This window comes from Leptolyngbya iicbica LK (assembly GCF_004212215.1).
Taxonomy (GTDB): Bacteria; Cyanobacteriota; Cyanobacteriia; order Phormidesmidales; family Phormidesmidaceae; genus Halomicronema; species Halomicronema iicbica.
On sequence record NZ_QVFV01000002.1, the window covers coordinates 57,672 to 115,342 of the forward strand.

Here is a 57,671-nt window from a genome sequence, read left to right on the forward strand (position 1 = left end):
TTCCAGCCGTGCTTGCAGTTGGGCCAGCGTCCACGTCGGCTTCCGCTGCAAAAAGCGCCCCACCAGCTCCAGCCCCAAGGGCAGGTAGCCCAGCCACTCACACAGGGCAGCGGCAATTTCGCGTTCGGCATCCAGCCGCTCCGCCCCGATCAGTGACGCCAGCAGCGCCAGCGCAGCCGCCTCACTCAGCACCTTAATCTCAAACGACCGAATCGACGCCCCCAGGTGCAGCCGCGTCGTCAGCAGCACCGTAAACCGACTCTGATCCGGCGGCAAATAAGGCTGAATCGTCCGATAAGCGGCGATGTCATCCCGCCCGCTGACATCATCAATCACCACCAGCACCTCACCCGCTGTCGGCCACTGCCGCCAGCAAAGCTGGGCCTGGCGACCCAGGTCAATATCAGTGGGCACCGCCAGTTGCAGCTGATCGGTGGCAAAGTTGACGATTTCCGTACCGAGGTTTTGCTCTTTAGCCGAGAGCCAGCAGATGCCGCCGGGGTAGGTGTTGGCCTTTAGCTGGGCCTTGGCATATTGCAGCGCCAGCTCCGTTTTGCCAATGCCCCCCATGCCACGAATAGCAGTGATAGCCAGCCGTTCGGTCTGCTGAAGCTGTTCGTGCAGCTGTTTCAGGTCTTCGTCGCGCCCCACAAACGCCACCGCCCCACTGCGCGGCAGGTTATTAACACATGAGCTTTTGCCAGGAAAGGTGCCCTTTTGTGGAGTCACCCGCTCCGCAGTCGGCGTGCCACCAGGAAAGCTCGGGCGCAGATCCGGTTTGCCGCGTTCCTTCAAGGCATTCAGCAGCAACCGTTCCGCCTCGGCTTCACTTTGCCCCACCAGGTCCACATAAATCTGCGGCCTCAACAGCCCCGTCGGCTGACACTCCCCCACCCGAATCGGCAACAGCCGCCGCTCCGCCCCCGTCGGGTCTTGGGCAAAGGCCGCCGCCCACTCCGGCTGCGTGTATAGCCCTTGCAGATAATGCTCCGACAGCACCATCACCGTGACTTGCGCGCCCGCCGCTGCCTCTTGCATTGCTAGCGCAAAGTTGCTCCCAGGCCGAAAGTCCCACACATCAATGACGGCGGTGTAGCCCTGCTCTTCCAGCACCCAGGCAATCCACTCGGCCCAGGTTTGGTCAGCGCGGTTGTAGCTAATAAAGAAATTTTTCACAGCGATCGCACTGACGGCGCAACGACAAATGAAGGGCGATCGCTCATCCACAGCGAGTCGGCCCCGCTCATCCCGAACCAAACTGCCATTATCCTAGCCTCAGCTGCCCACTCTGGCACCGGGCGCCGCCCCACCTGATCCACGCCTCTCCCCCCCTGTATCTTGAAACCCAGAACGGTAGACCGCTTTCCCCCTGGGTTCTAGCAACCGAGGTTTAGTCTAGGTCGCCGTTCTGCCATTGGTTGTGAACTCGAAAAATCGCCAGGGTCCAGAACCCGCATCGGACGAGGTCGAGTCACCCATGATGAAAGATTCAGAACGGGAGCCTCCGCATGAACACAATCTCTGAACCCCAATGGATTGGCATTGATGTCAGTCAAGCCAACTTAGACATTGCTTTGCGTCCAGCAGGCAGCACCTGGCAAGTTAATAATACTGACTCCGGTTGGCAAAAATTACTGACACAGTTATCTGAGATCGCGGTTGTCCTCGTGGTGGTCGAGTCAACTGGTGGTCTGGAACGGGGAGTGGTGCCGGTCTTACAGCGGCAAGCCATGCCCGTAGCCGTGATCAATCCGAAGCGAGCGAGAGACTTTAGCAAAGCCTCGGGTCACTTCGCCAAGACTGATCGCATTGATGCCGAGATGCTGGCCATTTTGGTGAAGCGCTGCAAACGTTACCGAAGCCCCTGGCGACCGAAGCACAGGAGGCGTTATCGGATTTGGTCCACCGCCGGCAGCAGGTCGTAGAGATGCTCAACGACGAGCGTCGCCGTCGCCACAGTGCCCGCCATTGCAACGCTCGGGCCGACATCGACAGCCATATTGCATGGCTCCAGGAACGACTGAAAGCTTTAGACACCGAAATCGACCAGTTGCGTCAAAGCGATGCCGACTGGCAACAGCGCTATCAGTGTCTCACCAGTGTGCCAGGGGTGGGGCGCGTGGTGGCCACCACCTTGCTCGCTTGCTTGCCGGAGTTAGGGCAGCTTTCTAGCAAACGGCTAGCGAGTCTGGTGGGGGTTGCTCCCTTCAACTTTGATAGTGGGAAGTTCAAGGGGAAGCGTCACATTGTCGGCGGTCGCGCTTTGGTGTGCTCTGCCCTGTACATGGCGGCTTTGGTAGCGGTGCAGCATAACCCCGTCATTGCTGCCTTATATGAACGACTCTTGGCCCGGAGCAAAGCCAAGAAAGTCGCCCTCATCGCTTGCGCTCACAAGCTCTTGGTCATTCTGAATGCCTTAGTCACTCAGCAGCAAGGCTGGCAAAATCCGCTGCCCCAGACGCCGGCTTAGTCCACTTCACCGGGGGCGAGGGGTTGACAATCAAGATAATCGCTAAAGCCCCCAAGTTTGGGGGACTTCGAGCCGATTTCTTGAAAGCCCCCTTGGCAAGGGGGCGGCGACAGCGGAGGATCTCAAGCCCCGCTAAACAGGTAACCTTGTGAAGCTCAATCTCATTCTGGCGACCAGGTCAATCCAGTCGCTACATCACCATGCCACCGTCGATGGTGAGCACCTGCCCCGTGATGTATGCCGCTGCCGGATCGGCCGCCAAAAAGCGAATTAAACCCGCCACTTCCTCGGCTTCGCCATAGCGCCCCAGGGGAATGTATTTGAGAATTTCTTCCGTGTTGGACAAATCTTCTGTCATGTCCGTTTTGATAAAGCCAGGAGCGACCGCATTCGCCGTGACGCCCCGCGCCGCCATTTCCTTGGCTACGGTTTTGGTGAAGCCAATTACGCCGGCCTTCGCGGCACTGTAGTTGGCCTGACCAGGGTTCCCCATCAATCCAGCCACGGAGGCAATATTAATGATGCGGCCCGAGCGCTGCTTGAGCATCAGTTTGCTCACCAACCGGGTGCAGTAAAACACGCCAGACAAGTTCAGATCAATCACGGCCTGCCAGTCTTCGGGCTTCATCCGCAACAGCAAGGTATCGCGGGTAATCCCGGCGTTGTTGACCAAGATATCGACGCGCCCCCATTTCTCCGTAGCAGCCTTAATTAAAGCCTCCGCTTGGTCAGGATCGGAAACGTCGGCCTGCACGGCGATCGCACTGCCCCCTTTCTCTGCGATCGCGGCCACGACATCATCCGCAGCGGTGCTTGAGCGGGCATAGTTCACCACCACATGGGCACCCGCATCGGCTAAGGCCAAAGCCGTCGCGCGGCCAATGCCTCGCGAGCCACCCGTTACCACGGCTACTTGATCGGTCAATTGCCCTGCCATCTACCGCTCTCCTGTCACAACTTCAATCCAAGGGGTTATCTTACGCCATCCGGTTATCCTCCCGTAAAGAGATTCGGTTTTCTAGCCCCGACGACTCAATGGGTCAACTAGGATGGACTTGTTGAGTCAAAAGTGGTGAGCAGCGTGGCAACCAAACAACAGTTCACGAGCTTTGCAGATTTGCTGGCCCAGAGCGATCGCCCCGTGCTAGTCGATTTCTACGCAACTTGGTGTGGCCCCTGTCAAATGATGGCCCCAATTTTAGAGCAGGTAAATACCCAATTACAGGGACAGCTCAAAGTCGTGAAAATTGATACGGATCGCTATCCTCAACTTGCTTCGCAGTACCAGATTCACGCTCTCCCAACATTAGTTCTGTTTAAGCAAGGGCAACCCGCTCAACGCATCGAAGGCGTACGTACCGCTGAGCAGCTTGTGCAAGATCTCAAACCCTTACTCTAAGGTCATTACCAGTGCTGACAATATGGCTGTGCTCTCCATGCATCGCATCGCCAGGGCGATCAGGGCCAAGAGTTCTAGCTGATTCGTACCAACGGTTTGAGGCGGTGAGGCAAAGTTTCCGCATCGCTTGATCGGAAGCCTGGCAGGACAGGTGAGTTGGAGCGATCGCTCAGAGTGTGTCTGAATGCAACGCCACTCAAAGAACTGACGCGACATTGGCTATGGTAGTATTTTGGTGATTAGGAAAGGTAAGGACATCTGAGGCATGGCAGCCGTACAAGTAACTGATTCTTCCTTCAAGCAAGACGTGCTTGAAAGTGAACTTCCTGTTCTCGTTGATTTTTGGGCACCCTGGTGTGGACCTTGCCGGATGGTTGCGCCCGTCGTTGATGAAATTTCTGAACAGTACGACGGTCAAGTCAAGGTCGTTAAGTTGAATACTGACGAAAACCCTAGTGTTGCGAGTCAGTATGGTATCCGCAGCATTCCAACGTTGATGATTTTCAAGGGTGGTCAACGGGTTGATATGGTTGTTGGTGCCGTTCCCAAAACGACTCTGGCAAACACACTCGAAAAATATCTTTAGGGATTGATGAATCTGCCGTTGATCTTACTCAGGCAGCTAATCCTAACGGTTGACGATATGAAGTGACACTGTATCGAACAGAGCAGTGTCACTTTTTGATCTGGCAAATTCTTGTCACGGGTGTCACGACAACGGCGACTTTGATTGTGATGTCTCTGCATTAAAGCTTTAACGATGCGGTTGCAATGCGTGAACGCCGGACTGCAGAAAATCGACAAAGCCGAACTATCTAAACCACGTCATTTATATAAATGCTTACAAAGTGCCCTTCTTCTCTTAGGTCGGCGCTATCAAGTCATACACCGCAAATTGTTCTAGAAACTGAAAGCGTTCGCGTAACTTGGGTGGAACGTCCACTAAGTGCAATCTAGCCAACCAATCCTGATCCTGAATTTCCGCCCTTACTTGGCTGGAAACAAACGTACGACTACTGGCCGCCGGAGTGAGCTTAGAGGCCAGCACCTGCACTCCAGACGCAAGATGAAACGCTTCACCATAAACATATGTTCGGAACAGGTAAATATCGCCTTTATGCATGCCGACGGTCATCGCGCAGGAGACCTGATGGGTCTGCTGAAAGGCTTGCCAGTCTGACACCAGTGCATCAACCGCCGCCAGTGCCGTCTCAACTGAATCAAACAGCATTATGCACGCATCACCAATAAACATATTGATGTCGCCACCAAACTTTTGACACACCTGCTTATGTAGCAGCTCATGCTGCGTTAACACCTGCTCAACTTGCTGAATACTATGAGTCTTGGCGTAGATGTTGTAGTTAGTCAGGTCAGAAATCACGATGACTTGGTCTGGGAGCACGCGGGTGCGATGTTGCAGATTGACCTTGTAGACCTGAGTCGTCTGGGTCATCCCCTTGAGCGAGAATTCACCAACATATGAGGTGTTGATCTCCGCCGCATTCAACGCGAGACAGGCCGCTTGCGAGAGATAGATTTCGTCTGGCGGCGTGACCGACTCTAGACGGGCGGCGAGGTTAACAGGTGCGCCAAAAATGTCATTACCTTGATGCAATACGTCGCCTAATACAATCACGATGCGAACTGCAAGGCGATCGTCATCGCTTTTGCCCGTCTGCTCTAGGCGCAACTCGGCTTGGATAGCGCTGGCCGCCAAGGCCGCATCGGTGACGCTGGGAAATGTCAGCCAAAAGGCGTCCCCTTCTCCTTTCACCAGTTGGCCATCTTGCTTGGCGACCAGGTCTAAAATAAATTGCTTGTGCTCTGACAACAGCGTGCTTAACTCCGCCTCTGATAGGCGGCCTACGGTATTAGTAAAGCCACGAATATCAGTTTTCATAATGACGGTCGATCGCAATTCGCCCATTGAATTTTCCCTGACTAATACCCCGGTTTGTTTGCAAATGAGGTTTAAGGGGGTTGCTTGGGGGCGTCAATCGCGGGAATTGCCAAAGGTTAGCTCAGACACTCCAACCGATTACCGACGCTCCTCAACCATATACCAACAACTTTTCATGACTGACGTTGTCAACCAGTAGACTGATACGTCTAGAGAGATCGCCCAACCTCGTAGCACCAAATTAGATTGACAACTGATTAGTTTTTGCAACTCTAAAAATAAGCAAGCTTAATATTAAAAAATCAATATCAACATTGGTCTTAAAGGCTCGAATTCTTAGCGGAATGATATTCTCTTCATAGAACAGAAGCAATCGTTTTAAATAGCTGCATTTGCTTTCTTCAATATAAATTCAGGTGTTCGCGATGGCACTGACAAACCGCATAAACTTCAACAATTTGCGCGGAGATCTCTTTGGCGGTGTGACGGCAGCCGTGATTGCTTTACCGATGGCACTGGCCTTTGGTGTTGCATCCGGTGCTGGCCCTGCTGCTGGTCTCTACGGCGCTGTTCTGGTCGGCTTTTTTGCCGCGCTCTTTGGCGGTACTCCCACCCTCATTTCTGAACCCACCGGCCCGATGACGGTGGTCATGACGGCGATTATCGCCGAATTAATCGCCGCCAACCCAGAAAATGGTATGGCCATGGCCTTTACGGTGGTCATGATGGCGGGGATTTTACAAATTATTTTTGGCTTGCTCAAGCTGGGCCGATACGTCACATTGATGCCCTACACCGTGATTTCTGGCTTCATGTCTGGGATCGGGGTGATTCTGATCATTTTGCAAATTGGCCCGTTTTTAGGACAGCCTAGTCCCAAAGGCGGCGTCGTTGGCACCCTCACCAACCTGCCTGAATTATTGAGTAATGCTGTAGCTCCAGAAGTGATTCTGGCTGTGTTTACCATTGCGGTATTATTCCTCATGCCAAAGCGCTTTAGGCGCATTCTGCCGCCGCAGTTGGTAGTGCTAATTGCCGGAACTTTGCTGTCAATTGCGTTCTTTGGGGATGCCGACATTCGCCGGATTGGGGCGATTCCGACGGGTTTGCCAGCACTACAAGTCCCCACCTTTACGGTGGCTCAGTTTCAGATCATGTTGATCGATGCTTTGATGCTGGCCGCTTTGGGCTGCATTGACGCCCTGCTGACATCTATGGTGGCCGACAGCTTAACCCGCACTCAGCATCAATCGGATAAGGAATTAATTGGCCAGGGCATCGGCAACCTGATGTCAGGTATCTTTGGCGGTTTGCCAGGAGCTGGGGCGACGATGGGCACCGTTGTCAATATTCAAACTGGGGGGCGGACGGCTCTTTCTGGTCTGGTGCGGGCCTTATTGCTCATGGTGGTCGTGCTGGGGGCGGCAGGCTTGATTGCACCGATTCCCCTGGCGGTATTGGCGGGTATCGCCATGAAGGTGGGCTTTGATATTTTGGATTGGAGCTTCCTCAAACGGGCGCATAGCGTTTCTTGGAAAGGCACGATGATCATGTACGGCGTGCTGTTCCTCACTGTGTTTGTGGATCTGATTGTGGCGGTGGGCGTCGGCATGTTTGTCGCTAACATTCTCACGATTGATCGCTTGACTAAGCTGCAAGCTGAAGGGGTCAAAACCATCACTGATGCGGATGAAGATGAAGACCTGCAGATGACCGCCGAGGAACAAGCGCTGCTCGATCGCGCTAACGGTCGTGTGTTGCTCTTTCACCTCAGTGGGCCCATGATCTTTGGGGTGGCTAAGGCGATCGCTCGTGAACATAACGCCATGAAAGACCATAAAGTCTTGGTGCTGGATTTGCATGATGTCCCCATGCTCGGGGTAACGGCGTCGCTTTCGCTGGAAAATATGATCCAAGATGCAAGTGAAAACGATCGCCCGGTGTTTATCGCAGGGGCGTCGGAACAAGCGATGCGTCGGTTAAACAAGCTTGGGGTCCGTCGCTTTGTGCCCGATGCGCACATCGTGGCCAATCGTGTCGCAGCGCTCGAGGGTGCTCTGACGCTGCTAGAGGAGACTCCTGAGGATAGCGCAACGGTAATGCCGTCTTCCATTAGCTAGCACGATCGTTTTAGCCAAGGGTAGGGATGAGACCGCAATCTTCCCTGCCTCTCAGAGCCTCATCAGTCTTGCAGTCATCCTATCTTCCCCTGGGGCAGGATGGATGACTGTGTCGTCGCGCTGATTGTAATCAGCGCCTTGCTTCCTGTGCTTGGTGCTTGCATCAGGTAGCCCTGTTCACTCACATCGCCAGAGTCTCGACAATGGCGGTGACCAAACCTCACTCAACCACTTTTCAACGTCGTTAGGAAATGTCTGCAATGCTCTCTCCCGATTTGGTGAATCATTCCCTTGTCGTTTCCTCCGTGCTCGCGGAGGTGCCCTCAGAAGAAGCCGCTCCCCTCATTTTGGCTGGGGTATTGCTCAGCCTCATGGTGGTTTATCTCGCCAGTAAGTTGGGCGGCGAGTTGTCAAAGTTAATCGGCTTACCCCCAGTCCTCGGAGAGTTGGTCAGCGGGGTGTTGGTCGGGGTTTCTGCCTTACATCTGTTGGTTTTTCCAGAAGCTGGAGTCGAAGCCTCTAGTTCCGTCTTGATGAACGCCTTGCAAGTCTTGATGGGCACCTCTGGCGAAACCCTGAACTATGTGTTTGAAACCCAGGGCGAAATTATTTCCGTCCTGGCCGAACTGGGTGTCATCATTTTGCTGTTTGAAATCGGGTTGGAATCGGACCTGAAAGAGCTGCAAAAAGTTGGTTGGCAAGCCGCAATTGTTGCCGTCGTCGGGGTGGTAGCCCCGTTTGCCTTGGGAACTGTTGGCCTGATGGCGATCTTTCATGTGGCTGCACTGCCGGCAATTTTTGCTGGTGCAGCGCTGACCGCAACCAGTATCGGCATTACCTCGAAGGTGCTGTCAGAGTTGGGACAACTGCGATCGCGAGAAGGTCAAATCATTGTGGGTGCGGCTGTCATGGACGACGTGCTCGGTATAATCGTTCTGGCTGTCGTCGCTAGTCTGGCTAAAACTGGTGACGTATCGCTCACCAACGTGGCCATTTTGATTGCCAGTGCCAGCGGCTTTTTGCTCGGCGCAATTCTGGTCGGGCGGGGATTCAACAAAGTCTTTGGCAGCATTGCCGATCGTTTGCAGACTCGTGGCAACCTCGTCATTCCAGCGTTAACCTTTGCCCTGGCCTTGGCCTTTGTTGCCCAAGTCGTCCATTTAGAAGCCATCCTGGGTGCATTTGCCGCCGGTCTCGTGCTTGACGAAACCGACCAGCGCAAAGAGTTGGATCGACAAATCATTCCCATTGCCGATGTTCTGGTGCCCATCTTCTTCGTCACCGTAGGCGCACGGGTAGACCTTGGGGTCTTAAACCCGATTCATCCGGAAAACCGCGCTGGCTTGATCATCGCGGCCTTTCTAATTGTGGTCGCCATTATCGGTAAAGCCATTACCGGCTGGGCGGTCTTTGGCAAAGAGCCAGTCAATCGCTTGGCCGTCGGCGTGGGCATGATTCCTCGGGGGGAAGTCGGTTTGGTCTTTGCGGGCATCGGGGCCGCTAGCGGTACGCTCGATCGCCCTCTGCAAGCTGCCATCATCGCCATGGTGATTCTCACGACGCTAGTCGCACCATTGCTGCTGCGCTGGGCCTTCCGCGAAGAAGCAGCAGGAGTGGAAACTGTTGTTTAGCCGGGTCTGAGAGCGTTTCACTGGAACGGTAAATGCTCATTGCCAACGGCTATTAAATAATTAGCAAACCTCCTGTTGCGGCTGAAGCGACGCGATGATCGCGTCGCTTCAGCATTTTAGGGAGCCATGAAGGGGCTCAGGGAAGCGTTTTCTTTTTTGCGATCGCGATCGCTGCTCCCAATTTCATCGTTGGGAGTCGCATTAGTATCGTGAGTCATTGCGCTTGATAAAAGTCCGACAAAGACTTGGGCTGCTGTCTGGATGCGGGGTCAATGGAATTAACCGGCAACTAGCAACCGCGATCGCATCAGAATCTGCTCACAACAACAGGACTGACACCTGACAGGGAACCTTCCACTGTCTGGTCACTTAGCCGCACTCTCTAGCTCTTGAGTTTCTGCAAAAATACTTGAGCGTCGAATTGTAACGAAGCGGTGAAGACGAAGGGGCATCCCCGTATTTTCCCTGACAAGAAACACACATTTATATGAAGGAAGTTCGAACCTTAGGGTTCAACCGTTGATTTAGCTTCAAATATGTGAACAATCAATAGGCAAGTGTGAACAGCGATGGAGCATCACTATGGCCCTTGACGATTTGACTAAAGACTCGGCAGTGCAGGCGAGCATCGTCAATGACTGTGACCAATTGATTACAACTCATGTTTCTCAAAAAAGTGGCGTCTCGGGCGTAGCGCTCAAAACCGCCCATCGGATAGTCAAAGGCATCGGCCCGACTTACATTCCAGGCGCAATTAGCCGCATGTTGCCATCTACCCTAGAAGTTTTAGATCCGCTTTGGCAAGAAGCCATGACATCCGGCGATCCCGTTGCTTACCTGGAACAACACCGATCGCGCACGGCCGACCTCATCTTGAGCGTCACTGATCACCGCATTCAGTACACCTCTGGTCCCATCATTGGTGTGTACAACAAGCTGCGCAAATCGGTCAAAGGTGACATCGAAGCAGTTGTGCCGGAGTTAGCGGGCATCCTGCACCGCCATCATATTCAACTCCTCCAAAGAGCTTGATCATGCTTGATTGAGGGCACCACAGTAGCGGTGCCTCAATGCTTCTCATCTCAATTACCCACAACACAACAACAAAAAAGCCGAGGGGGTTTTGACCGCCTCGGCTGTGGGAGTGTGTCAAGGAAAACTCGGTCTACCAGGTGCGAGTGGGTGATAAAGCACTGCCCCGCAACAAGCTACCAACGGTCTTGGCCGTAATTTTGAGCTGCGTCAAGGGATTGGCGGGAACGACCGTTTTATACAGATAGCTGTCAAAGGTCAGCTTCTGCACATCCATATCGGCACACATCTCAACGAACGCTTCTCGCGTTGCATCCGTGCGATAGAAAACGCGCTGCAGCAGGTCGAGTACCAGATAAGTCGCTCCATACTCCTTATCCCAACGCTTGATGTAAGTCTTTAGGTCAGCCTCAGTCGGAATACGCTGACCCGCGTGGGAAAGTTCGACAATGGTTTCGGCACACATGCGAGCCGACTTGGCGGCAAAGTAAATGCCCTCACCAGAAGATTTGGTGACGGTACCTGCCGCGTCACCCACCAAGGCAACCCGACCGACCACCCGGCGTGGACGAGGATGCTCAGGAATGGGGTGGGCCTCAACTTTAATGATTTCGCCGCCTTCGATACGCTTAGCCGCGCGCTGACGAATACCCGCTTGCAGAGACTTAATCTTGGCCTGGTTAACCCGCATGGTCCCAGTGCCCACTGCGACGTGATCGTACTTGGGGAAAACCCAAGCGTAAAAGTCGGGGGAGACATCATTACCGACGTACATTTCAGCCAATTCTTCGTAATAGGCCATCTTGTCGTCAGGAATACGGATGCGCTCTTGGAACGCGATCGCATAGTTATAATCGCCCGCATCGATAGCCTTGGCTACACGCGAATTAGCACCATCCGCACCGATCACCAGATCAACCTGCAGGGTTCTGTCGTCGCCGACCAACCCATCGGGACGATGCTCAGTGTAGTGCAGCGTGTAGGGGTCGCTATCGGTCTGGGGGAGCTCTAACTTATACATCGTGCCATTGATGAGCTTGGCACCGAGCTTGGCAGCGCGATCGCGCAAAAATCCATCCAGCACTTCACGACGGCACATCCCGATATATTCATCAGGCTTAAGCGTGCTGCCAATATTGACTTCAATATTTGAAGGAGAGATCATCTTCATCTTCCGCACCCGTCGGTCAATGATCTCGGGGGGGAGGTCAAATTCATCGACCATACAGAGAGGAATCGCACCACCGCAAGGCTTGGCATTATCCAGCTTGCGTTCTAGCAAATAGGTTTCAATTCCAGCTTTGGCTAAGGTTTCAGCAGCAGAGGAGCCCGCTGGCCCGCCTCCGACAACGGCAACTCGCAGGGTCAAGAGCTTTTCTCCAGATTGTTCAAATCTACGAAACGCATACTATCACGGGCTTTTCGTCATTCCTGGCAGTTTCGCGGGGTTGTAACCGTAATGAAACAGTCGTTTACAATTAGATACCAGAAGTGGGAGGTTCTTTATGCCCGAGATGCCAATATCTCAATACATTCTAAATACGTTGTTATTGGTTGATGATGCGATTGACCGCTAAGGGGAACAGTTGCGGTGCGACTCAAGATTTGGTTGCTTAAGACGCTAGGTAAACGTCTGCGCCTATGGTTTTTGGCTTCTGGACTCTCTCGATAGTTGATTGAGCGGTTGCACACGGTAGGATTGCGCTATCTTTGGGCATGCTAACCAGAGGCTGGCTGAGCAAGGTTGAAGTTTGCCACGCAGTTGAGTCGTCCAACTTTTCATCATCAAGATTGAGGGCTTGAAGATCGCCAACAAGATTTGCCAAATTTGGGAATTTTATCTCAAAGCAAGTCGCCCCCACTCGTTTACAAATGGTCTGTTAGATTGACCTCACAAAGGTGCATCTTAAAGGCGGAGGTATGTCATTAAAAGGTTATGGATCAGAAAACGCACACTACTGATGATGGCCGACAAGTTATCGTGATTACGCCCACTGGGCGGTTAGACATCACGACTGCTTGGCAGTTTCGTCTCAACCTCCAGGACTGCATTTCTAGACTGAGCCCTCATGTCGTCATTAATCTCAGCCAGGTCAACTTTATTGACAGCTCTGGCCTGACGTCCTTAGTAGCGGGAATGCGTGACGCCGATAAAGTCCAGGGCAGTTTCCGCATTTGTAATGTCCATCCCGAAGCTAAGCTGGTGTTCGAAGTCACCATGATGGATTCGGTCTTTGAGCTCTACGAAACCGAAGAAGAAGCCTTGCAAAACAACCCTAAGCAGATTGCGAGCTAACGGGATCAGGGAGTTGAGCGCTGTCATCGTGCGTCTTGATTAATTTGAATGGGCCGTGCAGGGCTCCCCAGGTGGGTTTATGGGTGGCGGCATCAATCCCTTTGTCGTACATCCAAAAGGCGGCTGCAATAGAGTTGTCAGGGCTAGTCGCGATCGCATCAAATGCCAGCTCTACTAGTTTGGTTTCACCATTGACAACAAACTGACAATATTGCCCCGGCTGCTGCCTCGCCTCAAAACGAATAGTGTTGCCTTCGGCTCGGCTCTGAATAGACAAACGACTATTCACTAAAGTTTGTAAGTCGTCAGGTTGAAGTGCTTGCAGACGCTCGGGAGCTTGCGTTGCCCCCTGCCAGGCCAGCGGATTCTTTAACGCATAATATTCAGCCGTGAGCTGGTCAGTCTCGTTTCTGATTCTCAAGACTCTTTGCCGATAAGGGGCTTGGTCAAATGCAGCGCTAGCTTGCTCGATCAAGAAGGTGACACTGTCTTCAACAAATAGGCGTGTTGGAGAACACCAGAGTCGCAGGTGAACATACCAAGCGGGATCAGCTAGGGCCTGATCGCGATTTTGAAACGTCCCTGCTAATGTTCGACATAGTTGTTCGAACGCTGTTGATGCCGTCATTGACTTGTTCTCTAATGCCCGTTGTTAATTCAACTTTACTGGCGGGCACTTCTCCTCAGCAAGCGTGAAGCCCTGTTGTCACTATGATCTGCGCCGACAGCACGCGAAAAGTTGGAGTGGAGCGATCGCCGAATTTCCTAGTCCAAGGCTGACTTCTGGCAACGACAGTCTCAGCTCTGGCAGCAAGGCTCACTAGTCCAATGGCACTTATGCGGGGATTAAAGAAGTGGTATCAAGGCAACTACATTGGGCCGTCCTCACAGCGTTTTCTAAGAACCCTTAAAAATATTCGATTCCCTTGAGCATTAGACTCCGAAGTAGAGCCTCCAGCCTGATGCTAAGGCTGCCATCAACGCTGTTCTATGGCTGATGCAACCCACGCCATTTGATTTGCAAAGTATTGAAACTGGCATTGGCCGCAGAGAAGTTCATGACAAACATATTTCATTGCTAATTTTGCGGGACTTTAAGGCACCGAAAACAATGGTTTTTGTTGTTTTGAATACTACTTGTATACAAAAGCGTTGTTACTTTCACCGTATTAATTTGGTGTGAGTAGAAATATGTCTCATATGTCTGTTTGGCAGGGGCTGATGCAGCCTGCTAGAGTCAGGTGTGCTCAGTACGGTGGTCTAGCCGGTTTGATGTTGGCTTCGACGATCGCGCTCCCTGCCATTGCCTCGGAGTCACTGATCGAAGAGGACGCGGCCACCTCTCCTGCCGTTGATCTGACGACCGCCACCTTTACCGATCACTTAACGATTGACCAGGCGGCACTGACGACCGATGCCAACGCGGAATTGGCAACCATCGCTCAAATCGGCGTCGAGCCCAGCGGACAGCCATTAGCTGATGCGGCAGGGGCAACGGAAGTTCAACGTAACTGGCTAGGGATGGCTGCACCTGTCATCGAGGCAGACCTGGCGCCTATTCAGGTCGCTGATTTAGCTGCTGCCACTGCCGATGCCATTGCCCCCTATGTGACGACTGAGGCCGAGGCCCTGGGTGCGATCGCCCCCAGGCAATTAGCCCAGATATCAGAAATCACTGAGTTAACTGATGTTTCGGTCGATGCTTGGGCTTATCAGGCTCTCGCCAGTTTGGTGGAAGAGTATGGCTGCATCGAGGGATATCCCGATTTCACCTATCGGGGCGATCGCTTCATGACGCGGTATGAGTTTGCCGCCGGACTCAATTCTTGTCTGGATGCCATTCGGTTTCTCATTACGGACAATGGCGTCACTGCCGACGACCTGGCGACCATCCAGCGACTATCGGAAGAATTTGCCGCTGAACTGGCGGAACTGAGTGGCCGCGTCGATGCCCTTGAAGCTGACGTTGCGGAACTGCGTGCCAACCAGTTTGCCACTGTCACCAAACTGCGAGGCAACGTCTTTGCTCACATCAATAGTGGCTTTAGAGACGCCCCGATCTTGACCGAGCGGACGTTTGCCGGGAATGCGTTTGTCGGCGGACGCGATGCCCAGGGCGACCCGATTGTCCAAACCATCGACACCAACCCTGAGGTCAACTTTAGCTACTACACGTGGATTAACTTTGACAGCTCATTCACGGGGTCCGACCGACTCACTCTACAGTTCGTAGCGGGCGATGGCACCGCGAGTTCCAACATTTATACCTCTGCCGGTTTATTCAATACCTTTGGGGCCCCCTTTACCTTACAAACAGGGACACCGGGAAGCAGCATCAACGATGTTTATATCCGCGAACTCAGCTACGGTTTCCCCATCAGTGACAAGGTCTCTCTAGAGATCGGGCCGCGGATTAACTGGTATCGCTTCTTTGACAACAACCGTTACACCTTCTTCCTCACCGGGGCCAATAGTTTTAACTCCAGTGGGGGCACCCAAGTGAACGCTGTCGATCGTGGCACGGGCGCAGTCATGGTTTGGGATATCGCTGATTGGGCAGATTTCCGGGTTGGCTGGCTGGCAGAAAACACTGAATTCCTCACCAGCACGGCTGTGCCCGATCCCAGTCGGGGACTGTTTGGCGGGGCGCATACCCTCTCAGCGCAACTGGGCTTGAAACCAGTGAGTGACGTGAACCTCAGACTGCTGTATACCCGCTCGCGGCTGGTACCCAATGGGGCCGGTCAAATCGGTGGCGCCGTGAGTGAGCCCCTGTATGGTTTAGCGGATGATGGTTTTGGCGGGGCGCTGGATGCGGCCACCGCTGACACCTTTTTGGTGAACTTTGACTGGGCGGCATTAGACTGGTTGGGACTGTTTGGGCGCTATAGCTATGGCAGCACCAACCTCATCGACGATGACGATGACCTCGGCTCGGTCGATGCCCAATCTTTCCAGTTTGGCCTCGCCTTCCCCGATCTGTTCAAAGAAGGGGCGCTCGGCACCATTTCCTATGTCATTCCGTTCGATATCTTGGACGGTCGGGAGTTTTTGGTGGCGGGGGGCGGCGATGGCGGCACCCAGCAAGAGCTTGAGGTGTCGTATCGCTATCCGCTGTCGCCAAACATTGCGATCATGCCGTCGTTTTATTGGATTACCAATGCCAATAACTTTGACGACAATGGCAACCTCTACTTCTTGAACCTGCAAACGCAGTTGTTCTTCTAACTCGCGAGTGATTGGGTCAATGCCCATGATTCGATAGTTTCCTTAAATCTGAGCCACTGGTGATGCCCGGCAGGGCTAGGCAAGCCAGTGGCTCAGGCTTTTGATGGATGTCGATGCGGCCAGAGCTGTGCCGCGATCGCTAGCGCCACAGTCCCCCTAGCCAAATCCCCAGTTCTACACACACGAGCCCCAGACTGGCGCTGCCCAGCCAGTAGCCCAAGGCAGGGAGTCGCTGTTGGCTGCTGAACAGTTTGACCGTATCCAACATATAGGTGGAAAAGGTGGTGTAGGCCCCAAGAAAGCCGGTCATGAGCAGCTGTTGCCAGAATTCTGAGAGGCCCCAGAGCGGCGCGACCGTGGCCAAAAAGCCAATCATCAAAGCGCCCGTGAGGTTGACGCACAGGGTGCCGTAGGGAAAGCGATCGCCCAACCGCTGCAGCCAATACAACGACAGATAATAGCGACTCAGGGCTCCCCCGACGGCCCCAATGCTAATCGCAATAGGGGTCCAATCCGCCATTACTCGGTGATGCGACCGGACAATGGGGAACTGGCGCTAGCGTAGGCTTTGATAGGAATGCGACCGGAGGTGTGGGCCATGCGTCCGGCGATCGTTGCCATGCCCATGGCTTGCCCCATCACCACGGGATTTTGGGCTTTGGCGATCGCGGTGTTGATCAACAGCGCATCGGCCCCCATTTCCATGGCTGTTGCGGCTTCGCTAGGGGTACCAATGCCCGCATCCACCACCACAGGCACATTGGCGTTTTCGATAATGATTTTGATGTTGGCGGCATTGCGAATGCCCTGCCCGGAACCGATGGGGGAACCCAGGGGCATCACCGTCACGCAGCCCACTTCTTCTAACCGCTTCGCCAGGAGGGGATCGGCGTTGATGTAGGGCAATACGGCAAAGCCTTCTTTAGCCAGTTGTTCGGCAGCTTCTAACGTGCCAATGGGGTCGGGCAGCAGGTACTTCGCGTCGGGAATCACCTCCAGCTTCACGAAGTTGTTGTCTTCCTGGCCCAGCAGTTTCGCCATTTCGCGACCGAGACGGGCTACGCGCACGGCTTCTTCGGCGGTTTTGCAACCGGCGGTGTTGGGCAGCATCCAGATTTTGGACCAGTCTAGAGCTTCCGCCAACCCCTCATGACCGGGGGCGTTGGTTTGCACCCGACGGACGGCGACGGTGACGATTTCGCTACCGCTGGCGGCGATCGCCTGACGCATCACTTCAAAGTCGCTATATTTCCCCGTGCCCGTCATCAGCCGCGAGGTAAACTTGCGTCCGGCAATTTCCAGGGGCGTATCTTCAAATCCCTGAGGGGCCTGATTGGGGGAGGAAGGGGTAGCCAGTAAAGTCATAGCAGGTGTCGTCGGTAAAGGGACGGGCAGTGCGGGCGTCGAACGCTCGAAGCGTTGCCAGGTAAAGGGCGCGAGCAAGGGCGTGACGCGACCCAGAATGTAGTCTGACACAATCTCGGCGGTGATGGGCATCAGCAAAATGCCGTTGCGGTGGTGGCCGGTCGCGAGGGTCAGGTTTTGGCAGGTGCTGGGGCCGAGAATCGGCGCTTCATCCGGCGTGGTGGGGCGAAACCCCCACCAGGTTTCCTGCACGGGAAAGTCGCGCAGGGGGGGATACAGCTGCACCGCTTTTGAGAACAGGTGGGCCATACCGGCGGCAGTGATGCCGGGGGTAAAACTGACATCCTCGCAGGTGGCTCCGAGCACGATGCGGCCATTGCGGCGGGGCACGATGTAAATCTTGTCTTCGCCAAACAGGACGCGCTGGAGCGGTTGCGCCGGGGCCGCGTCGGGGGGCACTTGCACGGCGGCCATTTGCCCTTTTAACGGCGTCACGGGAATCGGCAGCAGGTCGTTGCTCCAAGCGCCGGTCGCCAGCACATAATGGTCGGCCCGCATCGGCCCCGCCGTGGTCTGCACCTGTTGCACCTGGCCCGATCGCTGCACGAATCCCTGCACCTCGACGCCTTCGTGAATCTCGACCCCCGCTTCTCGGGCGGCGGTGAGCAAGGTGTGGGAGAGCGATCGCGGATCTACCTGCCCTTCCTCTTCGTACCACCAGGCTCCGGCGAGTTCCGTCGGCAAACCAGGTTGATAATGAGATAACTGGGCAGCATCAATCCAGCGGCCCTGGGTGTCAGGGCGATCGCTCACATCAACCGGACGCTGCCAGCGCGGGGCAAGAATGCCGTTCGGCCAGTAACCGACGGATTGCCCCGTGAGGGATTCGAGCTTTTGCACCCAATCGGGATAGCGCTGCAAGCTCTGGCGACACAAATCTAATAGGGGGCCGGGGGGCAGGTCTTCGGCACCGGGGGCCAACATGCCTGCTGCGACGTGGCTCGCTCCTTCGAGAAAGTTGCGGCTGAGCACCGTCACCGACAGTGAGGCTTGCCGCAACTTGAGGGCGATCGCCAAACCCATCACACCGCCGCCCACAATTAGGACATCTGGAGTCCCCGTCATGCCTTTCGCCCACCTCAAATCAGTTGTCAGCCATTTGATCGTAAACGAACTGCGGCGATCGCAGCCAGCCGGACGGGGCAACATGCTGGAGTCACGTCCGGCTGGGCTAGTAGCACCTCGGCGAGTGGGGCGGCCTGCTGTTAGAGTCGCTGTGACCTGGTCGATGCCACGGTAGGAACCAGAGGATACTGCCACAGCGGTGCCGCCGGCCTGCCGCGTGTCTTGCGTCGATTCCAGGTCGCTGCAATTAAGGTGACGCGCCCGACGGCTCACAGCGTATCGTGGTCTCAACCACGTTGATTAACCAGGAAGAGTACGACCGATGGCAGACACGATCCGGCTCATCATTGATTGGCGCGAGGCCGATGCCGACATGCCCGAGGCCCAGCAAGAAACGGTAACTGAACTGCTGTTTCGCGAGATGAATGGCTTTGATGAAGTGGAGCGGGTGGAACGGGTGGCCGACCCGGCAGCGCCCAAAGGCGGCATGGGGGCCGCCTGGTTGTGGAGTATCCTCACCGCTGAAGTCACGATCGCTAATCTCAAGCGACTGGGGCAAGAAGTGCAGGGGCGTTTACCGGGCAAGCCCATTAGCTTTACGGTCAAGGCGGGCGATCGCGAGCTTACCGTTGAGAACCTGCGCCCCGAAGACCTGGACGCCACCCTCGAAAAGCTGGTCGCCGCCGCCAAAGACCTGGCACAGGATAGCTGATGCTGCGCCAGGTCTTTGGCTCATCCTCTCGATAACGAATTTGCGGTGAATCGAGGGTTTAATAGAAGAGGCGAAACACGGGCATTGACGAAGCGGGCATGGGTAAAAAAGTCGCCCTGTTAATTGGCATTGGCAACTATGGCAGTGGATTGAAAACGCTCCAATGTCCTGCCAATGGCGTGAATGCGATGAACACGGTGCTGGCGGAGCCGGAGATTGGCGGCTTTGATGAGGTGATTCCTCTGATTGACCCGGATGTGGGCACCATGCGTAGCCAGATTGGGGCAGTGTTTGGGCGGCTGGCGAAGTCGGATCTGGCGCTGTTTTATTTCACCGGGCACGGCATCAAAGACATGACCGGGGAGTTTTATCTCACCACAGCGCAAACGCAACTCTTCGACAACGGTCGGCTGAATCCGGGGACGGCGGTGGAAGCGGAGTTTGTGAAGCGGGTGATGGGCAACTGCTACGCCCAGCGCAAGGTGATCATTCTGGACTGCTGCTTTGGGGCGGCCTTTGCTGAGGGCTTTTTGACCATGGATGACGGCGGCGTTGATCTGGAAGCGGAACTGGGGGGCAAGGGCTGGGTGGTCTTGACGGCGGCAACAGCCCGCAACTACGCTCTGGAACAAGAGGGTGAACCGTTGTCGGTTTATACGCGCTACCTGACTGAGGGCTTACGGACGGGGGCGGCTGCCAAGCGGGGAAATGCTTACATTTCGGTGGGGCAACTGCACGACTATTTGCGGACCCAGGTGCAGAAGGTGGCCCCCACCATGTCGCCAGAAATTTTTAATGCGCGGCAGGGGCAAGCCATTCAGATTGCGAAGGCCGCGATCGCCACCCGCGAACTCACCTATCGCGAAGCCATTCGTAGCAAAATTCGCCGAGGGCAGATCGGGGGAGCCGGACGGGTTTATCTAAATACGCTGCAACAGCAACTCCAACTCCCGCCCCAGCGGGCTGCCGAGTTAGAAACTCAAGAGCTGCAACCTTATGCCCAAAAGCAGGCGCACCTCGACACTTATCGTCAGGCGCTTTTGGCTGAAATTGAGGTGGAATATCCTTTGGGCGATGACGCGATCGCGGATCTGCAAGATTTGCAAAAGCTGCTGAATTTACGCGATCGCGATGTGCGGCCCCTGGTGATTAAAACATTGCAGGCATTATCCGTGCGTGGCGATGTCCGCGCGATGGTCTCTCGGCTGTTTTCCCCACCTGAGATAACTCAGCCAGCGTTGCCAGAGCCATCCCAAATCCAGCTGCCAGCGATCGATATCCCCCTGCGGTCAGCCCGGGGCATTGATTATCAGCCCTTGGTGGAACTGCTGCGATCGCAACAGTGGCAGGAAGCCGATCAATTCACCCGCCAACAGATGCTGAAAATTGCTGGGCGCACGACGGCGGGCTGGCTGCGGGGCGAAGATTGGGAAAATTTTCCGGCGACCGATTTACAAACCATTGACCAACTCTGGCAAGCCTATTCGAGCGATCGCTTTGGTTTGAGCTTGCAAATTGCGGCATGGGAAAGCGCGGGGGCCCATGTCGATCTCGAAACGATGCGAACGGTAGGCATCCAGCTCGGTTGGAAGCCCCCGGAAGGCTATTGGAAAGAACCCGAAGGCTATACCTATAACCTGTCAGCCCCGCCCGGTCACTTACCCACGCAGTTGACGAAGGTCGGTAGCTTGGGCCGCAAGTTTCAGGCCGTAGCGCAGAAACTTCGTCGTCAACTACCTGAACCAGCAAATGCAATAGGGGAGCCAGCCCAACCCGTAAATCCCAGAGTGCCTCATTGGTCAGAACGGTGGGGGATGACGGCCCAAAGCTATCCATTTGAGACGATGCGGGTGAATGAGCGTGGTGACATTGTCGAGCGCATTGCTGGTGAAGCAGAATGCTTTGTCGAAGACCTGGGCAATGGCGTCACTCTGGAGATGGTGTACATCCCTGGTGGAGAGTTTTTGATGGGGGCATCGGAGGACGAGGCGGGTGCCTTCAGTGATGAACCCCCCCAGCATCGGGTGACGGTGCCGGAATTTAGCCTGGGCAAGTTTGCGGTAACCCAGGCACAATATGCTGCCATCACAGGCAAAAATCCCAGCCACTTTAAGGGTGATCAGCGTCCGGTCGAAAGGGGGGCTTGGCAGGATGCGGTGGCGTTTTGTAAGGCGCTGACTGACCGCACCGGAAAACGGTATCGACTGCCCAGCGAGGCGGAATGGGAATATGCTTGTCGCGCCCACACCTCAACACCCTTTGCCTTTGGGCCGACCCTGACGCCCGATTTAGCCAACTACGACGGCAACTACAGCTATGGTCAGGGGCCAGAGGGCACCTACCGGCAGCAAACCACCGAAGTCGGACAATTTCTGCCCAATGGGTTGGGTCTGTACGACCTCCACGGCAATGTGTGGGAATGGTGTGCTGATGGGTGGCACTACACCTATGATGGTGCTCCCAGCGACGGCACCGCTTGGACAGCAGGAGGAGAGCAAAACGGACGGGTGATACGCGGCGGCGCCTGGAACGTCGATCCGAGGCTCTGCCGTTCCGCGTCTCGGCTCAGGCTTACGCCCGACCTCCGCAACTACGACATCGGTTTTCGGGTGGTCTGTTCTCCCCCCAGGACTTAGCCCTCTGCTCTTTTGCCCTTGCACTGCGTGCCGCTGCGCTAGAGCCCTCTTCTGCTTTACATTTCTTTATATTCCCTACTGGTGCTCTCTCCCCTGGCGCTAAGCGCCTCGATTTTTTTGTTTTTTCCACTCGACATTTCCGCATCCAACATAGCGTCAGTTTGGCGGCTGAGCCCGAATGCCCAGATTATTTGCCACCGGACGTTGCCGTAGAGGCCATTTAGTATGAATCGGCGCATTGAGCGGCTGAGAACCACTAGAGGTCTCAATGATCAGCGTTGTTGAGCCACCCCCGTCGAGGTTTAGAGCGGCATCAGCGTTGAGATTGAGGGCCATCTCAGTAAGTTGCGTCAACGTTGCCCCTTCGCTGTAGTGCGGCTGTTTGCCATCCACCACGACGAGAGAGAGTTCATTGCCGTCGGCACTCACCACAGCCATGACCCGGGCATAAGCCCGATCGCTAAAGTCGAACGGTACCGCTACACCATTCGCGACCAATTGTTGATTGCCCGCAACGGCTTGCTGCGTCCCCATCGGACAATTCCCTTCAGCGACAATTTGGGCACGGTTATCGCCAGCAAAACACAGGGCCGGCCAAGTCGGTTGTGCGGGTGAATAGGTCTCGCCATCGGCGATGCCAATGCCCAAAATGTTGGTGTGATCGCCTTACAGAAAGGATTAGGCATCCAAGCGTCGGTGTTGCAGGGGACGCACCTGGGTGATGGTCTCAAAATCGCGATCGCGGTGAATCAAAATCAAGTTGTGCTCCAATGCTGCCTGGGCAATGCAGCAGTCGATGGGGCTCCGCACCGTTAACCCTTGACGCCTCAAGTCATAGTAAATGCGGGCGGCAGCTTGCCAGGACGATGGCGAAAGCTCGGCATAGGTCTGGGTTTCTAAATAACTAGAAAGCGTGGCCCATTCTTGGTCGTTGAGACTGCCCTGCAAAAGTTCAAGTTGGGTAAATCGAGTAATTAAGATGTCGCGTCCAGCGATCAGAGTCTCTAGGGTTTGGCGAACCTGACCGCTGCGATCGCGAAAAACCGCAATCCAAACTGAGGTATCAATCAGCAGCACGGGGCATCTCACGCAATATTTTGTGGTCAAAATCGGGGGCTAGCTGAATCTGGCCCGCCAAATCAAGCAGATTTTTCTGACGGTGCGACTGCACAAACTCTTGCAGGGCCAAATTGATCAACGCTTCTCGACTAGCCAGATTCGTCAGCTTGGCGGCTTCGTCCAGCAAGGCATCATCAAGGTTGAGGGTAATTTGCATGGCGAAGAATGTATGGCTAGTTGTGCAAATGTCGTTCGTGGGAGCAGTTTCGATCCAGTTGCCGTTGTGAAAATTCTATCGATTCTGCAACGGCTTGCGAATACATCAGCCCAATTTCCGCTAAACCTTTGAAAAAGCAGGGTGCAGTTGGACGATTGACGAGCTTGGGCGATCGCTCCATGCTGGAAACATGCCCCCGTCCATTTTTCCGGAACCTTTGCCATGCCCCCCGCTGCCCTGCCCTGGATAGTCGCGATCGCCCTCAACTCGATACTGCTAGCGATCGCCTGGTTTCTGCCGAAAAAGCTGCTGACCCCAGCGGGCTATCTGCACGCCTGGGTGCTGGGGGTGTTGGTATGGGGCTGTTTGGGCTGGCAGGGCTACACCGTCGTCATGGTGTACTTTTTGGTGGGCACAGCCGTCACCCGCATCGGCATGGCGGAAAAAGAAGCGGCGGGTATTGCCGAAAAGCGTTCCGGGGTGCGGGGGCCGGAAAACGTGTGGGGTTCCGCGCTGACGGCGACGCTGTGTGCGATCGGCATTTTCGTCGCGCAACAGGGCTGGCTGACAGAGACGAATTTATGGGTGGGGCTGCTCAGCCTAGGCTACGTGGCCAGTTTCGCCACCAAGCTGTCGGACACCACCGCCAGCGAAGTCGGCAAAGCCTACGGCAAGCGCACCTTTTTGATTACCACCCTGCGCCCCGTTCCAGCAGGCACCGAGGGAGCAGTCAGCCTGGAAGGAACCTTGGCGGGCGTTGTGGGCTCGGCGGTGATGGCGGCAGTCGGTTTGGCGACTGGCTTGATTACCCCCGTGGGAGCGCTACTGTGCCTGATCGCCGCTTTCATCGCCACCAATGCAGAAAGCGTCATCGGGGCAACGCTACAAGAACAACTGCCCTGGTTGACGAATGAACTGGTCAATATCGTGAATACGACCATTGGGGCGATCGCCGCGATTTTACTGGCCTTAATATTCTTCTAAGCTTTACGATGAATGTGGATAGCAGGTCTTAGATCCCCCACTGTCGCCGCCCCCTTGAAAAAGGGGCTATTAATATCTCGGCGGGAAGTCCCCCTTTTCAAGGGGGATTAAGGGGGATCAGTAAACGCCACGCTACCGATAGAAAATCTCTACGGTCGACTGTTCGTTGGGGAATAACGATGAGCAGGCACTGTAGGGCATTTGTTCACCCAGCAGGCATGGTTTTGGCACTATGGCAGCGTTATCTTGGTTAACCCCCAGTCACTTCATCATCGTGGGGTTGTTGGTCGGCTTTGCGATCGCCCACAGCGGCCTCGCCGCCCTCCGGCCCCGGGGCGAAAAACTTATCGGTGCCCGCGCCTATCGCGTCCTCTTTGCCCTGGTCAGCATTCCCTTCGCCAGTGTGCTGATCATTTACTTCATCATTCACCGCTACGACGGCGCGCAATTGTGGAATGTGCAAGGCGTCCCCGGCATGTTTGAAGGCGTCTGGATTGCCTCCGCCATTTCCTTCGTCTTTCTCTATCCCGCCACCTTTAACCTGCTGGAAATCGCCGCCATCCAAAAGCCCGAAATCCACCTTTACGAAACAGGCATCATTCGCATCACTCGCCACCCCCAAATGGTGGGACAGGTGCTCTGGTGCATCGCCCATACCCTGTGGCTGGGCACCACCTTTATGCTGGTGACTTCAGCGGGATTAATCGCCCACCATTTATTTGCCGTGTGGCATGGCGATCGCCGCTGGCAAGCGAAGTATGGCGACGCCTTCCTCAAAGTGAAAGAGCGCACGTCGGTGATCCCCTTTCTCGCCATCCTGCAAGGGCGACAAGAACTCAAACTGCTGGAGTTTGTGAAACCCGCCTATGTGGGCATTCTGTTGTTTGTCCTGGGATTCTGGTGGGTGCATCCCAAACTCATCCAAGCGAGCCAACAGCTCACCTGGTAAGTCGGCAGTCACAATTTAGCAGACAGGTTTTCTCTCCACGGAGGCACTTCGCGGCAGCACGGCCTGGAGGAGTGACGACTCCACTCAACCCTCAACGTTTTATCTGGCAGACCCTATCGCTCATTGAGCGGCGGCGAAATCAGCCATCTAGTGGGCTGTAGCGTTGCCCTCTCTTGTCGGAAGCCAGCGGAAACCGTAAGATTGCTGCGGTTCATTAAACACATCACCATGACTGGATCGCTATTGCAATTAACGTCTTCGCCGCCCCATCAACAACTCACGGTCACAGTTCCGGCTGAGGGGGTGGCGCTTACGGGCAAGATTCAGGTGCCGGGTGATAAGTCAATTTCTCATCGGGCGTTGATGTTGGGAGCGATCGCCCAAGGCGAAACCCGTATTCAAGGACTGCTGTTAGGCGAAGATCCGCGCAGCACTGCCAAATGCTTTCAGGCCATGGGGGTGAATGTTTCCAACCTGGAAGACGAGTGGGTGACGGTGCAGGGGGTTGGCCTGGGTAACTTGCAAGAGCCTGCCGATGTATTGGATGCGGGCAACTCGGGCACCACCTTGCGACTCATGTTGGGGCTGTTAGCGTCGCATCCTGATCGCTTTTTTACCGTCACGGGGGATGGCTCGCTGCGATCGCGCCCCATGGGCCGGGTGATTACACCGCTGCAACAAATGGGGGCCACCATTTGGGGACGTCAGGGCAATCGGCTGGCCCCCTTAGCCGTGCAGGGACAAGCTTTGAAGCCCACTCACTACTACTCGCCCATCGCCTCGGCCCAAGTCAAATCATGCGTGCTGCTGGCGGGGCTGCTGACGGACGGGGCCACCACCGTGACCGAACCCAGTCTGTCGCGCGATCACAGTGAACGCATGTTGCAAGCCTTTGGGGCTGACCTCACTGTTGACCAGGCTAACTGCACGGTGACGGTCAACGGTCCTGCGACCCTGACTGGTCAGACAGTGATTGTGCCAGGAGACATTAGCTCGGCGGCCTTTTGGTTAGTCGGTGCTGCCATCATTCCCGGTTCAGAATTGGTGATCGAAAACGTTGGCATTAACCCCACCCGCACGGGCGTTTTAGAAGCGCTGCAAGCCATGAACGCCGACATCACGTTGGAAAACGAACGTCTGGTCACCGGGGAACCCGTGGCGGATTTGCGGGTGCGCTACAGTCAGTTGCGCGGGGCCACCTTTAGCGGCGATCTGATTCCTCGCATGATTGATGAAATTCCGATCCTCGCTGTGGCCGCGCTGTTTGCCGAGGGTCCGACCGTGATCAAAGATGCCGCAGAATTGCGGGTCAAGGAGAGCGATCGCCTCGCGGTGATGGCCGCCGAACTGAATCGCTTGGGGGCCAACGTCACCGAACTCCCGGATGGTCTCGAAATTCCTGGCGGCCTCTCGACCTTACAGGGCACTACAGTGGATAGCTTTACCGATCATCGGATCGGCATGAGTCTCGCGATCGCGGCCCTCCGCGCCCAAGGCACCACGACCGTGCAACGGGCCGAAGCGGCGGCCATTTCCTATCCAACCTTTTTAGCCACGCTAGAACACGTTTGTCACCACTAGGCTCTGCCTGTTGCGAACCATTCTTGAGTAATCCTTAAACTTAAGAAGATTTGCAACCGCTATCCCCAACTCAGTCAAGCTTAGGGCAAGGTAAAGTCAATTGTTTCCTGGCTCATGGGTCCAGACAACAACGTCCTTTTTCCTATCGTGACTGCAGCCATTTTTCACTACAACGCTGCGTTTCAACTCTATTTAGTTTCAAACGTGGCGTCTCGAGCGTGGGTTTCACCTCACCGCCTGACCTTATTTTTGCTGGTGTCCGTTAACAGTCATATGCGCAAGATTTTAGTTATTGAAGCTGCGGGCGAGCAGCGCGACGCTCACTTGGCCCTGCTGGCCCAAGAAGGGTACGAAACCCTGATCACGGAAGACAGCACTCTAGCGCTCGAAATCATCCGCAAACAATATCCTGATTTGATTTTGTGCGGCTTAGAGCTGTCTGGGGGCGACAACTTTGAGCTGTTGCAATACTTGCAGCACGAGCCTGACTTGCTCTCCATTCCCATCATTTTGCTCACCACAATTCGCAATGAATTGCGCTGGCGCCAGTCTGTCAGCTTGGGGGCAGATGACTGCCTGATTGTGCCCTTTAGCGATCGCGATTTGCTCGATGCGATCGCCATTCGCCTGCGCAAACAAGACGCCCTCACCACCCGCTACAACACCTTGATGCGGCACACCGCTGAGCGCCTCAATCGCTTATCGCAGTACGACAGTCTGACCGAACTGCCCAACTACCGACTGTTAAAACAGCGGCTAGAGCAAGCCATGCGGCGGGCAGCTAAGGGCAACCAACAAGTGGCCCTACTCAGCCTCAGCCTCGACCGTCTGCGCCAGGTCAACAACACCCTGGGCTACGGAGCGGGCGACATGCTGCTCACGGCGGCGGCCCAGCGACTCACCGGCATTTTGCCCCGGTCGACGGCGGTGGCGCGACTCACCGGCAACCAGTTTGCGATCGTCGTGCCCGCCCCGCCTGATCGAGGGGCCGTCCTTGAGATCGTGGCCGATATTTTCACCAGCCTGGGGCATTCGTTTTCCCTGCCTGGCCAGCAAGTATTTATGACCGCCAGCATTGGCATTGCCCTATTTCCCGAAGATTCGACCGACCTGAGCGTCTTATTACGTCAGGCCGATGCCGCCCTCGATTGGGCCAAATTGCAAAAAAGCAATTCCTATCGGTTTTATCGATCGGATTTGCCCGTCGTCTCGGGTGATGAATTGCAAATTGAAACCTGGCTACGCTATGCCCTCGAACGGGAGGAATTTGAAGTCTGGTATCAGCCCAAATACAGCTTGAGCCAGGGTCGCATCGTCGGTGCCGAAGCTTTGATTCGTTGGCAACATCCCGAAACGGGTTATATTTCACCCGGCAAATTTATTCCCCTATCAGAAGAAACGGGACTCATTGTCGCCATTGGGGACTGGGTGTTAAAAACGGTTTGCGGCCAGACCGCTGAATGGCTGCATTCGGGACAGCCCGTCGTGGCGATCGCCGTCAACCTTTCCAGCGTGCAGCTTAACCAGGCTAGTCTGGTGCAGCAAATTCGCGATATTTTAACCCTCACGCAACTCCCGCCCGATCACCTGGAACTCGAAGTCACTGAAACCGCTTTGATGCAAGATGTCGAACCGGCGATCGCGCTCTTGCATGAGCTCAAAGCCCTGGGCGTGCGCATCGCGCTGGATGATTTTGGGACGGGCTATGCCTCCCTCAGCTACCTGCAACAGCTGCCCATCGACATTCTCAAAATTGACACTTCATTTGTGCGCAACATTCACGAAAATGTCACCAATCAAGCCATTCTTAAGCATGTAATTGCCATGGCCCACGACTTAGGACTCAAAATCATCGCCGAAGGTATCGAAATCGAACTCGAAATGTTCACCCTCAAGTCGTTTGGCTGCGACTTAATCCAGGGCTATTGGGTTGGGCCACCGATGAATGCGACCGAATTTGCCCAGCGCCTCTAAATTTCTCCAGAGCCAACCCCCAATCCTCCGGAGTCTTGCTCGACACCCGGCACACGCTCACGATGGCGGAGATCCGAAATTGACGTTTTAGTCATTGCTTAGGATGATCAGGGGTAGTTTTCCGGATTTTACCCACGCCAACATGACTAACTTAGAGCCGACTGTCACGCCCACGATCGCCAGACCCAAAGCCGGGTTTACCACCTACGCCGAAAAGCTCAACGGCCGCGCCGCGATGATCGGGTTTGTGGCGATCGTCGCCATTGAATACTTAACGGGCAAAGGGATTATGACCTGGCTTGGCTTAGCCTAAGTCTGACCAGGGCGGTGTGTCGCTATTCTAGCTGTCCCAGTGATGCCCATAGCTGGGAGATGCCCTTTCTAAAGTTGTGAAGGTTTAGCCGCAGGTGTCGCTTGAATGGAGCAATGCCTCTAAAGTTGATGACTGACAGGCTGCCTATCCATCGGGCCAGCACGCCATGATAGGAAAGCCCGCACCCAACTTTCATGCGTGCCCCATCGCCTGGCTATCAGTGTCACCGCTGTTGATACTGTTGTTCCGTTTTGTCGTCCAGTTCTGAGCCCACTGTGTTCATCAAACGCTGTTTTCAAAGAGAACCCATCATTAGCACCGTCGTGACAGCGGGCACTGTCAATATTTTGTTAGGGATGGCCGAAGGTCAAGCCCTGCTAGCCTTTCTAGGCGTCTTGGTCGTTAGCGGCACCTTAGCTGGCCGGGGCTGGCACAAATACCGCTATCCCCTTGACTTGCCTGATCAATCAGTGATCTTTTCGCATGCGTCAGAGCCATTGGCATTGACCGAGTCATCGTCGGTAGTACTCACTCAATCAGGTGAATCTGATACAGCGATCGTCCCCCCAACCGAGTCCACTCATGCCTATTGGCAGACAACGGATGTTCAGCAGTCAGCCCTTGAGCAAGATCCCATGCAAAGAACCGAAAGGTACTAGCGATGTGATGACTATGAACGGTTTTCAATTTTCAAAGGCAATGAACAGCGATCGCGCCTCTATGCTAATTTAGTATCTGATAACTACGGGATGTAGCGCAGCTTGGTAGCGCACTTCGTTCGGGACGAAGGGGCCGGAGGTTCGAATCCTCTCATCCCGATTCTTTCAAAGTTGTCGAGTAACATATTATTTGTCATCGATAACACATTCGTGTCATCGTAACTATTTCGCTGTCGTCCATCACACATTCGTGTCGTTTAGTTGCTAGATGCGACTGATCACACAATATTGTCGTCGATCGAGTTTGCATCTAAAAAAGCACTTATCAAGACTAAGCTGCCCTTTCCCGAACGAAGTGCGCCTTTCAATCCACCTGCTTGATATGTTAACGCCGATATTGAATCAAGTACAAATATTCTAAGATTTCATCTGTATCGCTCTGATGAAACAAGTTGGTCGTAATCAGGCAGGCCCTAGCGATTTCAATCTGCCCTGCCCTGAAATGCTTTTGGCGACCTGCATAGCGATCCTTTTTTCGATTATTTCACTAGACTTTCAACCCGCCCTGCCCTGAAATGCTTTTGGCGACCTCATGTTCTCGATCGTGCCCGGAATAGTCGCTACTTTCAACCCGCCCTGCCCTGAAATGCTTTTGGCGACCCTTGCCATCGGAAAGGCATACCCCACAAGCTTTTCAGGCTAAATTTGGCAAAGCTCAATCTAACTCTACAGAAAAATTCTAGGGAGCTAGCAATTTGAACGAAACAACTCGTTCAAACTTGTGTGGATAAAGAGCTTTAGAACTTTGGCAAACCTCCTAGGGATCTTGACCTCGCTTAGGTTTGCCAATTTTAAGTTTTGGGTGGATTCCTCCTTGCTCGGAGGTGAACTTGATAACCATCACTCCAGAACCCGTGCCCTCTTGCTGCGTGCGCTCACAACTTCGGGGATGGATAGTCATCTGGGCCAGAAAGCAGGACGGTGTTCAGACCGTCAAACTAGCCTTTTTTCTGAGCACAGAGGCCACTGACGGCATGAGCTTAGGCGCTAGGTATATTTTAGTAGTACGTGCGAACTTGTCAAGCTCTTTGAGCGACTTTCCGTGACTCGTAAGCAGAGATCGCTAAGTTTCTTGCTTTTTCTTGAGGGGTTCCTTGCAATGACTGACGGGTCGATTCAGTCTCAAGGCCGTGGAGAGAAGCTTTGGTCGTGACCTTCTGAGCTAAACGGCCATAGCTCCAGCGATGGACGCTGGCTCGAAACTTGGCTGCATATTCGTCTTGCTTCTCCTTGAGACCAGGAATTTTACGTTCAGCTTTAGCCTGGATTTCTGCATGGATGATTTCGCGGATATTCCCTAGCTCAGGGAGCACAATGCTGCTGGCTCCATATTCTGCGGCAGTTTCTAGGATGGCTTTGGCAATTAACGAGTCTAAATGCTCTCCTAGTCCACCTTCGGAGATTCTATTCTCAGCGCTTTCTACCTGGTTTTGGTGTCGTTGGTGAGCACACTGTTGCTGCTTCAGTCTGTGTTTGGTGAAGAGTTTATAGTTTTGGCCTAGTAGTTGACGAATGCTGCGATAGGTTATTGCCTTATCTGTCACGATATCCACGATCGCTAATGTAGCTGGCTTCTCTAGTCCAAAGCTGACGGCTGCAATTATGGATGGCTTGCCTTGGTAGAGGGGCTTGCTGGGGCGAGGAAACGGGTTATGCAACAACTCAAGGGTTTTCTCTCGCTTGGTAATGAAATCTTGTTGCTTCTGATTGAGGTTGCCTTTGGCCTTCGTTCCGGCAATGACTTTGGCAATGCTGGTCGCTTTTTCTTGACGGACTTGTTCAGTGCCTTCTGCAGTCCAAAGTCGAGTGTCAACGCTGCATTGTAGAGTTAATTGGTTTGCCATCCAAGGGTCACTCCTACTGGCATCTGATGAATAAGGCTTCCATACGAGGCGTCCTGACCTCAGGGTAAAGAGTCCAGCAGAACGTTCTCCCTGGTTCTCTTTTTTGATTTGTTGATCTTCTAAAAAGCGATTGAACCAATAGAGTTGTCGCTGGCCGCAGTAAACCTCGAAGGTATGCTCACTAAGGCCGTTGAAGCTGACACACAGTCGTCCTTTGCCATTGAGAAACCACTTGAGGTCTTCGTTTGTTTCATAAGCTACAGGAAAAGGGAACTTAGCAGCATCAGTAAGTAGCCGAGATTGCCAGATAGCAGCTTCGTCTTCATCTTTGGGAACTTGCCTGGTCGCGATCTCCAGTACCTGTAGCCACTGCTCATTAGTTAAATCTCGACCTTTAGGCAACCGAGTCTTGATCAATTGTTCATTGAGACGTTCTGCGCGAATCTCGGCCTCGCGGCGGCGATGTCGAAATTTCTTTGGATCTTCTGGTTTGTCTGGTACCTGACACTTGTGTTTGAGTAGATAAGCGATCACACATTTTTTAGCTATATCTTCGGTTTCTCGATAAAGCTCCCAAAGGGCTTGGTAAAGCGTTGGGTCTTTGGCCGATTTGCCCTTGGGCTTACCTTTGGCTTTTTTCGAGCGATTCTTAGAGGTCTTGTTTTTTGAACCCAGAATATTTAGAAGTTGGCTGGCTTCTGCTTGGAGGGCAGAGAGATCAAGGCCGGATACTTCCATTAAGGTTTCATCACTTTGGAGCACCTCCAGCCATCGGTTTTGCCCTGCTAATTGATTTCTGAGACGGCGGCGGAGAGCTAGCCAAGATTTATAGATTCGCTTTACTTCCTCGCGGCCAGCGTAATACCAGCGGCCAGGCATTCCTTGAAACCGTGACTCGGTTTTTAGGGTCTTGCGGTAGTCCTCAAATACACTGGCAGGAATCTTGCCTGATTGGCGCCATTGCTCAAAATTGTCGTCTTCCCTAATCTGCCTCAGGATCTCGTTGACAAATGGCGTGTAGATATCAGCCATTAGGTGCCAGAGGTACTGGCGAGTGGCTTCTGAAGCAACGAGACGGCACTGAATCGTGATCTTACTCATGACAAACTTAATAGAAAGAGCGCAAATATAATTCATCTGTACCATTTTAACTGGTTTATTTGTATTGCTGATGTCCTTTTGATGGAAGTTTGTATTGCGCTGAGTCGCTCAATTTAGTGAGTCTGGAAATGACGCCTCAAAAGTTAGGCAAGTATTTGACGCTGGAGGAGTTTTGCACCTGCACGCAGACGTACAGCAAGTATGCTGACCAAATTGATCCCTATCCAAATAACTGGGATGAGACGGTTCCAGCAATAGAGGCGTTGTGCCTGTACATCATCGATCCGGTGATTGAGGCGTTTGGCCGTGAGCGCTTTCAGCTCACCTATGGGTTTTGCTCTACAGATTTGAAACGATGGCTAGCGAAAAAGGATCCGTTAACAGGTCTGAAGAACGGCAAAGTCAGTCCGAATCTGGATCAGCACATGGCCCATGAGGTGAACCGGAATGGGAATTACTACTGCTCGCGGTTGGGGGCGGCGTGTGATTTTAGAGTTGTGGATTTGCCAAGTGATGAGTTGGTGGCTTGGATTGTGGCACAGGGATTGTCGTTTGACTCACTATATTTTTATGGGGCAGAGCGACCAATTCATGTGAGTTATGGGCCGCAGCATAAAAGCGATATGTGGACGTTTACTGACAGAGGTACCCCCACCCGTAAAGGCATCGAACATTGGCAAGATCGTCTGAAGGAAGTCTAATTGCTGTTCTGCATTAGCAAAAACTAGCGTGCGGATTGCCTCTGATATTCGGTAGCATCCTTGCGCCAGACTACTCGATGGCCCCGCAATTCTGCTCCACGCTCAGCTAAGCACTGCTCCCAACCGTGATGGTCAAATATTGCCTTGGGGTCTTCCAGCAAGCCCCACTTGCGCTCTTGTTGGCTGAGCTTGGCGAACTTGGCATAGCCGGGATAGTCCTCGGTGATGAGCTGATCCTTCTGGTGCAGTAAGGGGGGATTTTCCGGGTCGTAGTCGCGGTAGCGGACATGCAGATCGCGGAGACCAATGGCCATGCTGGTATGCAAGGCCGGGTGCGGTTCCTTGTCAAAGCTAGGATAGAACAGATAGGTAATCTGGGGCTTCTGGACATGGAACTTCACCACGGTGGCTACTTCGGGCCGTCTGATGGTGCGGGAGGCGCAGCCTTCGTAGAGGCGCAGCAGCGGATCGAGTTGATCGATCGCGGAGACATGCACCCAAAGGGAGTTGGGGCGCTGCTGCCCGATCGCACTCTGACGACACCGTTCTTCAATGAGTTCTGTACGGCCTAAGCTCATTAGCATCAGGTCGGCGGCGGTGCAGGCTTGCTGGTAGCTGCCGAAGAGGGCTTTGATGTCGGTGCGGATAGTGGGGGAGAGATCTTTGAACTTAGGGCGCTTGCCGAAGTGGCTGAGGGCTAGATACACCAGCAGGTCATTACGGCGTTTGTCGGAGATGGCATCCCATTCCCCGGCATCGGTGGCTTGCAGGATGACCTTGAACGCTCGCTTGATGCTGCCAAACTCTGACTGAAGTGGCCCCAGGGCACCCTGGTCGAGTTCTTCCACGGCAGGGAGGCGACCGCGATCGGTATAGAAATCCATCAGCGGTTGCAGCAGCTCGCGGTATTCCTCGAACTTGTTGACCTTGAGGCGAATGCGGGGTGCGGTGGCACGGGAGCGGAAGCGGGACGCACGAAAAATTTCGGCCTGGGCTTCATCGCGGAAGACGAAATAGATGCCGAGGGCAACGGGAATGGCATCCACGCCTAAAACCTGGTCAATGTAGGACTTCAGTTCTTCCTGTTCGTAGTATTTCTGGAAGGTGTTGCGGCTGGTGATGATGCCGTCGCCGTAGGCAATGACGCCACGGGTGCGATCGCTGATCAGTACTTGAGCCGCCACAATCAGAACCTTTTGCGCCAGGTTCCAGGCATTGACCAGGGCTTCGCGGCGCTCAGCGGTGTCTTCGATGACGTTGATGATATAGCCGAGGTTCACCACATCGGCAGACACATGGCTTTCATCGGGGCGATAGTAGGGATCCCAGCCAGCACTAAAGAGGCCCAGCCGCTTGATGTATTCGATGTCGGCACCGTGACCGCAACCGTAGTCGAAGTAAGTGGTTTCGGACGGGAAAAGACCCGCTTCAACGGCAAGGCGAACGGGTTTGGAGGCGGTGACGCGGGCGATCGCAGCTTTATGTCGCTGAATCTTGGGCTTCGCTTGAGTTGGTTTTGCTCCGGTTTGAATGGGACAGGCGAGGTAGTGATCGTGGATGACTAGGGTGCGATCGCGCAGTCGCCGTTCCCAAGCCTGACGCAGCCCGATGCCCCGTGAATCTTCCAGCAGCCCCAACACCTCTTCCTGCTTCGTGAGCCAGGCGAAGGTGGCGTAGTGGGGATAGTCCGGGGTGACGAAAGTCTCCTTGCGATGCAGCACCGGAGGATTATCCGTCTTGCTATAGTCTCGCTCTCCGGCCTCTAACGTCTTGAGATTGACCTGAATACTGCTTTGCAGGACAGGATGCGCCTCAGCGTCGAAATCGGGATAGAACAGATAAACGATTTGAGGTTTGTTGAAGCTGAACTTAATAATCGTCGCGTTTTCGACTTGAGAAGTTACCTTTCTAGCTAGTTGCTCCAGCTTTTGAAGCGCAGGATCCAGCTTGGACAAAGCTGAGGCATGAACATAAAGCGCATCAGGGAGTATTTTACCGACCTGGCTCCGTTGGCAAAGCTGGACAATATTAAGCTCGGTCGTCGAAATACCAGGCATTCTGGGGGTAAAGCTACTCAAACAAATTCATGAGAGTCATCTTACCGAGAAGTTTCCAAAATGTTCTGTTCTTAGATTGGCAAGAATAAGCCCCAAATTATAGAGTCAGATCTAAGTTTTCTCGCGTTGATGAACTCCACATATAGTATTGAAGCTTGTAAGATAACTGCTACATCTATGGTTATTTTGTACGGGTCTCTCAACAGGTAGTTACATAACGGATTGCATTGAGAGCCTATATTTAGATAGTTTAGTACACGGGTTCTAGCTAGGCGCTATGGCAAAACCGGCAACACTCAACATTGATGAAGTAAAAGCGCCTAAGGTGACGGTGTTTGCCCGTCATGAAACCTTTCATCCTCGATTTGGCTGGCTGAAAAAAGGTTTCGACCGTGCTGCCGAGAACCCGAAGATCTTTCTCGAAGACAACGCACCTGTCCAGCTGGGAGTCGGCAAGAACATGGTGCGGTCTATCCGATACTGGTGCAACGCTTTTGAGTTACTGGAAGACGATGAGCCGACCGAATTTGGAGAAGCGCTGCTGAGCCATTCAGGGTGGGATCCTTATTTGGAAGATCCGGCCTCCCTGTGGCTTTTGCACTGGCAACTGCTTCAGCAGCCCTGCTACGCGACAGCTTGGGATTTTACCTTCAATCATTTTCGGAAGGTCGAGTTTACCTACGAAGACCTTTACTACGAACTCTGTGAGTACCGTGATCGCGAAGCAACGCGCATTGCTGATTCCTCAATCAAAAAAGATGTGAGCTGCATTCTGAGAATGTACGCCGGACAAAATGCCAAAGCCTCCATGAGTGAAGATGCTTTGGATTGTCCCTTCACCGATTTACGGCTCATTCAGGCCGCTGGAGATAAGCGCCACTATGCTTTCCGCATTGGCCCCAAACATAACCTACCTGCTGAAATTATTGTCTACGCTGCCCTGATTTTTGCCGAAGGGACCTATCAGACAGCCAGAACCATTCCCATCGCCAATTTGCTTTATGACAATGGCAGCCCTGGCCTAATTTTTAAGCTGAATGAGTCAGCCCTGTGTGATGCGATTGAGCGGGTCAATCATATTTTCAAGGAACTGAGCATTGACGATGCTGCGGGCAAACTCCAGTTCACGTTTATGACAGATCACCCAACTGAGTTGGCAAAGCAGGTTTTGGCCAGTTACTACGACAACCAGCAAGGGGACGCGAGATGACTGAAAGAGCACTTTCCAACTATTTCAGCCTGAATCGTCGCTACTACCGCTCGGTCAACCTGGTGCGGGATTTAGACAAACCTGACTCCGTTCAAGGTTACGTGCCCACTGAGCGGTCTGTCGATGCCCTGCGGCGCATCCTGGGAGCGCTACGCAATCCCAATGCCCATCGGGCCTGGACGATTACCGGGGTTTACGGAACGGGCAAATCAGCCTTTGCCCATTACCTGCTGTCACTTTGCGCCGACGAGAAGAACCCGGTCAGAGCTGAGGCCTATGAGATTGCTCTAGACTCTTTTCCTGCCGAGAGTACCAAGTTGGAAGCTATCAACGCCCATATTCTGGCAAAAGGGCTACTGCGGGCTGCTACGACTGGACAAAGAGAGCCATTGAGTTGGAGCATTGCCCGGGCTCTAATCACTGCGGCAGAAAGGTTTTGGCACAAGAAGAAAAAGCCGGACTTTTGGCCCTTATTGACCGATTGGAAAGTTGAACTGGACACACGGGAACCCCAGATTAGCCATCAAGAGTTGCTTAATCTCTTGAAAGCGATGGTGAGTGCTGCTCAAACTCCCTTGTTGCTCGTGGTGGATGAGTTAGGTAAGGCGTTAGAGTACGCCGCTCATAACCAGGGTGTGCAAGATTTATACCTGCTTCAGCAAATTGCTGAACTGGATATTAAAGGGGACCATCAGGTCTATTTCTTGGGCTTGCTGCACCAATCCTTTGCGGGGTACAGCGAGCGCCTAGCTGCCGTTGAGCAGAGCGAGTGGACCAAGATTCAAGGACGGTTTGAGGACATTCCCTTCGCAGAATCCCCAAGCCAGATGACGCGGTTGATTGGTCGGGCCATTGACTCCTCTCAGGCCGACCCGATTCTCTATGCCGTTCATCAGGGCGCAACTCGCTGGTTCGAGGCGTTAGCCCCTGTCTTAACGGAAAATGACATCGCTGATGATGTTCTAGCGAAAGCCTACCCTTTACATCCCATCACGGCACTGGTGCTGCCGTTGCTGTGTACTCGGTATGCCCAGAACGATCGCTCCCTGTTTACATTCCTCACCAGTGAGGAGCCCTATGGCCTACAAGAATTTATGGCTACGGCTCAAGTGGAGGGCGAAAAGATTCCCACACTTAAGCTCTACCAGCTCTATGACTACTTTGTAGAATCGGTCACGGGGTTATCGTCTCGCATCAACCTACAGCGCTGGGTAGAGATTCAAGGACTAATCGAGGATGCCCGTGATCGCTCCCCCGAAACGATTCAGATCCTCAAAACCATCGGTATTCTGAATCTGATTACGACAACGGGCTCGCTCCGAGCGACACCTCAATTGGTTGCTTTTGCTTTGTGCGACTCCCCAGAAAATGATGATCTGGAGAACTGGCTGAAAGCAATTCAAGAGCTACAGCACCGTAGCTTGATTACCTATCGAAGTCAGCTCCAGGAGCTACGCATCTGGCAAGGCTCAGACTTTAATGTTGAAGCAGCAATTTATGAATTAATTGAGCAAGAACGGGCACCCATTGCTGACCTCCTATCCCAAGCGTATCCGCTTCCGCAGGTGGTGCCCCAACGGCACTACACCACCACTGGTACTCTTCGCTACTTCGAGCAGCGCTATGGCGACAGCCGTTTAGACCTTGATAAGGTGACCTGTAGCTCTGGGGAGTATGACGGGCTCATTCTGTACTGGCTTGATCGGACAGAGTTGGAATCGGTTCCAGAAAAGACGCTCGACGGCAAACCGTTGGTGATCGTCGAGGTCGCGAAGCTAGACATACTGGCAACCAGGGCTCAAGAGTTTCAGGTTCTCAAAAAAATCTGGAAAACCGCCCCCGAACTGCAAAATGACGGGGTGGCTCGGCGCGAGGTCAAGCAGCGGTTAACCGATGCTGAACGGTTGCTGGACGAAACCGTTCGTCAGACGTTCGACTGGGCCGGTAGTCAAAATCGATGTTGGATTGAGGGCACGCTCCGGCGCATGCCGAATGCTCGGACTTTTCAATCGGCGTTGTCGGAGGTCTGCGATCGCACTTATCCTCAGACCCCCATTCTGGATAATGAACTGATTAATCGTCGGGTACTGACTTCACAAGGCGCAAAAGCCCGACGAGAACTGATCGAAGCTATGCTGGAACGAGCCGATCAGCCTCGATTAGGGCTAGAGGGCTATGGTCCCGAAGTGGCGATGTACTATTCAGTCCTCGAAGCCGGTGAGATTCATCGGCAAGAAGATGATCAGTGGGGCTTTTATCCACCGCCTGACAGCGCTGGTATCTCACCTCTCTGGGAAGCGGTTGAAGCTTTCTGCTTGGAGGCCAAGGAGAAGCAACTTTCACTTGGGGATCTATATGAGCGCTTAGAGCAACCACCCTACGGCATCAAGCAGGGGATGGTACCTGTCGTTCTAACAGCGGTTTTGCTGTATCACGTCGATGACGTGGGCTTCTATAAAGACGGCACCTTTGTTCCAGTGATGGGGCCAGAGCATTTCGAGCTTTTGGTGAAGGATCCATCACGCTTCTCAGTGAAGTATTTCGAGATAGTGGGGTTACGTTCCCAGGTCTTTCGAGAGTTGGAAAGCATTTTGCGATCGCCCAATGTTAAAGCTCCCTCTGGGGTTCGCAATGCCTCTTTACTAGTTGTAGCCAAGCCGTTGTTTAGCTTTGTCCGCAAACTACCCAAGTACACGCTCAATACTAAGCGCGTCAGCGATGAGGCCCAAAAGGTCATAGCAGTGCTCCAGAAGGCCCAAGAGCCCGATGAACTACTATTTGTGTCATTACCGGAAGCTTGCGGCTTTCAGGCCATAACCGCAACGAAGGAAGATAGCAAGACTGCAAAAGCATTCCGAAAGAAATTAGTGCAGTGTCTCCATGAAATCCAAACCGCTTATGACAAACTACTGGGCTTCTGCAAAAAGCGTTTATATGAGGCGTTTGGTGTCCGGCAAGAGATTAACTTAAGAGAAGACCTGCAGGTAAAAGCAACGCCTCTGGTTGGCAAGTGTATCGAGCCTGTGCTCAAGCGCTTTATCCTTGCAGCCGTGGACGATACTTCGGAAGAGGATGAGTGGTTGGAAGCGTTAGCGATGATTGTGGCTGATAAGCCACCGAAGTCTTGGCTAGAAGACGATATCACTCGATTTGAGCTGACTCTCAGCGACTTGGTAAGGCATTTCAAAAACCTGGAAGCGCTGCAAAAAGAAGTGGAGGCCAGAGGAATCGGCTTTACTGCGATGCGCCTGACGATTACCGAGCAGAACGGGAATGAAGTGAATCAGGTCATCTGGGTAGACGCTGACAAAGAAGACCTGCTAGAACAAGCCGTTGATAAGGTCTTGGATTTGCCAGAACTTCAGAATAATCCCAAGCTATATCAGGCATTTGTCGCTAAACTAAGCGCACGAATCCTTCGTGACCAGCCAGGTTCCGAACTAGAAGAGAAACCCAGTCAGGCAAGGAGACAGGCTACATGACCAAGCCAGTCAGACATATCTTAGGACTCTCGGGTGGTAAAGACAGCACAGCCTTAGCCGTCTTTATGCGCCAACAGCATCCAGAGCTGGAAATTGAATATTTCTTTTGCGACACGCATAAGGAGTTGCCTGAAACAGAAGAATATTTAGACCGAATTGAGGCCCGTTTGGGCATCAGAATTCATAGACTTGAAGCAGAGCGGGGATTTGACCATTGGTTGGATGTTTATGGTGGGGCGCTGCCATCCCCAAAAATGCGCTGGTGTACTAAGCAGATGAAGATTATCCCGCTAGAGAAGTACATCGGTGATGACGAGGCCATTAGTTACATCGGCATCCGGGCGGATGAAAACCGTGATGGCTATATTTCCAAGAAAACCAACATCACACCTGTCTTTCCTTTTAAAGAACATGGTTTAGTCAAGGCTGACATCTACCGATTGCTTGAAGAGAGCGGGATCGGCATGCCGGACTATTATCGTTGGCGCAGTCGTTCTGGATGCTTCTTTTGCTTCTTTCAGCGGAAGTATGAGTGGGTTATGCTCGCAGAAGAGCATCCTAACTTGTTTGCACAAGCCATAGAGTATGAGCAAAATCATGCCGATGGCCGCACTTATACTTGGACAGAGGGCGAAACTTTGTTGGAGCTATTGGAACGCAAAGATCAGATTATTTTTGAGCATGAACGAGCAATGCTCCGAAAGCAGGAAGAACTCTTCGACCTTCCTTTATCCGAGATATTGGCTGAAGCCTTAGATGAAGTCGATGACACAGTACCTTGCTTCGCTTGTCATTTATAGTCGATTCTCGAGATTTGATGGATCTTGACCGCAAATCAATATTGCGTAAGTTTAGCGGGAAGCATAGTCAAATAGGCTCTTAAGCAGTATGTGAAGTAAATGAAGCTTTATCAGTGGGATCGGATCGATGAGATACCTAAGAAGAAGCCTGGAATTTATGCATGGTATTATTCGCCTGAAATAACAGACCGAGATATCGAAAAAATGACAGGCCTGATTCAGAGTAGTCAGATTTCTGAAGAAGCAGCAATGTCAGAACTACATGAAGAAGTAAAAAGCTTTCTGCATGAAAGAATCTTCAAATACTTCCAGGAAGAACCTTATGAAGCTTATCTAAAAGGCCCACTGAAACCCCAATATAGTGGGCAAATCGAGCACTTGCAAGTGCTCACAAATAATTTGATCGAACGAATTATCAGAAACCCCTCTAGGCTAACAACGATCAGACAAATAATAGAAGCAAGCTGCCCACTATTTGCAAGCCCTATCTATATTGGAATGTCTAAGACTCTAGGACAAAGGGTGTCTAAGCACAAAAGCTTGATTAAACAAATCAGAGAGAAGAGTACAATAAATTATCAAAGAGAGATCAATCATGCGGAAGAGCAAGGGAAAAAAGATCAGAGTTTTGCACTACAAGTGTGTAGAAGGAAATTAATTCCAACGAGACTATCAGTAGCAGCTACGGTTATGGAAGTATCCGACAGAGAATATGTTGATGTAGAGAATATTCTGAATAGAGTTTGCTATCCAGTCCTAGGGAGAAATTAACATGGCAAATGAAGACCTATTTGACGAGCTAGATGCTCAACCAGCTTTAGATCTTTATTTGGAGGGATCAGTAGGTGCTTTCAGTGTTGGTGCAGCTAGAACTGGCCAGAATTCTGTCGAAGTAAAGTATTTCTTGACTCATGTGGGTTTGGATTTCTCAAACACATCTAATGATGCATTGCTTAGTCATCTTGCCCCTGTCAGAGAAATTTTTGGTTCAGAGTCTTTGGATTTTGACGAAATCATGCAGAGGGATATTGATGATGCCAGAGTTTCTTCTGAGCTAATTCCTTATTTGCTTGACGAAAAATCCGCAGATTTAATTAAATTCTTCCCGCCAATTGTCGTTGTGGTTTTGCCGCTGGTTGAAAATGAGGAGAAACCGGCAAAATTCTATCCTAAAGTTCATGAAATCAAGAAGGAAGACGATGCAGGAAAAGGCAACTTCATTCTGAGATCTGGTTTTCCAGGCAAAGAAGTTTTCCAGTTTGAGCAACGGATAAAGAGTGGTGATATCCTAAATCATGATTTAGCTAGGCTCAGAATTAATACGTATAAAACTAGTCTGGTTATTATAGATGGACAACACCGCGCCATGGCTCTTCTTGCACTCTACAGAAACCTTAAAGAAGGTCAGTGGTCAAGTGAGAGAAGGTTGCCGTTTAAAGATTATTATTCAGAATGGACAAAGAACTACATTCAAGGATTTCAGCTAAAAGAGATCAAACTTCCTGTGATTCTGTGCACATTCCCGTCGCTTGATGAAACATATGAAGGCGATTGTGATTTGCGCAAGGCTTCTAGGCTCATATTTTTAACTCTAAATAAGACAGCACGAAAAGTTTCAGACTCTCGAAACAAGCTGTTAGACGATAGTGATCTCATTGCCTCATTTATGAGGCGTTGTTTGTCACAAATAAAACAAAAAGACAGCAGATCGAACTATTCCTTGAGAATTTTCAACGTTGAGCTTGATCAATTCGACGACAAGTTGAAAATCAAGAGTCCAATAGCCGTCACAGGTGTTAGTCATTTGTATTATATGATCGAGCATTTAATGCTCAATGAATCAAAGAATGTTCAGGGTATCAGCTCTCGTTCAGGAAAATTTTACAAGCGAAAAGATTTAGAGTCTTTTGGGTGCTTCAAGAGGTTGGATGGTAGAAATCTACTAGGTTCTGACCTTTCTGAAGTTACGCAGCGCGATAATTTCACGGTAGAAGCGGAGCTTGCCTTAGCTGATGCATTTATGGATTCTTATGGAAAGATCGTGATATCGGCATTGGAGAAATTCACTCCATTTGAATTTCATAACCAGGCAGTCTTGGCTTTGGAAAAGCGAATTCTTGCTAACCAAGATACAAGACTTCGCCCTATACTATTTGAGGGTCAAGGTATCAGTAGGGTATTTGAAGCGCATAGAACTAATTTAAGGCAAAAGATTAAGGATGACTACTTCTCTGGCAAGGTGCCAGAACTAGAGTCCATCGCCGATCAACTAGATGGAACAGCTCGGAGAATCGATGACTCAATACATGATTTTCATATAGATCGTGCAACTAACTATATAAGCAATGTATCTGACAAGGCACAGTTCAAAAGTGATTCAGGTAAACTTTCAATTGGTTTTGTGAGGTGGCTCAATGATCTATATGACAACGTGTATACAACGGTGGCTTTTCAAAGTGCCCTTGTATGTGGCTTTTGGGGAGAGCTAGAGAAAGCTAATAGAGAAATACTTGACTCAGGTGGATCTTTACTAGACGCAGGAAAAGCGTTTAGCGAATTTATTTCACAAATCAACGATTTCTTTATCCCTAAAACTTCGGCACATTTCAGAAGGCTGGTGAAAGTTTTTACTGGGGAATTGTCAGGAAGTATTGCTGAATGGAGGGTGATCCAAAGCAATCAGGCTTTCAGAAAAGTTGTCTACCGTGGCGAAATGCAGCCAGATCAATGGCCTAAGTATAAGTATCTCATGCTTGAGATCTGGAATCCTAGTGACGAATATTTCAGGAATCTTGTTCATGCTGAAAGACGTAAATGCCGACGTGCAGTGATGTCTTCTTTGTACAAGTTTCAGAAGAGCACATATTGTCAGCAAAATATGGTGCGTGAAGAGAGCTTAAGCGATAAAGAAATCCGAGATGTGTTTAACACTGCTTTCAACACGTATTCGGCTTTGATTAAGAATATCGGTTCAGAGAGTCTCAGAGTTGAAAACTGCGAATCTGTAATTACTGAATTACCTTCAGCTGAAGAGAGTGATGATTTATTTGATGAAGTTTAGTGCCCGCATGGAATTAAGTAAATTTCTGTTTTTTAGCTCTTCGTAAGACCGTGCTATTTTTTGATTATCATTCAACCACTCCAGTAGAGCCAGGGGTTGCGGAGAAAGTCCTTTTGTATATGACAAAGGAGTTTGGAAATGCTAGCAGTACAGAGCACGCGATTGGAGATGCTGCTGAGGATGCTGTAAAAGAAGCGAAGAGCCATATTGCTAACCTCGTTGGAGCCTCTCCCCGCGACATCATCTTTACGTCTGGCTCTACTGAGAGCATTAATCTCGCCATTCAAGGCACTGTTCAGCATCTAGAAAACAAAGACATTCATCCCCGCATCGCCCTATCCGCTGTCGAACACAAAGCCGTCCTCGATACCTGCCTTGCCCTCGAAGAACAGGGACGTGTCAAACTCTCAATCCTGCCAGTAGATACCCAAGCTCGCATCGACTTAGCCCAGTTAGAGCAAGCCTGCGCCAGCGGCATTCATCTTCTCTGTGTCATGGCCGCCAACAATGAAGTCGGCACTATTTACCCTGTTAAAAAAATTGCCCACATCGCTCAAACCTACAACGTTCCCTTCCTGTGCGATGCTTCGCAGGCTGTCGGCAAAGTTCCCATCCATTTCAAAGAGTGGGGCATCACAATGCTCTCTCTCTCTGCCCATAAGTTCTATGGGCCTCAAGGTGTTGGGGCTCTAGTTGTCAAACGAGGGCACCCCTTAGAGCCACTTCTCTACGGAGGTGGACATCAGAGAGGCTTGCGCTCAGGCACCCTGAACCTTCCAGGTATCGTTGGTCTGGGCGAGGCATGTCGATTACGGAAGTTGGAGATGGAGGAAGATGAGAGAGCGATTAGGGAGAAGCGCGATCGCCTCCAAAAGCTCCTGACTGATAAAATTCCAGGACTCGTCGTTAATGGTGACCAAGAAAATCGCCTCGCCGGGAATCTTCACATCTCCATTCCCGGAATTCCCAACAGTGCCGTCATCGCCAGAGTGCGCCTTAAGCTCGCCATTTCTACTGGCTCAGCCTGCTCCTCCGGCGTTGAAGCTCCCTCCCATGTCCTCCGCGCCATGAATCGGGACGAGGATATCGTCGAAGGCTCCCTCCGTATTGGTCTTGGCAAGTTCACCACCGATGCCGAAGTCGTTGCCGCCGCCGAGATTTTGAGTCAAACGGTTCACGCTGTCCGAGCCGCAATGGCAGTCTAGTGTCTAGTGGGCTACTAAATACCTTTTTGAAGATCAGCCATTTGCTCGAAAGGCGTGAGGCATCGTTTACAGGTTCCATTAGCCCACTTTGATGGCATCGGTAGCTTGGCTTTACAGTTGGGACATTCCAGTAACAAGAGGAGATGGTGGCGATCGCACCGATTTGCCAACTTGTACTGCCACTCAATTCGATGATAGGGCTCCTCGGCATAGCAAGCCGCACACAGCCGAATCACCCGATTCTGCATCGTCTCCTGCGGCAGCATTTGCTTTATCTGGTCAACCTCCAATCGCACCAGCTTGGCAAGGGCCGCTAGCTGCGCATCACTCGGCTGCGGGATAAATCGAAACTTCTCCCATCGCCCCAAAACCGCTCCTAGTCCGGTCTTTTCGCCGAGCTGATTCAACGTCGTGTGGTTCTCCCGACAAAACCGACCCAAGAAATGGCTCAGACTCTCTCCTGGAGAAGGCTCCACTGGAAACACCCAAGCAGGAATTTGCGGTATCACCATTAGCTATATTCCTTTGCTACCTCTTTTAGTGTTTCAAGCTCAATCTTGCTTTGTCCTTTTTCCAATGCACGAATGGCTGCCTCCCGTAGCACCATGTCAATCAGGCCAATGTAGTAACCCTTCCTAGATACGCCAGTCGCCTTGCGCAGCTCCTTCAGCATGGCTTCAGACGTTAAATTAGAAGGTACTGGCAGCTTGAGAATATCTCGCTCCCAAAGTCCCACAATAGTCTTGAGCTGATTGCTAGGGATGGTTCCTATGCGATAGCTAGACCGAAATCGGTTGAAGACTTGTTCATCTTTTTTAACTGCTGGGTCTAGCCGCTGTTTGGTTCCAATCAGGATGACCGAGATTTCTAGCTTGTCAAAGATGTCGCGTACGTCAGCAAAGGTCTTAGGCTTGAGGCGATCGGCCTCATCGATCATCAACATCTCCGTTTTACAAGCCCGTAGTACCTTCAACGTTCGGCTTCGAGCATCCCCAACTGTGCCTCTAGGCAGATCATCCCCATACTGTTCCAGAATCTCGCGGAACAACTCACGAGAGGTGCATTCCTGCTTGGGATGAACATATGAAATGGGAATGATCGGCACCCTGCCAGACAAATCTGGCTCTCCATACAGCTTCAGAAAAGATTCACAGGTCTTGGTCTTCCCGGTTCTAGAATCACCTGTTAGCCGTCCACACTGCCGAGCATTACGTTTACGCTTCAGCCAAGTGTGAGCCTGCTTTACGGAGTCTAGGGCGACCGTCTTGTCTCGACGCAGACGCTCGATGTGGGCCTGAACTTCTTGATCTTGCAATGCAATCATCTCGGTCTCCCCTTAAGCATCATCATCGTCAAAATCCCAGATATCAAACTCTGGGATGTCCAACTCCTCTGGTGACTCATCCGGCTGTACGTCAACAGATGGCTCATCAGAGGAGTCTGGCCCAATTATGGGAGGCGTTGTCGGACGCAGGTCTGCCTGCTCATCCTTTTGGCGATCTTTACGAGACTTGTTCTTTTGGTCGACGAATGCCTCGCGATCGCGCATCTCGTCCAACATGGCATCGTTACTAACCGCCTTACCATCCTCACGAATGCGCCGGCTATGGGCTTTGGCATCATCTAGGGCTAGCACTTCGCCTTCAAACTCTAGGGCTTGAGCAACTCCTAAATACACCTCACGGTCGGGGTCGTGACGATAAACCAATACTTGTGCGATGTTTCTCGGGTCATAGCGAAGCACAATATTCTCACCAGCATGTTCAGCCAATGCTTCCCCTCGGTAAGCCAAATTCTCAAATTGGAGATAGCCACCTCTATAAATGGTGCGGCGAGTCTGTCTCATCAGACAGATATGCAGTTCGTGCTCAGGAATCACACGAGGTTGTTTAAGGAGTCCAGCCTCCCACCGCTGTATGCGAGTTTGGTCACCCATACGGGCATCCAATCGTTGGTTGTAGGTATTCACGATGTAGGCAACTAAGAGCTTCTCCAACTCCTGTAAGGTCAGACAGGCTTCCGCCTCCGCTTCCGGAGGACGGTCTTGGACATTGGAACCTGTATACCCTGGCAGAGTGGAGAGAAACTGGGTGTTGATAGTTCCAAACGGTCTTTCAACGATGCCACCTTCAGAAGGGCGATCGCGCAGATGACAGATAAATCCAAGTTGTAATCCAATTTGCCGAAGATGATTGGACCGAAAATCCTTCCCCCCATCAGTAAATAGATGGTCAGGGGTGCCGCAGGTAGGCCAATCAGCGTAGAGCTTATACTCCACTCCATACTGCTTGGGCATAATCGCGTTACGCAAGGCTAGTGCAACGACGCTTGAGCTAGGGGCGTCATATCCCAAGTTGATGCCAACGATCGCTCTGGAGTAAGTGTCAATCACGGTCGTCAGCCAAGGTCGCCCCATTTGATGTCCATATTTATCCACCAACAAAATGTCTGCTCTCGTGTGATCACACTGCCAGACCTGATTGCTGTAGTCGATTTCCAATACTTCGCCATCACGGGTTTTGAGTGCTAAGCGTGAACCCTTCCATCCCAGGTTACGGATACTTTCTTCTTTCTCCTTAGCCTCTTTAACCAGTCTAAGAATGCGATAAACCGTCATGTGGCTGGGATAGTCTTTCAAGCCTTCCTGTCGAGCCTTGTTGCGCACCTTGGTAAATACCTGAGCGGGCGTACATTTATCGTTGCTGTACACCTTCTTAATAAATTGCTGCCAATCTTCAGCAATTCGAGGCTTCCCTTTGTCTATGCGACCTGAATCGATTAGAGCGGCAAGGCCTTCCTCCTCCCACTTTTTCATCAACCGCTGCACAGTGCGGACAGAGCATTTTAGTTGTTGAGCCGCACTCCGTAGACGTTCACCATACGTTTTGCGATCGCAGGGCTCTGAAAGTTTCTCGATAATTTCTAGCTTGAGCCTGGATTCTACTGAATTCAGATCATCTGGATTAACAAGTTCCATGGAGTCACCTAGTACAAGTGAATTAAATCAAATGTACTATAGTCGCCAAGATATGTCATCTAATTTGTTAGATCAGATCCGACAAAGCCGCAAAGAGGCGACAAAGAGTGCGTTAATACTGAGGCGATTTCAGCTTCAAAGAGACGACACTGATTGTGTTCATTCTTCAAGAGGCGTCAAATATTTTGTTATTCAAGAGCGCTCTTTAGAGTGAGGATGAAATCGCCAAGGTTCCTGAATTCAAAGGGGTCTAGCCATTTAATGGTCGGCGACAAGAGCGTGTTATGGCGACGGATTACGTGTTATGCGACATGTACGTTCGCGAATTAAATTGGCCACTTATCTATGTAATGGTGGTTTTCAACCTCCATTTGGCCTAAATCTCGGTGAACCAATTTTCCCAATAGCTCGCTATTCTGTCGGTAAAGGCATCTGGTTCTTCTGCAAAAAGCTTCTGACCTAGCTCTCGGGTCGGTTGATGAAGCTTGTATTGGCGATGCTCCATCAGCGGCCACAGCACGTTCTTTTGTGTTTCCACTAAGGCGACTTCTTCGGAATGATGGTGCAAAAAGTGTCGAAGTTCGGCAATATCGTGACTGTCGCCCAGCAGGCTTGATAGCCGATGGCCTTCTTCTTCAAAGGCAGACATTACCGGGGGCCAAAGCCGTCTGAGCAAGCGCATATCGTACCAAAAGTCTTTTACACGTTTACGCCACTCATGAAACGCCTCATCGTTATTTGTTTCATAGGCTGCATGAAATCGTTCATGGCCTTGACGATAAATGCGGTGTAAGCTGCGAGCTAGGGCGTCCCAACCAGTAGCTTGCAGCGCTAATTGTTGCAGGCGTGTATGGCTGTCTTTCAACTCTCCAACTAGATTCTGTAGGGTGTCTTCGTGCTCAATGAGCTTACCTAAGCGCACCGTATGTAGACCGGCCAAACTGGCTTTCAAATCACTGAAAGCACTGATGTCCAGAGTCAGTTCGTAGGCTTCGAGCAAAGCATCAAGAGTGGATTGATAGGCTTCAGCATCACGGGCAGGGGCCAGCGATCGCCCCACATCCCGCAGCACATTTTTCTCACGTTTATACGTGTCTTTATCAATTGACTTACGGATTAATCGCAGCACCGATCGCGCTTTTTTTAACCGCTTTCGAGCATCGTGAATTGACCTAGCTGGATCTTTTTGGAAATTGTGAGTCAGCTGGTGAATCGCTTTCTCAATTTGCTCTTGCAAAAGGCGATGAACGTTGTCTTCGACCGTACTATCAGCGAAAAATCGATAAGCCATGGAATTGCCATCAGAGAGGATTAAGCAGAAGCAGCCGGTCCCTTCGATTCGGGATCAAGCTCAAACCGATGCTCGTCGCGACGCTCCATTTCATGTCGGACTTTGACCGGGTGTTCAGCCTTAGTATTGATGCCTGCCGACGCGGCAATGTCATCCACATTGTCTTGGTCGGGAGTCGGCGTCGTGCCGCCAACCGCTTCTTCGCCCACCACTTTGGCTTGCTCCGTCATGGCGTCGGGGTCGCCCATGGTGGTGGGTTTGCCGGCGGCCATGCGCTGGTTTAGCGATCGGTCCGCACCGATTTGCTGACTCTGGTCTTCTCGGCCCGTTCGCGCCGCTTCAGCCGCCGCTTGATCGGGCGATCGCTCGGGTACCCCCGGTGGCGGTGTCAGGTCGCTATTGTCATCCACTAGCGGTTCGGCTGATGGATGAACGTTGGGTTGCATGGATGGATCTTGAGTCATAAAAAATTGAATTTTGTCTACAAAGCGGTGGGGTTAATGCCAAATAGGATGACCGCTGCTAATGAACCCGAAATGACGCCATAACAGCAAGCTAGCAGCGCTTTGAAGGAGTCGCGATATTTGTAACGCCAGATCATTACTGCGATCGTGCTGCCGTACAGCAGTTCTTCCAATGGAAACCGATCAAGCTGATTACTTTGGTCAATACCTAACAGCAATAGCGTCCAAAACAGAAATAGAATAAAACTATTGATAATGGGCGCACGACTTTCTCGGATGGGAACTTCCATGCGAGCCAGAAAACCTAAATAAATGGCTACTGACAATGGAAAAATAGCCGCTGACAAGCTGCGAAAACCGAGCCAACTGGACTGACTAAAAGCCAGCAGAATGCTCGAAGACAGCTGAAAAAGTAAAAATCCGACTGCCACAAACAGGGCGAAAAAACTGATCAGCCCGCGGAGACCCTTGGTCCAGCTATTAGAAGGCTGTTTTCGCCTCAGGGGCGTTGGTTCATTTCTTGGCAATGACATAGTTTCTCAAGCGTCAACAATGAATCTAGGCAACGCTTGACTCTTGTTTCATGGGCTTAAATTGAGATTTAGTAGCGCCACATTTTGGGCAAGCCCAATCGTCAGGAATCTCGTTGAATGGGGTACCTGGCTGAATGCCAGAATCCGGATCCCCTTTTTCTGGGTCATAAATGTAACCACAGACTTCACAAACATACTTCTGCATATTGCTAACCAAATATCAATGCGTTCAGTCCAAAACTATCAATTAAATCCATCAACCTTAATCGCCCTATCGGAGGATTTTAAAGATAGAGATTGCGTAGACTTTAGAACTTTTGAGTGGTCGCTGTGTGTCTAGCAAAAGATAAAAATACGTAGATAAACCCAAATAAACGTCATCATATTTAGCTTGTGGCTAAGGCACATTGGCACAGCCTTGCCAAAGGCAATACCCTCCCACCTGGGTGACGCTGGGCGAACCCGACCTACGCAAGCAGCCAATATTTAAGCCGACCGGCTGGTAAGACACGCAGCCTAAAGCTGCTGTTCAAGATATTTGAGGTAGCGCAGAATAGCTAAGGCGAATCCCGCACCGATTAATCCGAGCTGCCAGAGTCCTAACCCCGCCGCGATGCCTAACCCTGCGGAAATCCAAACCGCTGTGGCTGAGGTGAGCCCATGCACCCGGTCGGCCCGCAAGATGGAACCGGCTCCCACAAAGCCGACTCCGGTGATGATGCCTTGCAGGCTACGCGCCAGGGCGGTGGCATCCGCTGCGGCTAGTCCACTCTGCACGGGAACCAAAACGAACAGCGCGGCCCCGAGGGCTACCAGCATATTGGTTCTCAGACCCGCCGCTTTTTCACCAAATTCTCGCTCCAGCCCGATCGCGGAGCCTAAAGCGATCGCGAGCAGCAAGCGACCGATCACCACTAGCCAGGGAATTGGGGTGAAATCATTCATAAATCCTGAGCCCTGTAGGGCCTCGAACGGTTAAACCACCGAGCCACAGCTCAATGACCTTCTGAGGAGGGCGCAGGCCGGCCGGGGCGAGTATACCAATAGGCCCAAGCAATGAGGACCAACTGAAAGGGCAGACGGATGGCTTGAAACCACCAAGCATCCGGAATCCCCGCAATTTTAATGTGATTGATGGCCATGTTGAGATTGGCCGGAAACACCGCAATGAAGAGGGCCACCAACCCCCAGGCGGCAAACTGGCGGGTCGCGGGCACTAGCAAGCCAATGCCCAACAAAATTTCGATCGCGCCACTGATATAAACCAACGCGGCGGGAGCGGGTAAGAAATCTGGCACGATGCGGATGAAGGGAGTTGACTGGGCAAAGTGTAAGACACCTGCGACCACCATACAAACGGCCAAAACGCCGCGCAGGGTGGTCTTATTCTGGGTCAGAAAATTCATAAAGCAAGAGGGGCGGAGAAGAGCGCGATCGCGACTCCAGACAAAGCTGGATACATTAGTCTTTCCAGTATTGCGGGAGCCAGCCCTAGTGTCTTCTTGCCATCGGCAGATCTGGCCACGCTAATGTAGGGGGCAATCAAGACCACGTTGTGTTGAACCAGCGTCGTTGATGTAGATGCTCTGATCAAAGCGTTGGCTGAGGGTAACGATGCTGCTGCCGGTCACGATTCAGTATTCCTAGGCGATCTTTCTTATTGCTACGCAGTTCTTCCCTACTTTTGATGGTTTTTTGATGTCCGAAAATTCGCTGTAATAAGGATATAGATAGATATTTCGCCGATTGAGTAAAATTCGTGACCCGTTATTTAATTGCTCTAACTTTGAGGTGCAAATGTTGAGGCGCGAATCTTGATCTGCGAGTCGAATTCAGTCAATCCCTTAAGAGGCGCTAGCCATGAGTCCTAAACAAGTTTGGCGGATGCTCAAAGCCGCCTTTCAAGAATGGAACGAGGACAAAGCAGCCCGTTTGGCCGCAGCCCTGGCTTATTACACGCTGTTTTCATTAGCGCCATTGCTAATCTTGGTGATTGCGATCGCGGGATTATTTTTTGATAGCGCTGCTGTTCGGCAGCAAATCATGGGCCAAGTCGAGGCTCTAATCGGGGGCACCAGCGCTGATTTTGTCAGCACCATTCTGGATAATGCGAATCGTCCGGGGAACAACTCTGGCGTCATTGCCTCACTTATTAGTGTGGGGTTACTGCTCATTGGTGCCACTGGCGTCTTGACTCAATTGCAACTCTCCCTCAACACCATTTGGAGTGTGGAAGCCCGACCCGATATTGGGTTTTTGAACTTGTTGCGCAAGCGACTATTATCCCTGGGCATGATTATCGTCATTGGCTTTTTGCTACTGGTGTCGCTAATCATCAGTTCTGTGATTTCGGGCTTTTCTGATTATCTCAATACGCTTGCCCCCAGCTTGGACACCATTGTGCAAGTGCTGAATTTCGCCGTCTCCTTTGGCATCACGACCTTGCTGTTCGCCATGATTTTTAAATTCTTGCCTGATGTGGTGATCACTTGGGGCGATGTCTGGTTTGGGTCCGCCGCCACTGCCATTCTGTTTTCCTTGGGCAAGTTTTTGATTGGGCTGTACTTAGGCAATAGCAGCTTTGGCTCCTCCTATGGAGCGGCAGGCTCGGTTATTATTTTGTTAGTTTGGGTATTCTTTTCGGCCCAAATTTTGTTTTATGGGGCAGAACTCACACAGGTTTACAGCCGCCGCTTTGGGTCGCAAATTCAGCCTAATCGCTACGCAGTGCGCCAGGAAAAAGTCACTGTGGATCAGTCAAATTCTCAATAAAAATGAATTCATCCGTGTCATATTCTATCCACAACTTCTATCCATAATTAGGCCATGGATGAATGCAGTCACCGGATAACCTTGAACGCTTTAAAGACTGTATTAGGACTGTGTTAAGGCGCGATCGCCGCCCCCTGCTCGACTTGTTGCCGAATCGCGATCGCAATTTTTTCGGGAATTTCTAGCGGCATTAGGTGTCCCACTCCGGCTTGCTCAATCAGCGTTGCTCCGGCGATGCGATCGATGACATCCCGTTGCACTACGTCGAACGGAATGACGGGATCATCGGGAGAGGCGATCACGGTGACGGGCACTTTAATTGAGTGCAGTTGGTCCGCGATTGAGTGCTGCATCCCCACTTGCAACCACCAGCGCCAGGCCGAGTCGGCGGCAATTGTGTGGGTTTGGATGGCGAGCGATCGCTGTTCTGGAGACAATTGTGCATGGGTCGCCTGATCGACCGTCGTCGCCGCATTATCTTGACTGGGGTGAAAATTCAATAAGCGCTGCTTTTCGTCATCGGGCATGGGCTCTTGGGTCGGCGGCGAGGGAGCCACCAAGATGATTTGTCGAGGCTCGGCCAATGGAGAACTGATGCCAACTTGCAACGCAATCTTGGCCCCCATAGAATGGCCAACCAACACAAAGCGATCAATGTCTAAGGCAGACAGCGCTTCCCAGACAAAATCACGGTACGTTTCAAGGGATGGCTCCGCTAGCGGGGGAGTTTGCCCAAACCCCGGCAAGTCGAGGGCAACACACCGAAAATCTGACGCGAGATGCTCGATGACCCACTGCCAACTCGCCGCCGCCCCGCTGAAATAGTGCAGGAAAACCAACGTCGGTTCGCCTTGGCCACGGTCTAGAAATTGGGATGAGTCGATGGTAAAAGAGGACTCTAAATGTTGCATGGGGGATAAAAAACGTAACTACTGAATGTATTGAGCTGGATGTAGTGAAAAGCCGATTAATTCTGAATTAAGGACTGCCTGCAAGGTAAGAAAACAAAAACAAGACAAATAAAAAACAGACGCTGATTGAATCAGGTCGCTAATAAACAGAGACATGCCTAGCTTCAACAAAAGCTAGGCATGAGTGGTCGTTTGCAGTCATGGCTGACAGCCTAAACCAGATGACTGACTGCTTGTGACCTAAATAACGAACTGGTATCCGTCCTGGCAAGACGCCTTTAGCTACCGAGTGTTACTTAATCAAGGGCTTCAGCGATACCAACATGACGGTGGCAATGTTCAAAATTGCGCGGATCAGTTGAGATCAATAAGAAGTCTTTATCAAATCATTCTCAACTTGGCCAGGTGGATAGTTAATATGACCTGGAATTGGTCTTAGTCGAAAAAGTCTTTAACTTTATCAACGACGTTTTCAGCGCGTTCTTGTGCAGCATCAGCGGCTTGATCAGCAGCAGCTTGGGTGCGACCAATATCCTTCTGAGCTTTACCCTTAGCTTGCTGGGCAGCACCTTCGATATCATCACCAAACTGGCGCTGTACTCGGCCCAAATCTTCACGGGCCTTGCCCTTAATTTGGTTGACGCTACCTTCACCTGCCATGCGATCGAACTCTTGTTCGGCCCGATCTTGAATGACATCAGCCGCATCTGTGCCAGCGTATGCAGGCGTGCCCCAGCCCAGCAGTAAACTGCAGGAAGCCGCGATCGCTAAGGTGCATACAATCAACACTTTCTTAATTCGTTCATAACTGAAGATTAACTGCATAAATTCTCCTTTTTGGTCAGGTCTAAAAACTTAAAGTTTTTACAACATCGCTAGTCTATTTTCTATTTTTGGATAAAGAATCAACCCAGAGAAATACTTTATCTTGAGATCTATCAATAGTGTGATCGACTAAAAATATTCTCGTATCTCTCAGTACAGACATAGAGATTTGCATTATATTTTTCTAAGACTTTAAGGCCTTGTCAAAAACACCCGGTGCTGCTTATCCAAAATCTGAGTATGGATATGCCATCTGCATCCAAAAGCACTTTGCCATCTGCCTGATTCAACCTGCTCCAATCTCTTAAGGAAGATACCGGCTAACCTATAGCAGATGGCAAGAACGGCTAATTTGTTAAGCCCTGGCCGTTACTCACGAGTCATCGCGAAGGATTGCATCGACTCGGGCGATCATGCTGGGCTAGAGTCTGAACCCAGCATTAAAAACGTCATACTCAGAACCCATTTCCTTATCGGGTGAAGACAGTGCTGCCTAAGCCCCCACAACGACTCCACCATTAGGGTGCAGCACTTGCCCCGTAATGTAGGACGCATCACCGGAAGCTAGAAATACAAAGCTGGGGGCAATTTCCATGGGTTGGCCAGGGCGCTGCATGGGCACTTGTTTGCCAAAACCTTCGACTACTTCTTTCGGAAAGGCATCGGGAATAAAGGGCGTCCAGATGGGGCCAGGAGCGACGCCGTTTACCCGAATCCCTTTTTCTAGCATGGGTTCAGCAAGGGAGCGGGTAAAGGCCAAAATTGCGCCTTTGGTCGTGGAATAACTCAATAATTTGGCGTTGCCTTTGTAGGCGTTGATTGAAGTGGTGTTGATCACAGAACTGCCCGGTCGCATGTGAGGAACAGCGGCCTGAGTGAAGTAAAACATTGCAAACACATTAGTCGCAAAAATGTCGCCTAACTGCGCAGCGTCCACATCATCCAAAGATGGTTCTAAAAACTGCACTGCAGCATTATTGACGAGAATATCGAGACGTCCAAATTCATCCACAGTTTTGCGTACAGCTTCATGACAAAAGCTGTCGTTGCGAATATCACCCGGCAGCAAAATACAGCGTCGACCATAGTTTTCGACTGCTCTTTTGGTTTCCTGGGCATCGTCGTGCTCGTCAAGGTATACAACCGCAACGTCCGCCCCTTCTTTGGCGTAATGGACCGCGACAGATCGACCAATACCACTGTCAGCGCCCGTAATTAAAGCGACCTTATCTTTGAGTTTGTCGCTCCCTTTGTAATCAGGGTTGTCGTACTTGGGCTTAGGCGTCATTTCGGATTCCAAAGCCGGTGTCCGCTTTTGACTCTGAGGGGGAATTTGGTTGGGGGTAATTGTCATAATTTATTCAATGAGAGGGACAGATAATGGTGTATTGCAGAAGGCTTATGAGTCTTCTGGACGCTCCGTTGCCGTTTCATTTTTGGGTGCATCTTCAGCGCGCTTAGCTGACATATTGGTTGGTTCAACTTCACGCGGATCGACCGGATCAGCGGCGACGTCCAGAGAACCTTCGGCATTGGTATTAGGTTTTGCAGAAAGACCGTTTCTACCGTAATTTTCTTTGGGCATAATGGTTTTCCTCGAATATATCCTGATCTCTTACAACTTAACTTTGGCGGCTAAATGATGTAGTCTCCCTTTAGAGTGAACCTACCGTAGTCAGAACAGAAGATTCTGAGCGATCGCTCTCAAGTCCCTGAGCCAATAGTGGGAATGAATTAAATTAGATCTTCAAGACTAATCAATATGACTTAACGAGAAGATAAGCGGAAGTAGCTATTTTTCTCACGTACTGAGCTGACAGCGATCGCTCCCATGACTCACCAGTTAAATTTCGCTCTGCTGCACAGTAGGAAGGCTGGCGCTACTTGATGTCGTTTGATATGAAAAGGCATTCATATCAAAGGAAACTATTAGCAAGATTAAAGAACCCCGTAACGAAGTAGCGTAGGGCTTTTATTCAGTACATCACCGTTGGCGTCAGCGAGTTGGGAGAGGTCAAGATGCTGCAATTACTGGAGCTGTAATATCACGGCATCCGGGAAGCGACAGCGGCGCTAGGCAATGCGAGATCGATCCGCGAGGTCCTCCTAAGCTTTCAGCGGTATCTGTATGCTCAGGCAGATATCGCCTAGCTGCAGTAGAAATTCGGCGCTGTTGCGTTATCTCCCCCGTGCAACGCTCTCCCTGTTGAGAATTTGGGTCTAGCTGCAACAAGCGGCAGCGCGATATCACTACGGTAACGCCGACCGCAGAGGATTCTTGCTATGAACCCCACCGCCATCACAACCACGCGCCAAATCAACCACCAACGTCGCCTGAAAGCGATCGTCAAACGCCTCGTTATCGAACTGGGCTACCTCGAACACTGTCTCACTGAAGACCGCCAGGATATCCACCTAGAGACCGCCGCCGCTGGTATTGATACCGCTATTGACAGCCTTAACGAGCACCTCACTGATTAACTCCCCCCCATCTGCCCCATGATGTTGGGCATGCTATGACAGCCATCCCTGGCGATGGTCTCCGGATCGAAAGGTCATGCCTCCTCAGCCGCAACAGTCTGGGGGGGCTTTTTCATGCTGAGAGGCATATCACACTACCCCGTGAGCAAGAACACACTTTTGCGCCAGAAAGCTGACTGAAAGCCGCTGTTTCTATCCATAACAACGCACCTACTACGGAGCCCCCACCATGAAACTTTCCTT

General features: G+C 52.0%; 50 protein-coding genes, 1 tRNA gene and 1 pseudogene (2 of these 52 cut by a window edge). 27 read left to right on the top strand and 25 right to left on the bottom strand.

All coding sequences use genetic code 11. From position 1 onward, the window contains the following. Positions 1-1,257: the 5' end (the start) of a tetratricopeptide repeat protein gene (locus DYY88_RS07355; protein WP_130199363.1), read on the bottom strand. It extends 1,371 nt beyond the left edge of the window; 1,257 of the gene's 2,628 nt are visible here — the first part of the coding sequence; its start codon is at positions 1,255-1,257; the stop codon falls past the left edge of the window. A 251-nt stretch (positions 1,258-1,508) separates the two neighbouring features. On the opposite strand from DYY88_RS07355, the pseudogene DYY88_RS24445 reads away from it, so the two are divergent. Further along, positions 1,509-2,470, top strand: a pseudogene (locus tag DYY88_RS24445) (IS110 family RNA-guided transposase). 190 nt (positions 2,471-2,660) lie between these two features. Here DYY88_RS24445 and fabG read toward each other — a convergent pair. Next, a complete protein-coding gene (gene fabG, locus DYY88_RS07365) occupies positions 2,661-3,407 on the bottom strand; it encodes a 3-oxoacyl-[acyl-carrier-protein] reductase (RefSeq protein ID WP_039728691.1) in 747 nt (248 codons plus the stop codon). A 144-nt stretch (positions 3,408-3,551) separates the two neighbouring features. On the opposite strand from fabG, the gene trxA (DYY88_RS07370) reads away from it, so the two are divergent. Beyond that, entirely contained in the window at positions 3,552-3,869 is a 318-nt protein-coding gene (gene trxA / locus DYY88_RS07370) for a thioredoxin (RefSeq protein ID WP_039730341.1), read from the top strand. Between the two features lie 265 nt (positions 3,870-4,134). Further along, positions 4,135-4,455: a thioredoxin gene (trxA, locus tag DYY88_RS07375; protein ID WP_039728690.1), complete on the top strand. Its 321-nt coding sequence runs from the start codon at positions 4,135-4,137 to the stop codon at positions 4,453-4,455. Between the two features lie 276 nt (positions 4,456-4,731). Here trxA (DYY88_RS07375) and DYY88_RS07380 read toward each other — a convergent pair whose 3' ends face one another. Continuing rightward, entirely contained in the window at positions 4,732-5,799 is a 1,068-nt protein-coding gene (locus tag DYY88_RS07380) for an adenylate/guanylate cyclase domain-containing protein (RefSeq protein ID WP_052288607.1), read from the bottom strand. Between the two features lie 398 nt (positions 5,800-6,197). On the opposite strand from DYY88_RS07380, the gene bicA reads away from it, so the two are divergent. From bicA to DYY88_RS07395, 3 genes are all read left to right on the top strand, one after another. Next, complete coding sequence (gene bicA, locus DYY88_RS07385; protein WP_039728689.1) at positions 6,198-7,892, top strand: bicarbonate transporter BicA; 1,695 nt, start codon at positions 6,198-6,200, stop codon at positions 7,890-7,892. 260 nt (positions 7,893-8,152) lie between these two features. Then, positions 8,153-9,523 carry a cation:proton antiporter gene (locus DYY88_RS07390; RefSeq protein ID WP_039728688.1) on the top strand — a complete coding sequence of 457 codons (1,371 nt, stop codon included), beginning with the start codon at positions 8,153-8,155 and terminating at the stop codon, positions 9,521-9,523. A gap of 582 nt (positions 9,524-10,105) precedes the next feature. Next, positions 10,106-10,555 carry a DUF6918 family protein gene (locus DYY88_RS07395; protein ID WP_039728687.1) on the top strand — a complete coding sequence of 150 codons (450 nt, stop codon included), beginning with the start codon at positions 10,106-10,108 and terminating at the stop codon, positions 10,553-10,555. A gap of 133 nt (positions 10,556-10,688) precedes the next feature. Here the strand turns inward: DYY88_RS07395 and chlP are convergent, their stop codons facing one another. Continuing rightward, positions 10,689-11,924 carry a geranylgeranyl reductase gene (gene chlP / locus DYY88_RS07400; protein ID WP_039728686.1) on the bottom strand — a complete coding sequence of 412 codons (1,236 nt, stop codon included), beginning with the start codon at positions 11,922-11,924 and terminating at the stop codon, positions 10,689-10,691. Positions 11,925-12,491: 567 nt separating this feature from the next. On the opposite strand from chlP, the gene DYY88_RS07405 reads away from it, so the two are divergent. Beyond that, the gene (locus DYY88_RS07405) at positions 12,492-12,851 is read left to right on the top strand and encodes an STAS domain-containing protein (protein WP_039728682.1); all 360 of its coding nucleotides are present in this window, start codon (positions 12,492-12,494) and stop codon (positions 12,849-12,851) included. On the opposite strand, the gene DYY88_RS07410 is transcribed toward DYY88_RS07405, so the two are convergent. Next, entirely contained in the window at positions 12,832-13,479 is a 648-nt protein-coding gene (locus DYY88_RS07410; protein WP_039728681.1) for a chromophore lyase CpcT/CpeT, read from the bottom strand. The genes DYY88_RS07405 and DYY88_RS07410 overlap by 20 nt on opposite strands. 563 nt (positions 13,480-14,042) lie before the next feature. Here DYY88_RS07410 and DYY88_RS07415 point away from each other — a divergent pair. Then, positions 14,043-16,079 carry an iron uptake porin gene (locus DYY88_RS07415; protein ID WP_084607153.1) on the top strand — a complete coding sequence of 679 codons (2,037 nt, stop codon included), beginning with the start codon at positions 14,043-14,045 and terminating at the stop codon, positions 16,077-16,079. A 139-nt stretch (positions 16,080-16,218) separates the two neighbouring features. On the opposite strand, the gene crcB is transcribed toward DYY88_RS07415, so the two are convergent. Both crcB and thiO read right to left on the bottom strand, forming a co-directional pair. Then, positions 16,219-16,599, bottom strand: a complete 381-nt coding sequence (crcB, locus tag DYY88_RS07420) for a fluoride efflux transporter CrcB (protein WP_039728679.1) — start codon at positions 16,597-16,599, stop codon at positions 16,219-16,221. Beyond that, a complete protein-coding gene (gene thiO / locus DYY88_RS25125) occupies positions 16,599-18,842 on the bottom strand; it encodes a glycine oxidase ThiO (protein WP_437438581.1) in 2,244 nt (747 codons plus the stop codon). Before thiO ends, crcB begins: the two co-directional genes overlap by 1 nt. Positions 18,843-18,891: 49 nt before the next feature. Here thiO and DYY88_RS07430 point away from each other — a divergent pair, with 49 nt between their 5' ends. Both DYY88_RS07430 and DYY88_RS07435 read left to right on the top strand, forming a co-directional pair. After that, positions 18,892-19,281, top strand: a complete 390-nt coding sequence (locus DYY88_RS07430; RefSeq protein WP_052288605.1) for a hypothetical protein — start codon at positions 18,892-18,894, stop codon at positions 19,279-19,281. 98 nt (positions 19,282-19,379) lie between these two features. Beyond that, positions 19,380-21,917, top strand: coding sequence for a caspase, EACC1-associated type (locus DYY88_RS07435; protein ID WP_052288604.1), 2,538 nt, complete (start codon positions 19,380-19,382; stop codon positions 21,915-21,917). A gap of 156 nt (positions 21,918-22,073) precedes the next feature. On the opposite strand, the gene DYY88_RS07440 is transcribed toward DYY88_RS07435, so the two are convergent. The 3 genes from DYY88_RS07440 to DYY88_RS07450 are packed head-to-tail and all read right to left on the bottom strand — an operon-like array spanning position 22,074 to position 23,193. Further along, complete coding sequence (locus DYY88_RS07440) at positions 22,074-22,565, bottom strand: phosphodiester glycosidase family protein (protein WP_052288603.1); 492 nt, start codon at positions 22,563-22,565, stop codon at positions 22,074-22,076. Between the two features lie 30 nt (positions 22,566-22,595). After that, the gene (vapC, locus tag DYY88_RS07445) at positions 22,596-22,994 is read right to left on the bottom strand and encodes a type II toxin-antitoxin system VapC family toxin (RefSeq protein WP_039728677.1); all 399 of its coding nucleotides are present in this window, start codon (positions 22,992-22,994) and stop codon (positions 22,596-22,598) included. Next, positions 22,981-23,193, bottom strand: a complete 213-nt coding sequence (locus DYY88_RS07450) for a type II toxin-antitoxin system VapB family antitoxin (protein WP_039728675.1) — start codon at positions 23,191-23,193, stop codon at positions 22,981-22,983. Before DYY88_RS07450 ends, vapC begins: the two co-directional genes overlap by 14 nt. A gap of 222 nt (positions 23,194-23,415) precedes the next feature. Here DYY88_RS07450 and DYY88_RS07455 point away from each other — a divergent pair, with 222 nt between their 5' ends. The 7 genes from DYY88_RS07455 (at position 23,416) to DYY88_RS07480 (ending at position 29,813) form a co-directional block, all read left to right on the top strand. Beyond that, positions 23,416-24,177 carry a TIGR00297 family protein gene (locus DYY88_RS07455; protein ID WP_039728674.1) on the top strand — a complete coding sequence of 254 codons (762 nt, stop codon included), beginning with the start codon at positions 23,416-23,418 and terminating at the stop codon, positions 24,175-24,177. Positions 24,178-24,409: 232 nt separating this feature from the next. Beyond that, positions 24,410-25,126: an NnrU family protein gene (locus DYY88_RS07460; protein ID WP_039728673.1), complete on the top strand. Its 717-nt coding sequence runs from the start codon at positions 24,410-24,412 to the stop codon at positions 25,124-25,126. A 228-nt stretch (positions 25,127-25,354) separates the two neighbouring features. After that, positions 25,355-26,707, top strand: a complete 1,353-nt coding sequence (gene aroA / locus DYY88_RS07465) for a 3-phosphoshikimate 1-carboxyvinyltransferase (RefSeq protein WP_039730333.1) — start codon at positions 25,355-25,357, stop codon at positions 26,705-26,707. A gap of 273 nt (positions 26,708-26,980) precedes the next feature. Next, positions 26,981-28,681 (top strand): putative bifunctional diguanylate cyclase/phosphodiesterase, encoded by a 1,701-nt coding sequence (locus tag DYY88_RS07470; RefSeq protein WP_039730332.1) that lies wholly within the window; start codon positions 26,981-26,983, stop codon positions 28,679-28,681. 142 nt (positions 28,682-28,823) lie between these two features. After that, on the top strand, positions 28,824-28,994 hold the full coding sequence (locus DYY88_RS24040) for a CAB/ELIP/HLIP family chlorophyll-binding protein (RefSeq protein WP_039730331.1): 171 nt from the start codon (positions 28,824-28,826) through the stop codon (positions 28,992-28,994). A gap of 275 nt (positions 28,995-29,269) precedes the next feature. Then, the gene (locus DYY88_RS07475; RefSeq protein WP_039728672.1) at positions 29,270-29,653 is read left to right on the top strand and encodes a hypothetical protein; all 384 of its coding nucleotides are present in this window, start codon (positions 29,270-29,272) and stop codon (positions 29,651-29,653) included. Positions 29,654-29,739: 86 nt separating this feature from the next. Next, positions 29,740-29,813 (top strand) — tRNA-Pro (locus DYY88_RS07480). A 919-nt stretch (positions 29,814-30,732) separates the two neighbouring features. Here DYY88_RS07480 and cas12k read toward each other — a convergent pair. Next, complete coding sequence (gene cas12k, locus DYY88_RS07485; RefSeq protein WP_039730330.1) at positions 30,733-32,658, bottom strand: type V CRISPR-associated protein Cas12k; 1,926 nt, start codon at positions 32,656-32,658, stop codon at positions 30,733-30,735. A gap of 128 nt (positions 32,659-32,786) precedes the next feature. Here cas12k and DYY88_RS07490 point away from each other — a divergent pair, with 128 nt between their 5' ends. Beyond that, entirely contained in the window at positions 32,787-33,359 is a 573-nt protein-coding gene (locus tag DYY88_RS07490; RefSeq protein ID WP_039728671.1) for a hypothetical protein, read from the top strand. 23 nt (positions 33,360-33,382) lie between these two features. Here DYY88_RS07490 and DYY88_RS07495 read toward each other — a convergent pair whose 3' ends face one another. Beyond that, entirely contained in the window at positions 33,383-35,416 is a 2,034-nt protein-coding gene (locus DYY88_RS07495) for a DNA phosphorothioation-associated putative methyltransferase (protein ID WP_039728670.1), read from the bottom strand. A gap of 277 nt (positions 35,417-35,693) precedes the next feature. Between DYY88_RS07495 and DYY88_RS07500 the strand changes: the two genes are divergently transcribed. The 6 genes from DYY88_RS07500 to DYY88_RS07525 all read left to right on the top strand — a co-directional run bounded on the left by DYY88_RS07500 (position 35,694) and on the right by DYY88_RS07525 (position 45,174). Then, positions 35,694-36,626 (top strand): DUF4007 family protein, encoded by a 933-nt coding sequence (locus DYY88_RS07500; RefSeq protein WP_044151376.1) that lies wholly within the window; start codon positions 35,694-35,696, stop codon positions 36,624-36,626. Continuing rightward, entirely contained in the window at positions 36,623-40,108 is a 3,486-nt protein-coding gene (locus tag DYY88_RS07505; protein WP_039728669.1) for a hypothetical protein, read from the top strand. The genes DYY88_RS07500 and DYY88_RS07505 overlap by 4 nt, the downstream gene beginning before the upstream one ends. Continuing rightward, the gene (locus DYY88_RS07510) at positions 40,105-40,908 is read left to right on the top strand and encodes a phosphoadenosine phosphosulfate reductase family protein (protein WP_039728668.1); all 804 of its coding nucleotides are present in this window, start codon (positions 40,105-40,107) and stop codon (positions 40,906-40,908) included. The genes DYY88_RS07505 and DYY88_RS07510 overlap by 4 nt, the downstream gene beginning before the upstream one ends. A 99-nt stretch (positions 40,909-41,007) precedes the next feature. Further along, positions 41,008-41,679 carry a hypothetical protein gene (locus DYY88_RS07515; protein WP_039728666.1) on the top strand — a complete coding sequence of 224 codons (672 nt, stop codon included), beginning with the start codon at positions 41,008-41,010 and terminating at the stop codon, positions 41,677-41,679. A 1-nt stretch (position 41,680) separates the two neighbouring features. Further along, the gene (locus DYY88_RS07520; RefSeq protein WP_039728665.1) at positions 41,681-43,969 is read left to right on the top strand and encodes a ParB N-terminal domain-containing protein; all 2,289 of its coding nucleotides are present in this window, start codon (positions 41,681-41,683) and stop codon (positions 43,967-43,969) included. 50 nt (positions 43,970-44,019) lie between these two features. Beyond that, positions 44,020-45,174 (top strand): cysteine desulfurase family protein, encoded by a 1,155-nt coding sequence (locus DYY88_RS07525; RefSeq protein WP_039728664.1) that lies wholly within the window; start codon positions 44,020-44,022, stop codon positions 45,172-45,174. Between the two features lie 14 nt (positions 45,175-45,188). Here the strand turns inward: DYY88_RS07525 and DYY88_RS07530 are convergent, their stop codons facing one another. From DYY88_RS07530 to DYY88_RS07570, 9 genes are all read right to left on the bottom strand, one after another. Then, entirely contained in the window at positions 45,189-45,686 is a 498-nt protein-coding gene (locus DYY88_RS07530; RefSeq protein ID WP_039728662.1) for a TniQ family protein, read from the bottom strand. After that, the gene (locus tag DYY88_RS07535) at positions 45,686-46,498 is read right to left on the bottom strand and encodes a TniB family NTP-binding protein (RefSeq protein ID WP_044151374.1); all 813 of its coding nucleotides are present in this window, start codon (positions 46,496-46,498) and stop codon (positions 45,686-45,688) included. The genes DYY88_RS07530 and DYY88_RS07535 overlap by 1 nt, the downstream gene beginning before the upstream one ends. Before the next feature lie 12 nt (positions 46,499-46,510). Beyond that, complete coding sequence (locus tag DYY88_RS07540) at positions 46,511-48,151, bottom strand: TnsB C-terminal domain-containing protein (RefSeq protein ID WP_044151373.1); 1,641 nt, start codon at positions 48,149-48,151, stop codon at positions 46,511-46,513. 376 nt (positions 48,152-48,527) lie between these two features. Beyond that, on the bottom strand, positions 48,528-49,442 hold the full coding sequence (locus tag DYY88_RS07545; RefSeq protein WP_039728660.1) for a CHAD domain-containing protein: 915 nt from the start codon (positions 49,440-49,442) through the stop codon (positions 48,528-48,530). Positions 49,443-49,462: 20 nt separating this feature from the next. Then, positions 49,463-49,906: a DUF6335 family protein gene (locus tag DYY88_RS07550; RefSeq protein ID WP_052288601.1), complete on the bottom strand. Its 444-nt coding sequence runs from the start codon at positions 49,904-49,906 to the stop codon at positions 49,463-49,465. A 17-nt stretch (positions 49,907-49,923) separates the two neighbouring features. After that, complete coding sequence (locus tag DYY88_RS07555; RefSeq protein WP_160299597.1) at positions 49,924-50,196, bottom strand: hypothetical protein; 273 nt, start codon at positions 50,194-50,196, stop codon at positions 49,924-49,926. A 268-nt stretch (positions 50,197-50,464) separates the two neighbouring features. Beyond that, positions 50,465-50,644: a rubredoxin gene (gene rd / locus DYY88_RS07560; protein ID WP_072041356.1), complete on the bottom strand. Its 180-nt coding sequence runs from the start codon at positions 50,642-50,644 to the stop codon at positions 50,465-50,467. A gap of 311 nt (positions 50,645-50,955) precedes the next feature. Then, positions 50,956-51,384, bottom strand: coding sequence for an MgtC/SapB family protein (locus DYY88_RS07565; RefSeq protein WP_039728658.1), 429 nt, complete (start codon positions 51,382-51,384; stop codon positions 50,956-50,958). Positions 51,385-51,434: 50 nt separating this feature from the next. Continuing rightward, on the bottom strand, positions 51,435-51,845 hold the full coding sequence (locus DYY88_RS07570; protein WP_039728656.1) for a DoxX family protein: 411 nt from the start codon (positions 51,843-51,845) through the stop codon (positions 51,435-51,437). Between the two features lie 454 nt (positions 51,846-52,299). Here DYY88_RS07570 and DYY88_RS07575 point away from each other — a divergent pair, with 454 nt between their 5' ends. Continuing rightward, positions 52,300-53,211 carry a YihY/virulence factor BrkB family protein gene (locus DYY88_RS07575; RefSeq protein ID WP_039728654.1) on the top strand — a complete coding sequence of 304 codons (912 nt, stop codon included), beginning with the start codon at positions 52,300-52,302 and terminating at the stop codon, positions 53,209-53,211. Positions 53,212-53,324: 113 nt separating this feature from the next. Here DYY88_RS07575 and DYY88_RS07580 read toward each other — a convergent pair whose 3' ends face one another. The 4 genes from DYY88_RS07580 to DYY88_RS07595 all read right to left on the bottom strand — a co-directional run bounded on the left by DYY88_RS07580 (position 53,325) and on the right by DYY88_RS07595 (position 56,532). Then, positions 53,325-54,122, bottom strand: coding sequence for an alpha/beta fold hydrolase (locus tag DYY88_RS07580; RefSeq protein WP_052288600.1), 798 nt, complete (start codon positions 54,120-54,122; stop codon positions 53,325-53,327). A 435-nt stretch (positions 54,123-54,557) separates the two neighbouring features. Next, positions 54,558-54,947 (bottom strand): CsbD family protein, encoded by a 390-nt coding sequence (locus DYY88_RS07585; protein WP_052288599.1) that lies wholly within the window; start codon positions 54,945-54,947, stop codon positions 54,558-54,560. 493 nt (positions 54,948-55,440) lie between these two features. After that, complete coding sequence (locus DYY88_RS07590; protein WP_039728653.1) at positions 55,441-56,301, bottom strand: SDR family oxidoreductase; 861 nt, start codon at positions 56,299-56,301, stop codon at positions 55,441-55,443. A gap of 45 nt (positions 56,302-56,346) precedes the next feature. Continuing rightward, complete coding sequence (locus DYY88_RS07595) at positions 56,347-56,532, bottom strand: hypothetical protein (RefSeq protein WP_039728651.1); 186 nt, start codon at positions 56,530-56,532, stop codon at positions 56,347-56,349. 698 nt (positions 56,533-57,230) lie between these two features. Here DYY88_RS07595 and DYY88_RS07600 point away from each other — a divergent pair. Both DYY88_RS07600 and DYY88_RS07605 read left to right on the top strand, forming a co-directional pair. Further along, positions 57,231-57,428, top strand: a complete 198-nt coding sequence (locus DYY88_RS07600; RefSeq protein ID WP_039728649.1) for a hypothetical protein — start codon at positions 57,231-57,233, stop codon at positions 57,426-57,428. Between the two features lie 229 nt (positions 57,429-57,657). After that, a protein-coding gene (locus tag DYY88_RS07605) for a DUF4278 domain-containing protein (RefSeq protein ID WP_084607151.1) crosses the window boundary here: on the top strand, positions 57,658-57,671 show its 5' end (the start). 163 nt of this gene lie beyond the right edge of the window; 14 of the gene's 177 nt are visible here — the first part of the coding sequence; the start codon lies at positions 57,658-57,660; its stop codon lies beyond the right edge, outside the window.

Excerpts from the sequence above, each read along its gene's own strand:
- DYY88_RS07460 (WP_039728673.1), top strand. The coding sequence starts at position 24,410 with ATGGCAGCGTTATCTTGGTTAACCCCCAGTCACTTCATCATCGTGGGG.
- DYY88_RS07540 (WP_044151373.1), bottom strand. The coding sequence starts at position 48,151 with ATGGAACTTGTTAATCCAGATGATCTGAATTCAGTAGAATCCAGGCTC.
- DYY88_RS24040 (WP_039730331.1), top strand. The coding sequence starts at position 28,824 with ATGACTAACTTAGAGCCGACTGTCACGCCCACGATCGCCAGACCCAAA.
- DYY88_RS07470 (WP_039730332.1), top strand. The coding sequence starts at position 26,981 with ATGCGCAAGATTTTAGTTATTGAAGCTGCGGGCGAGCAGCGCGACGCT.
- trxA (WP_039728690.1), top strand. The coding sequence starts at position 4,135 with ATGGCAGCCGTACAAGTAACTGATTCTTCCTTCAAGCAAGACGTGCTT.
- DYY88_RS07530 (WP_039728662.1), bottom strand. The coding sequence starts at position 45,686 with ATGGTGATACCGCAAATTCCTGCTTGGGTGTTTCCAGTGGAGCCTTCT.
- crcB (WP_039728679.1), bottom strand. The coding sequence starts at position 16,599 with ATGGCGGATTGGACCCCTATTGCGATTAGCATTGGGGCCGTCGGGGGA.
- DYY88_RS07570 (WP_039728656.1), bottom strand. The coding sequence starts at position 51,845 with ATGAATTTTCTGACCCAGAATAAGACCACCCTGCGCGGCGTTTTGGCC.
- DYY88_RS07555 (WP_160299597.1), bottom strand. The coding sequence starts at position 50,196 with ATGGAAGTTCCCATCCGAGAAAGTCGTGCGCCCATTATCAATAGTTTT.
- cas12k (WP_039730330.1), bottom strand. The coding sequence starts at position 32,658 with ATGAGTAAGATCACGATTCAGTGCCGTCTCGTTGCTTCAGAAGCCACT.
- DYY88_RS07490 (WP_039728671.1), top strand. The coding sequence starts at position 32,787 with ATGACGCCTCAAAAGTTAGGCAAGTATTTGACGCTGGAGGAGTTTTGC.
- DYY88_RS07510 (WP_039728668.1), top strand. The coding sequence starts at position 40,105 with ATGACCAAGCCAGTCAGACATATCTTAGGACTCTCGGGTGGTAAAGAC.
- DYY88_RS07395 (WP_039728687.1), top strand. The coding sequence starts at position 10,106 with ATGGCCCTTGACGATTTGACTAAAGACTCGGCAGTGCAGGCGAGCATC.
- DYY88_RS07415 (WP_084607153.1), top strand. The coding sequence starts at position 14,043 with ATGTCTCATATGTCTGTTTGGCAGGGGCTGATGCAGCCTGCTAGAGTC.
- DYY88_RS07450 (WP_039728675.1), bottom strand. The coding sequence starts at position 23,193 with ATGCAAATTACCCTCAACCTTGATGATGCCTTGCTGGACGAAGCCGCC.
- DYY88_RS07380 (WP_052288607.1), bottom strand. The coding sequence starts at position 5,799 with ATGGGCGAATTGCGATCGACCGTCATTATGAAAACTGATATTCGTGGC.
- DYY88_RS07575 (WP_039728654.1), top strand. The coding sequence starts at position 52,300 with ATGAGTCCTAAACAAGTTTGGCGGATGCTCAAAGCCGCCTTTCAAGAA.
- DYY88_RS07405 (WP_039728682.1), top strand. The coding sequence starts at position 12,492 with ATGGATCAGAAAACGCACACTACTGATGATGGCCGACAAGTTATCGTG.
- DYY88_RS07410 (WP_039728681.1), bottom strand. The coding sequence starts at position 13,479 with ATGACGGCATCAACAGCGTTCGAACAACTATGTCGAACATTAGCAGGG.
- DYY88_RS07545 (WP_039728660.1), bottom strand. The coding sequence starts at position 49,442 with ATGGCTTATCGATTTTTCGCTGATAGTACGGTCGAAGACAACGTTCAT.
- DYY88_RS07590 (WP_039728653.1), bottom strand. The coding sequence starts at position 56,301 with ATGACAATTACCCCCAACCAAATTCCCCCTCAGAGTCAAAAGCGGACA.
- DYY88_RS07390 (WP_039728688.1), top strand. The coding sequence starts at position 8,153 with ATGCTCTCTCCCGATTTGGTGAATCATTCCCTTGTCGTTTCCTCCGTG.
- fabG (WP_039728691.1), bottom strand. The coding sequence starts at position 3,407 with ATGGCAGGGCAATTGACCGATCAAGTAGCCGTGGTAACGGGTGGCTCG.
- DYY88_RS07505 (WP_039728669.1), top strand. The coding sequence starts at position 36,623 with ATGACTGAAAGAGCACTTTCCAACTATTTCAGCCTGAATCGTCGCTAC.
- rd (WP_072041356.1), bottom strand. The coding sequence starts at position 50,644 with ATGCAGAAGTATGTTTGTGAAGTCTGTGGTTACATTTATGACCCAGAA.
- bicA (WP_039728689.1), top strand. The coding sequence starts at position 6,198 with ATGGCACTGACAAACCGCATAAACTTCAACAATTTGCGCGGAGATCTC.
- DYY88_RS07500 (WP_044151376.1), top strand. The coding sequence starts at position 35,694 with ATGGCAAAACCGGCAACACTCAACATTGATGAAGTAAAAGCGCCTAAG.
- DYY88_RS07430 (WP_052288605.1), top strand. The coding sequence starts at position 18,892 with ATGGCAGACACGATCCGGCTCATCATTGATTGGCGCGAGGCCGATGCC.
- DYY88_RS07535 (WP_044151374.1), bottom strand. The coding sequence starts at position 46,498 with ATGATTGCATTGCAAGATCAAGAAGTTCAGGCCCACATCGAGCGTCTG.
- DYY88_RS07520 (WP_039728665.1), top strand. The coding sequence starts at position 41,681 with ATGGCAAATGAAGACCTATTTGACGAGCTAGATGCTCAACCAGCTTTA.
- DYY88_RS07580 (WP_052288600.1), bottom strand. The coding sequence starts at position 54,122 with ATGCAACATTTAGAGTCCTCTTTTACCATCGACTCATCCCAATTTCTA.
- DYY88_RS07595 (WP_039728651.1), bottom strand. The coding sequence starts at position 56,532 with ATGCCCAAAGAAAATTACGGTAGAAACGGTCTTTCTGCAAAACCTAAT.
- DYY88_RS07455 (WP_039728674.1), top strand. The coding sequence starts at position 23,416 with ATGCCCCCCGCTGCCCTGCCCTGGATAGTCGCGATCGCCCTCAACTCG.
- DYY88_RS07550 (WP_052288601.1), bottom strand. The coding sequence starts at position 49,906 with ATGACTCAAGATCCATCCATGCAACCCAACGTTCATCCATCAGCCGAA.
- DYY88_RS07565 (WP_039728658.1), bottom strand. The coding sequence starts at position 51,384 with ATGAATGATTTCACCCCAATTCCCTGGCTAGTGGTGATCGGTCGCTTG.
- DYY88_RS07585 (WP_052288599.1), bottom strand. The coding sequence starts at position 54,947 with ATGCAGTTAATCTTCAGTTATGAACGAATTAAGAAAGTGTTGATTGTA.
- DYY88_RS07515 (WP_039728666.1), top strand. The coding sequence starts at position 41,008 with ATGAAGCTTTATCAGTGGGATCGGATCGATGAGATACCTAAGAAGAAG.
- DYY88_RS07435 (WP_052288604.1), top strand. The coding sequence starts at position 19,380 with ATGGGTAAAAAAGTCGCCCTGTTAATTGGCATTGGCAACTATGGCAGT.
- DYY88_RS07600 (WP_039728649.1), top strand. The coding sequence starts at position 57,231 with ATGAACCCCACCGCCATCACAACCACGCGCCAAATCAACCACCAACGT.
- aroA (WP_039730333.1), top strand. The coding sequence starts at position 25,355 with ATGACTGGATCGCTATTGCAATTAACGTCTTCGCCGCCCCATCAACAA.
- DYY88_RS07495 (WP_039728670.1), bottom strand. The coding sequence starts at position 35,416 with ATGCCTGGTATTTCGACGACCGAGCTTAATATTGTCCAGCTTTGCCAA.